The 56,649-nt window shown below is 58.4% G+C and carries 50 protein-coding genes and 2 pseudogenes; 29 read left to right on the top strand and 23 right to left on the bottom strand.

Annotated features, from left to right (window positions below; all coding sequences use genetic code 11):
• Window positions 1-800 precede the first annotated feature (800 nt).
• Window positions 801-1,220 carry a YjdF family protein gene (locus DW123_RS01855; RefSeq protein WP_117734612.1) on the bottom strand — a complete coding sequence of 140 codons (420 nt, stop codon included), beginning with the start codon at window positions 1,218-1,220 and terminating at the stop codon, window positions 801-803.
• Window positions 1,221-1,881: 661 nt separating this feature from the next.
• Between DW123_RS01855 and DW123_RS09530 the strand changes: the two genes are divergently transcribed.
• Window positions 1,882-2,100 carry a transposase gene (locus DW123_RS09530; protein WP_158570704.1) on the top strand — a complete coding sequence of 73 codons (219 nt, stop codon included), beginning with the start codon at window positions 1,882-1,884 and terminating at the stop codon, window positions 2,098-2,100.
• Window positions 2,101-2,348: 248 nt separating this feature from the next.
• On the opposite strand, the gene DW123_RS01845 is transcribed toward DW123_RS09530, so the two are convergent.
• A complete protein-coding gene (locus DW123_RS01845) occupies window positions 2,349-3,239 on the bottom strand; it encodes a LysR family transcriptional regulator (protein WP_118273042.1) in 891 nt (296 codons plus the stop codon).
• Between the two features lie 217 nt (window positions 3,240-3,456).
• Here DW123_RS01845 and DW123_RS01840 point away from each other — a divergent pair, with 217 nt between their 5' ends.
• Both DW123_RS01840 and DW123_RS01835 read left to right on the top strand, forming a co-directional pair.
• Window positions 3,457-4,512 (top strand): YeiH family protein, encoded by a 1,056-nt coding sequence (locus DW123_RS01840; RefSeq protein ID WP_117734607.1) that lies wholly within the window; start codon window positions 3,457-3,459, stop codon window positions 4,510-4,512.
• 189 nt (window positions 4,513-4,701) lie between these two features.
• Window positions 4,702-5,139 carry a helix-turn-helix domain-containing protein gene (locus tag DW123_RS01835; RefSeq protein ID WP_117734606.1) on the top strand — a complete coding sequence of 146 codons (438 nt, stop codon included), beginning with the start codon at window positions 4,702-4,704 and terminating at the stop codon, window positions 5,137-5,139.
• 224 nt (window positions 5,140-5,363) lie between these two features.
• On the opposite strand, the gene DW123_RS01830 is transcribed toward DW123_RS01835, so the two are convergent.
• Complete coding sequence (locus tag DW123_RS01830; protein WP_117734605.1) at window positions 5,364-5,708, bottom strand: DUF6508 domain-containing protein; 345 nt, start codon at window positions 5,706-5,708, stop codon at window positions 5,364-5,366.
• Between the two features lie 9 nt (window positions 5,709-5,717).
• On the bottom strand, window positions 5,718-7,442 hold the full coding sequence (locus DW123_RS01825) for a DUF262 domain-containing protein (protein ID WP_118273041.1): 1,725 nt from the start codon (window positions 7,440-7,442) through the stop codon (window positions 5,718-5,720).
• 287 nt (window positions 7,443-7,729) lie between these two features.
• On the opposite strand from DW123_RS01825, the gene DW123_RS01820 reads away from it, so the two are divergent.
• Together DW123_RS01820 and DW123_RS01810 are read left to right on the top strand one after the other, a co-directional pair.
• On the top strand, window positions 7,730-8,260 hold the full coding sequence (locus DW123_RS01820) for a flavodoxin family protein (RefSeq protein WP_117734603.1): 531 nt from the start codon (window positions 7,730-7,732) through the stop codon (window positions 8,258-8,260).
• Between the two features lie 383 nt (window positions 8,261-8,643).
• Complete coding sequence (locus DW123_RS01810; protein WP_118273040.1) at window positions 8,644-9,852, top strand: ATP-binding protein; 1,209 nt, start codon at window positions 8,644-8,646, stop codon at window positions 9,850-9,852.
• Window positions 9,853-9,942: 90 nt separating this feature from the next.
• Here the strand turns inward: DW123_RS01810 and DW123_RS01805 are convergent, their stop codons facing one another.
• A complete protein-coding gene (locus DW123_RS01805) occupies window positions 9,943-12,183 on the bottom strand; it encodes a DNA gyrase subunit A (RefSeq protein ID WP_118273039.1) in 2,241 nt (746 codons plus the stop codon).
• A 45-nt stretch (window positions 12,184-12,228) separates the two neighbouring features.
• Window positions 12,229-14,226 (bottom strand): type IIA DNA topoisomerase subunit B, encoded by a 1,998-nt coding sequence (locus DW123_RS01800; protein ID WP_118099054.1) that lies wholly within the window; start codon window positions 14,224-14,226, stop codon window positions 12,229-12,231.
• Between the two features lie 252 nt (window positions 14,227-14,478).
• Here DW123_RS01800 and DW123_RS01795 point away from each other — a divergent pair, with 252 nt between their 5' ends.
• The 3 genes from DW123_RS01795 (at window position 14,479) to DW123_RS01785 (ending at window position 16,725) form a co-directional block, all read left to right on the top strand.
• Window positions 14,479-15,687 carry an ATP-binding protein gene (locus DW123_RS01795; protein ID WP_118273038.1) on the top strand — a complete coding sequence of 403 codons (1,209 nt, stop codon included), beginning with the start codon at window positions 14,479-14,481 and terminating at the stop codon, window positions 15,685-15,687.
• 213 nt (window positions 15,688-15,900) lie between these two features.
• Window positions 15,901-16,131: a helix-turn-helix transcriptional regulator gene (locus DW123_RS01790; protein ID WP_117734598.1), complete on the top strand. Its 231-nt coding sequence runs from the start codon at window positions 15,901-15,903 to the stop codon at window positions 16,129-16,131.
• 9 nt (window positions 16,132-16,140) lie between these two features.
• Window positions 16,141-16,725, top strand: coding sequence for a hypothetical protein (locus tag DW123_RS01785; RefSeq protein ID WP_118273037.1), 585 nt, complete (start codon window positions 16,141-16,143; stop codon window positions 16,723-16,725).
• 90 nt (window positions 16,726-16,815) lie between these two features.
• Here DW123_RS01785 and DW123_RS01780 read toward each other — a convergent pair whose 3' ends face one another.
• Together DW123_RS01780 and DW123_RS09625 are read right to left on the bottom strand one after the other, a co-directional pair.
• Window positions 16,816-21,183: a hypothetical protein gene (locus tag DW123_RS01780; RefSeq protein ID WP_118273036.1), complete on the bottom strand. Its 4,368-nt coding sequence runs from the start codon at window positions 21,181-21,183 to the stop codon at window positions 16,816-16,818.
• 155 nt (window positions 21,184-21,338) lie between these two features.
• On the bottom strand, window positions 21,339-22,343 hold the full coding sequence (locus DW123_RS09625) for a helix-turn-helix transcriptional regulator (protein ID WP_199407122.1): 1,005 nt from the start codon (window positions 22,341-22,343) through the stop codon (window positions 21,339-21,341).
• A gap of 296 nt (window positions 22,344-22,639) precedes the next feature.
• Between DW123_RS09625 and guaA the strand changes: the two genes are divergently transcribed.
• Window positions 22,640-23,620 (top strand): glutamine-hydrolyzing GMP synthase, encoded by a 981-nt coding sequence (guaA, locus tag DW123_RS01770; RefSeq protein WP_117743326.1) that lies wholly within the window; start codon window positions 22,640-22,642, stop codon window positions 23,618-23,620.
• A gap of 116 nt (window positions 23,621-23,736) precedes the next feature.
• On the opposite strand, the gene DW123_RS01765 is transcribed toward guaA, so the two are convergent.
• Window positions 23,737-24,885, bottom strand: coding sequence for a HAMP domain-containing sensor histidine kinase (locus DW123_RS01765; protein WP_117794373.1), 1,149 nt, complete (start codon window positions 24,883-24,885; stop codon window positions 23,737-23,739).
• Window positions 24,882-25,556: a response regulator transcription factor gene (locus DW123_RS01760; RefSeq protein WP_117743324.1), complete on the bottom strand. Its 675-nt coding sequence runs from the start codon at window positions 25,554-25,556 to the stop codon at window positions 24,882-24,884. Before DW123_RS01760 ends, DW123_RS01765 begins: the two co-directional genes overlap by 4 nt.
• An 89-nt stretch (window positions 25,557-25,645) precedes the next feature.
• Here DW123_RS01760 and DW123_RS01755 point away from each other — a divergent pair, with 89 nt between their 5' ends.
• From DW123_RS01755 to DW123_RS01720, 8 genes are all read left to right on the top strand, one after another.
• Complete coding sequence (locus DW123_RS01755; protein ID WP_197032826.1) at window positions 25,646-25,792, top strand: CD1871A family CXXC motif-containing protein; 147 nt, start codon at window positions 25,646-25,648, stop codon at window positions 25,790-25,792.
• Window positions 25,785-26,696, top strand: coding sequence for a 4Fe-4S binding protein (locus DW123_RS01750; protein ID WP_233505092.1), 912 nt, complete (start codon window positions 25,785-25,787; stop codon window positions 26,694-26,696). Before DW123_RS01755 ends, DW123_RS01750 begins: the two co-directional genes overlap by 8 nt.
• A gap of 35 nt (window positions 26,697-26,731) precedes the next feature.
• A complete protein-coding gene (locus DW123_RS01745) occupies window positions 26,732-27,694 on the top strand; it encodes a redoxin domain-containing protein (RefSeq protein ID WP_117736508.1) in 963 nt (320 codons plus the stop codon).
• A 98-nt stretch (window positions 27,695-27,792) separates the two neighbouring features.
• Window positions 27,793-28,452 (top strand): Crp/Fnr family transcriptional regulator, encoded by a 660-nt coding sequence (locus DW123_RS01740; RefSeq protein WP_158553148.1) that lies wholly within the window; start codon window positions 27,793-27,795, stop codon window positions 28,450-28,452.
• 119 nt (window positions 28,453-28,571) lie between these two features.
• Window positions 28,572-28,898: a rhodanese-like domain-containing protein gene (locus tag DW123_RS01735; protein WP_117734587.1), complete on the top strand. Its 327-nt coding sequence runs from the start codon at window positions 28,572-28,574 to the stop codon at window positions 28,896-28,898.
• Window positions 28,895-30,586, top strand: coding sequence for an FAD-dependent oxidoreductase (locus DW123_RS01730; protein WP_117743321.1), 1,692 nt, complete (start codon window positions 28,895-28,897; stop codon window positions 30,584-30,586). Before DW123_RS01735 ends, DW123_RS01730 begins: the two co-directional genes overlap by 4 nt.
• Before the next feature lie 187 nt (window positions 30,587-30,773).
• Window positions 30,774-34,028: an ABC transporter ATP-binding protein/permease gene (locus tag DW123_RS01725; RefSeq protein ID WP_117743320.1), complete on the top strand. Its 3,255-nt coding sequence runs from the start codon at window positions 30,774-30,776 to the stop codon at window positions 34,026-34,028.
• Between the two features lie 50 nt (window positions 34,029-34,078).
• The gene (locus DW123_RS01720; protein ID WP_117794370.1) at window positions 34,079-35,032 is read left to right on the top strand and encodes a tRNA-dihydrouridine synthase; all 954 of its coding nucleotides are present in this window, start codon (window positions 34,079-34,081) and stop codon (window positions 35,030-35,032) included.
• Window positions 35,033-35,191: 159 nt separating this feature from the next.
• On the opposite strand, the gene DW123_RS01715 is transcribed toward DW123_RS01720, so the two are convergent.
• Both DW123_RS01715 and DW123_RS09525 read right to left on the bottom strand, forming a co-directional pair.
• Entirely contained in the window at window positions 35,192-35,437 is a 246-nt protein-coding gene (locus DW123_RS01715; protein WP_117763676.1) for a glutaredoxin, read from the bottom strand.
• 51 nt (window positions 35,438-35,488) lie between these two features.
• Window positions 35,489-36,316, bottom strand: a complete 828-nt coding sequence (locus tag DW123_RS09525; protein WP_117763677.1) for a TipAS antibiotic-recognition domain-containing protein — start codon at window positions 36,314-36,316, stop codon at window positions 35,489-35,491.
• Between the two features lie 141 nt (window positions 36,317-36,457).
• Between DW123_RS09525 and tsaA the strand changes: the two genes are divergently transcribed.
• Window positions 36,458-37,195, top strand: coding sequence for a tRNA (N6-threonylcarbamoyladenosine(37)-N6)-methyltransferase TrmO (gene tsaA, locus DW123_RS01705; RefSeq protein WP_233502110.1), 738 nt, complete (start codon window positions 36,458-36,460; stop codon window positions 37,193-37,195).
• 112 nt (window positions 37,196-37,307) lie between these two features.
• Window positions 37,308-38,519, top strand: coding sequence for a MalY/PatB family protein (locus tag DW123_RS01700; protein WP_117734580.1), 1,212 nt, complete (start codon window positions 37,308-37,310; stop codon window positions 38,517-38,519).
• Between the two features lie 105 nt (window positions 38,520-38,624).
• Here the strand turns inward: DW123_RS01700 and DW123_RS01695 are convergent, their stop codons facing one another.
• Complete coding sequence (locus tag DW123_RS01695) at window positions 38,625-39,104, bottom strand: pyridoxamine 5'-phosphate oxidase family protein (protein WP_117734579.1); 480 nt, start codon at window positions 39,102-39,104, stop codon at window positions 38,625-38,627.
• Between the two features lie 254 nt (window positions 39,105-39,358).
• On the opposite strand from DW123_RS01695, the gene DW123_RS01690 reads away from it, so the two are divergent.
• From DW123_RS01690 to DW123_RS01680, 3 genes are all read left to right on the top strand, one after another.
• Window positions 39,359-39,784 (top strand): potassium channel family protein, encoded by a 426-nt coding sequence (locus tag DW123_RS01690; protein WP_158550201.1) that lies wholly within the window; start codon window positions 39,359-39,361, stop codon window positions 39,782-39,784.
• A gap of 36 nt (window positions 39,785-39,820) precedes the next feature.
• A complete protein-coding gene (locus DW123_RS01685; RefSeq protein ID WP_117734577.1) occupies window positions 39,821-40,354 on the top strand; it encodes a TIGR00730 family Rossman fold protein in 534 nt (177 codons plus the stop codon).
• A gap of 125 nt (window positions 40,355-40,479) precedes the next feature.
• Entirely contained in the window at window positions 40,480-41,784 is a 1,305-nt protein-coding gene (locus tag DW123_RS01680; RefSeq protein ID WP_118273035.1) for a chloride channel protein, read from the top strand.
• Between the two features lie 94 nt (window positions 41,785-41,878).
• Here DW123_RS01680 and DW123_RS09835 read toward each other — a convergent pair.
• The 5 genes and pseudogenes from DW123_RS09835 to DW123_RS01660 all read right to left on the bottom strand — a co-directional run.
• Window positions 41,879-42,283 (bottom strand): annotated as a pseudogene (locus DW123_RS09835) (EamA family transporter); the annotation flags it as partial.
• A gap of 57 nt (window positions 42,284-42,340) precedes the next feature.
• Window positions 42,341-42,754: pseudogene (locus tag DW123_RS09830) on the bottom strand (EamA family transporter); the annotation flags it as partial.
• Between the two features lie 259 nt (window positions 42,755-43,013).
• Window positions 43,014-43,712, bottom strand: coding sequence for an ABC-2 transporter permease (locus DW123_RS01670; protein ID WP_117734574.1), 699 nt, complete (start codon window positions 43,710-43,712; stop codon window positions 43,014-43,016).
• Window positions 43,709-44,590 carry an ABC transporter ATP-binding protein gene (locus DW123_RS01665; protein ID WP_117734573.1) on the bottom strand — a complete coding sequence of 294 codons (882 nt, stop codon included), beginning with the start codon at window positions 44,588-44,590 and terminating at the stop codon, window positions 43,709-43,711. Before DW123_RS01665 ends, DW123_RS01670 begins: the two co-directional genes overlap by 4 nt.
• Window positions 44,591-44,613: 23 nt before the next feature.
• Window positions 44,614-44,994, bottom strand: coding sequence for a GntR family transcriptional regulator (locus DW123_RS01660; protein ID WP_117743314.1), 381 nt, complete (start codon window positions 44,992-44,994; stop codon window positions 44,614-44,616).
• Between the two features lie 569 nt (window positions 44,995-45,563).
• On the opposite strand from DW123_RS01660, the gene DW123_RS01655 reads away from it, so the two are divergent.
• The 3 genes from DW123_RS01655 to DW123_RS01645 all read left to right on the top strand — a co-directional run bounded on the left by DW123_RS01655 (window position 45,564) and on the right by DW123_RS01645 (window position 48,746).
• Window positions 45,564-47,177, top strand: coding sequence for a peptide chain release factor 3 (locus DW123_RS01655; RefSeq protein WP_117734571.1), 1,614 nt, complete (start codon window positions 45,564-45,566; stop codon window positions 47,175-47,177).
• Between the two features lie 156 nt (window positions 47,178-47,333).
• Window positions 47,334-48,056, top strand: coding sequence for a VUT family protein (locus DW123_RS01650; RefSeq protein WP_233502109.1), 723 nt, complete (start codon window positions 47,334-47,336; stop codon window positions 48,054-48,056).
• A gap of 9 nt (window positions 48,057-48,065) precedes the next feature.
• Window positions 48,066-48,746 carry an SDR family NAD(P)-dependent oxidoreductase gene (locus DW123_RS01645; protein ID WP_117734570.1) on the top strand — a complete coding sequence of 227 codons (681 nt, stop codon included), beginning with the start codon at window positions 48,066-48,068 and terminating at the stop codon, window positions 48,744-48,746.
• 50 nt (window positions 48,747-48,796) lie between these two features.
• Here DW123_RS01645 and DW123_RS01640 read toward each other — a convergent pair whose 3' ends face one another.
• Both DW123_RS01640 and DW123_RS01635 read right to left on the bottom strand, forming a co-directional pair.
• Window positions 48,797-49,522, bottom strand: coding sequence for a uracil-DNA glycosylase (locus DW123_RS01640; RefSeq protein WP_117734569.1), 726 nt, complete (start codon window positions 49,520-49,522; stop codon window positions 48,797-48,799).
• 88 nt (window positions 49,523-49,610) lie between these two features.
• Window positions 49,611-50,513, bottom strand: a complete 903-nt coding sequence (locus DW123_RS01635) for a DMT family transporter (RefSeq protein WP_117734568.1) — start codon at window positions 50,511-50,513, stop codon at window positions 49,611-49,613.
• Between the two features lie 158 nt (window positions 50,514-50,671).
• Between DW123_RS01635 and DW123_RS01630 the strand changes: the two genes are divergently transcribed.
• Complete coding sequence (locus DW123_RS01630; RefSeq protein WP_117734567.1) at window positions 50,672-51,538, top strand: LysR family transcriptional regulator; 867 nt, start codon at window positions 50,672-50,674, stop codon at window positions 51,536-51,538.
• A 27-nt stretch (window positions 51,539-51,565) separates the two neighbouring features.
• Here DW123_RS01630 and DW123_RS01625 read toward each other — a convergent pair whose 3' ends face one another.
• Window positions 51,566-52,948 carry an MATE family efflux transporter gene (locus DW123_RS01625; RefSeq protein WP_117763680.1) on the bottom strand — a complete coding sequence of 461 codons (1,383 nt, stop codon included), beginning with the start codon at window positions 52,946-52,948 and terminating at the stop codon, window positions 51,566-51,568.
• Between the two features lie 193 nt (window positions 52,949-53,141).
• Between DW123_RS01625 and DW123_RS01620 the strand changes: the two genes are divergently transcribed.
• Window positions 53,142-53,957 (top strand): putative RNA methyltransferase, encoded by an 816-nt coding sequence (locus DW123_RS01620; protein WP_117734565.1) that lies wholly within the window; start codon window positions 53,142-53,144, stop codon window positions 53,955-53,957.
• Between the two features lie 125 nt (window positions 53,958-54,082).
• Here DW123_RS01620 and DW123_RS01615 read toward each other — a convergent pair whose 3' ends face one another.
• Window positions 54,083-54,484 (bottom strand): hypothetical protein, encoded by a 402-nt coding sequence (locus tag DW123_RS01615; protein WP_117734564.1) that lies wholly within the window; start codon window positions 54,482-54,484, stop codon window positions 54,083-54,085.
• 435 nt (window positions 54,485-54,919) lie between these two features.
• On the opposite strand from DW123_RS01615, the gene DW123_RS01610 reads away from it, so the two are divergent.
• Window positions 54,920-55,624 carry a class I SAM-dependent methyltransferase gene (locus DW123_RS01610; RefSeq protein WP_117734563.1) on the top strand — a complete coding sequence of 235 codons (705 nt, stop codon included), beginning with the start codon at window positions 54,920-54,922 and terminating at the stop codon, window positions 55,622-55,624.
• A 48-nt stretch (window positions 55,625-55,672) separates the two neighbouring features.
• Here DW123_RS01610 and DW123_RS01605 read toward each other — a convergent pair whose 3' ends face one another.
• Window positions 55,673-55,969, bottom strand: coding sequence for a hypothetical protein (locus tag DW123_RS01605; protein WP_055310006.1), 297 nt, complete (start codon window positions 55,967-55,969; stop codon window positions 55,673-55,675).
• A 76-nt stretch (window positions 55,970-56,045) separates the two neighbouring features.
• On the opposite strand from DW123_RS01605, the gene DW123_RS01600 reads away from it, so the two are divergent.
• Window positions 56,046-56,534: an N-acetyltransferase gene (locus DW123_RS01600; protein WP_117734562.1), complete on the top strand. Its 489-nt coding sequence runs from the start codon at window positions 56,046-56,048 to the stop codon at window positions 56,532-56,534.
• Window positions 56,535-56,649 lie beyond the last annotated feature (115 nt).

Genomic DNA, 56,649 nt, shown 5'->3' with positions numbered 1-56,649 from the left:
AACCAACAAGAACCTGCCCTCCATGCCAACTCCGCCACCTGACGTGATGGGCGATCCGATTGCTCTTCTGGATTGCCTTGAGAAGAACGCTGGCGGAATCACCGAGCAGGACTCCAAGGGGACTGCATTTCTTCGTGTGGTTCCTATTGCCAAACCCCGCCCCCAGTTGGAAGCCATCTTAGGCATATCAGCCTTGGGGACGGTGTTGTGACTCATATCGGCCAGTCTTCGCTCGACGGAGTCGGCGTTTACGTTAGCGTCGAGTTCGGGAGCGCATTGAGGTCATTCGCATTTCCTCATGCATTTGAAAGTGGAATCGTTGAACTCTTGGGTGGATAAGCCACCTGCGACGATTCTTTCGGTCATCGCTCTTGTGCATCTCATCTGACCTGCGGAAATGCAAGGCGGCAAAGCCGCTGGCTACGATTCACTTTGCTAAACAGGCGTCAAAAAGGGAAAACAGCCGTTTTGGCACCCCTTTCGAGCGGTTCCGGGCCTCAAAGCCTTGTCGTTTTTGTCCCCGGGACAAAAATGAAACTGCGAGCTTGCGGTTTCGAAATAGTTTGCGAATTTGTCCCAGGGTTTGTCCCAAACGCCTACGCGAGGACACGCGGAGGGATTCGGCGGCAAGGTGGACAAATCGACAACCAAACTAGACCCAATTGGAATGTCGCCACGGCAAATGGACTTGAAAGAGTTGGAATAGAACATACGTTCTGTATAACGTTATAGCACCAGGTGGCAGGCGTAGTTTCAATCGAAGCTACGCCTGCTGCTATATATACTGGTCGATAGCGGTATCAATGACCGCGATGCTTCTGTTTGCGCTTCAGCTTCCGTTGCTCGAAGCGCGCCTCCGCCTCATCCGCGCGGCGTTGGCTTCTTGTATGAGCCGACGCCTGCTTCATCGCTTCCCGTTGTGCCGCGAGCGCCTGTTGTGCCTTGGTGCTCACTGCCGGCCGCTTAAGGGCCTTCGCCGCCTCGCGGGCGCGCCGCTTGGGGTTCTTCGCGGGCTTGCTCGCCTCGGTCGGATTGTCGCCGAAGAACGAGAGCTTCTCCCATTTGCCGACAACGAACTGCAGGATCTCCTCATCGGATGGCTCCGCGCCGAAGACGATGCGGGCGACGCCGTATCTGCCGTTCTCGACATGCTCCGCCAGCCCGACCCAGAATTGGCCGTCGTGATATACGGTCAGGGTGGACGACACGCTGATCTGCATGGTTGGTTCCTCCTTTATGTAGATGACCATGCAGAGAAGGGACAACCAAGGAGGCAGGTTACTGATGCGGATATCCGCACGCCCACGACTACCCGACGGGGACTGTGTTTTCATCTCTGATGTCCGCATTGTAGCACGCGCGGATTTACGATGTTGATCGCCGGCGCCTAGACAGAGATGAAGGCGGTTCGATCTAGGTCAAGCCGGTCACTCGTTCATGAAGCGGCCGATTCCCTGAAAATAAAAGGCGCCCACGAGGACACCTACAGGCTATCTTCGAACTACTTGGTTTGGGGCAGACGGAGGAAAAAAATAGGGCAGAATCGCTCTCACGATCCCGCCCCGCAAACCCGAGGGTTTCTAACCGGCTCCATTATTCCGGGCTTCTCAGTTCTGTCATTGACCCAGGTATCACCCGTCTCCTATAGCGAGTGAATATAAAAATAGGGCAGAGTCGCTTGCGCAAGTCCGCCCCTAAAACCGTGAAGGTTTTGCTATCTGCAGGCTATTCTACCAACCCGAGCGATTCTGTCAACCTGCGAAGGAACTCGAGCGCGGAGCGAGCTGCGGCGTCGGGCCCCTTGTCGGGCAGCGCCTCGGTTCCGCCGTCGGCCCTGGCGAACATCTCGGCGAGCTCGGATGCGGCGCGCGAGCGCGAGGCGTGGCGAGGACGCTCAGGAAGGAGCGGGAGGGCATCCTGAACTGGTGGAAGAGGGGCTCCACAAACTCGTTCCTGGAAGGGCTGAACCCCGTCGTCCAGTCGGTCCGCAGCGCTGCAAGGGGCTTCAGGAGCATCGCCTATTTCAGGACGATGATCTTCCTCCGGCTGGGCCGCCTGGACTTCACGGCCCAGAAGAAGCTGACATACGCTACCCACTAGAAACGTCGAAGAGCCCATTTTTGGCCTTCGGTGGCAAATACGAGCGCTTGCCATAAAAATGAGCGACGTCTCTACCTGCAGCTTGCCAAAATCGACCTCCGATGGCAATGGTAAAAGTGCCATCGGAGGCCTGTTTTGGCGTTGGTTTTTGCCACTGGAGGTCGATTTTGGTTTTTAGGCGCCATCGGAGGCCGTTTTTGGCGCGGAGCCGGGCTTCTGCCTGTGTACGTGCGCGGGCACTGCGGGCTTTATCGCCTCCAGGAGCGGGCGATTTCCTGGTAGCGGCGCGCAGCGAGGCTGCCACGTTGCCAGATCAGGCGAAAGTCGTGCTCGACAAAGAAGTCGCTTGGGGTGATGTCGCGCAGCTCGCCCTGATCGAGCTCGCGCTCAACCGCTGCGCGGTACAAAAACGTAATGCCAGTCCCCGCCCGGACGCACAGCTTGATGGCGGGGATGCTGGCGACCTCGAACGTGCCTGCGAAGTCGTCAAGATCGAGGTCGCGCGCGGCGAGGTGCTTCTCTAGGATCTCGCGCGTGCCCGACCCCGCTTCGCGTAGGATGAGCCTGCGGTCGAGTAGGCTGGCCATGGATACCGGCTTATAGGACGCGTCGAACTCATCTGCGCTCCCAACAGCTACATAGCGCTCGCGCGATACCGGGGCGGAGTCGAAGAAGGCCCTGTTAAAGGATCCTTCTACCAAGGCGAAATCAATAGTACCGGCCTCCAGGCCTTCCACAAGCTCCTGCGTGTTGCCAACGCTCATCTGCACCATCTCGTCGGGATGTTTTGCCATATGGCGGGCGAGTACGCGGGGAATCCAATAGTCGCAGATGGTGCGCGTGCAGCCAAAACGCAGGGGAGCCTTGGCGGGCTGCTCCAGCGTTAGGGCTTTCGCTTGCGCCTTGAGCCTCGTCTCATCGTTCTCCATTGTTTCGAGCGCTCGAAACAGCATCGCCCCCGCTTGCGTGAGCTCGCCGCGCCGGCCGCCCTTGTGGAAGAGGGCGCACCCGTAATGCGCCTCGAGCTGCCGGATATGCTGCGATACGGCGGGCTGGGTGATATGGAGCTCCGCTGCCGCCTGCGTGAAGCTGCCCAGCCTGCAGACCGTCAAGAACGTATGGGTGCGGTAATCCAGCACGTTGACTCCTATGCTCAAGAATCATCTATAACATCGTCCATATATAACAAATACTTATAGAGTGATAACCAATAGGGTGAAAAGAATTATAAGCCAAGGTAGTACTATCGCTATGCATTCAATCTTGGCTGTTTGCCGAGAGAGATTTGGGTTTATGTCGTAGGCGGCGGAGCGGTTCCGCGCATGCAGGGACGGCGCGTATAGAGAGGAAGAAGATATGGCGGAAAGAACGTGGGACAAGGTTCAAGATAGCTGGAGGGGCGTGGCGCTATGCCTGCTTATCGCTCTGCCGGCATGGTTTTTGGGCAAGCGCTTCGACGTGATCGGCGGGCCGGTCTTCGCCATCCTCATCGGTATGGTGCTGGCGCTGTTTATTAAGGACGACGCGGCGTTGCCGTTTGCGCCCGGTATCAAGTTCACCTCTAAGAAGATCTTGCAGTACGCGGTTATCCTGTTGGGCTTTGGCCTCAACCTTTCCCAGATCGCGCGCGTGGGCGCCCGTTCGCTGCCCATTATCGTGGCGACTATCACCACGTCGCTGGTGATTTCTTTCGCCCTGCATCGCGCCCTCAAGATCCCCACCAAGATTTCCACTCTGGTGGGCGTGGGGTCGTCAATCTGCGGCGGCTCGGCAATCGCGGCGACCGCTCCGGTTATCGATGCGGACGATGAGGAGATCGCGCAGGCCATCAGCGTCATCTTCTTGTTCAACATCATCGCCGCGCTTATTTTCCCGGCTCTTGGCGGCATGCTTGGCCTTTCAAACGAGGGCTTTGGCCTGTTTGCCGGCACCGCCGTCAACGACACCTCGTCCGTAACCGCCGCCGCTGCCGCGTGGGACGGCATACACCCTGGCGCCAATACGTTGGACGAGGCGACCATTGTGAAGCTCACCCGCACGCTCGCCATCATCCCCATCACGCTGGCGCTGGCATTTTGGCAGGTTCACAAGGCCAAGCGCGCCGCCGCGAACGGCGAGGGCGGCGAAGCTGCGGGCACGTTCGATATCAAGAAGATCTTCCCCTTCTTTATCCTCTTCTTTGTGCTTGCCAGCGTGATCACCACGGTCTTCGCGCTACCTGCGGGCGTGACCGCGCCCATAAAGGAGCTCTCCAAGTTCTTCATTGTTATGGCTATGGCGGCGATTGGTTTCAACACCAATATAGTCAAGCTGGTTAAGACGGGCGGCAAACCCATCTTTATGGGTCTGTGCTGCTGGATCGGCATCGCTCTGGTGAGCCTGGGCATGCAGCATCTGCTTGGCATTTGGTAGGCTATTGTCTTTAAAAGGAAAAAAGCATCGCGCGTTCTGCGCCTCGAAATCTCAGAAGGGGTTTCGAGGCGTTTTTTAGGGCGGCGGATTAGCATTCTGAGTGCAACGGCATGGGGCCTGCTCACGAGCGTGGCGCACTCCCGGGGGCTACGATGTTGGCTGTCTAGGTCAACGTCGGAGCGAGGGGACATGCGCCGCTACAGGCATCTTAGCGCCGAGGAGCGCGACAGGATAGCGGAGATGCACGCGAGGCATGAGGGGGTCTCGGCTATCGCCGCTGCGATAGGCAGGAACAAGTCCACGGTGAGCAGGGAGATCGCCAGGAACGGCCGGAACGGGCGCTACGGGGCCATCGCCGCCCAGTCGCGCTCCGACGCCCGCCGCAAGGCCTGCAGGCCCCGCAAGAGGCTCTCCGACCCGGCCCTCGCGGCCGAGGTGCGCAGGCGCATCGTCGACGACCGCCGGTCGCCCGAGCAGATAGACGGCAGGTCCCGCCTCGAGCGCGGCGGGCGCTGCGTCGTGAGCTTCTCCACCATCTACCGTGCCGTGAACGCCGGCGAGCCCGCCTATTCCGAAGGGGGCATACGGGCGGTATCCGCCCGCTATGATTCTCGTAGTTCATCTTGACCACGGGTTCATTTTAAGTAAGCAGTGCAGCTATGAGCTGAGGATAAAGCGCCACAGTGTGCCCCGCGCTCTCGACTTCTCGGTAGAAACGTGAGCCTTTGGTCAATGCATCTCAAGATTGAGCGATGGTTCCGCTTTTGATTTGGTGGCATGACGGAGTGCGACGGCATGGCATTGTCGCATCGCTGTGCTGTCGCAGCGCCAGACGTCTTCGTGGCCGCCGTTCAACCCTCGTCGAGCTCCTTCAGCCGGAAGAGGCAGCGGTCCAGAAACCCGCTCCTGGCTTGCGCGGCAAGGAGTCCGTCGCAGAAGCGGTCGCCACGAACGCACCACGTGATGCATGCACGTATCAGGTCAATGTCCCCATGGTCGATGTCGCAGCTGTCTATGCCTTCCGAGGTGTCGATGCCATGGCGTTCAAGCGTCTCGAAGTAGCTGGTGTCCGCGAACCCGTCCAGTTCATAGAAATCGTCGACGAAATCCTCGAGTCCGAGCGTCCCGCCCCCAAGCTCGACATTCATGTTTCTGTCCTCCAGCTTGCCAGCGTGCTTGGTTAGTCTTTCGAACATGTTCGCTCCTTAGCTCAAAAGTCCGTTGTCGCCCAGGTAGTCCACGAAGGCATCGATGATCTGAGCCGTGCGAGTCGCGATGTCTATTTCGGTGAAGTCTCCCATGACTTGTGTCAGGCGCTTGAGTTCCGCGATCTTTGTTCCGGCTTTGCGCTTGCCATTGCCGTCGGTGTATCCCTCATAGTACTTGCGTTTATCGCAGAATCTGTAGTCGGCCGCGCGGATGTTTACACGCTTCTCGAGCAGCGCCTTGTTACCCAGCGCCTCCAGGTTGGATTGGTCGACGAGCGGGTCTACCTCGTTGCGCTTCTTGGCATAGATGTGCTCAATTTCGAGCGTAGTGTCTAGGTCCATGAGTGGTTGATCTGGGTCTGCGTACGCCCACCAAGTGAGCATGGACTTCGTTACAGGCCTGCCGTTGGTGAACACGTAGGTTCGGAATCGCTCAGCAATATTTGCGCGATTGAAGTGGTGGTTGGGAAACTCCACCGGGCGGTGCTCCACGATGTTGATCATCTCGGGATACACTGGCGAACGCAGCGCATTTACGCCGGGACGCTCAATGGCGTAGGCGAGAACGAATGCCGTGATCTTGTTTAGAAAGCCGTAGAGTGCCTCGTCATCGAGGACACTTTTGCTGTCGCGGTTGGCAAGGAACCAGACGCTTAGCAGATAGGTCCACATGCCGTTGGGGGCGTAGTTCAGCACGAAGAGCCTGCGGAGCACGCGCTCGCTGAACCCTTCCTGCGCGTCGACGCGTTTCCAGAAGCCGAGCAGCGCCTCGAGATCGTCGAGCGTGGCGTCCTCCTTGAGCATGGCGTAGCCATCGGCACCGAAGAAGTCGCGCAACGATGCGGTGGTCGTGTCGCGGATGCCTTTCTTCGCGCGGCGGTAGTACATATAGCGCGTAAATAGCTCATCGGTTGGTGTACCGCGCATGGGCCGGAAGATAGCGTTCGCTCCCTCCTCGAGCGCCTTCCAGCGACGGATGAACTCGTCCTTGCGCCCCGTGTCGGAATAATGCTTGTAGAACTGGCTTTTGAAGATGTCGGCATCCGAGAGAGGCAGCCCTCGGTCGTTTAGAGTCGAGAAGATGCGTAGCGCGGTGTCCTGCGACTCCGCTTCAATGGGTAACAGTATCACATTGTTGATGACGCGTGTGGCCATGTAGACGGTGTAGGTGGGCCACTCGCTCACCAGTTGTTCAATTTTCCTCTGGAAGAAAGCGAAGTTGCGGGCATAAGCGCTCTTCCAGCCATCGCCTACGTTGCCCTCTCGTAAAATCTCGAGGAATTCATTCTTGTCGTTGTCCGATGCAACCTCGGAGTCGATCTTGAGGCGCTCCATGTCGAACTCGTCGGTTTTCCATACACAACGGGCGATTGCCTCGCGCATCTTCACAGACTGCTTATCCTTCATGTTGGTGAACTTGTCGTAGAACGCGCGGAGCAGCAGCATGATGGTGGTGAGGCGCTGCTGGCCGTCAATGATCTCAAGTTGGCCAGAGAGGTTCTTAAAGGTGACGATGGGCCCTAGAAAGTATTCGTCGTTTTCGCTGTCGAAACGCTCGTAGTCATCGCCTGGAAAAGCGAACGAGAACAGGTCATCCCACAGCGTTGCGCATTCATCCTCGCCCCAGGCGTAGGGCCTCTGGTAGTCGGGGATGAGGAAGTCTGATCGCTTATCGGTGAGAAGATCGCGAATCGATCGCTGGTCGATGTTGAGCTTGGACATGAGCTGTACCTTCCGCGCAGGAACAATCAAGATGACACGGATTATATCGCCGAAGTCGTCATTCGCTCCATTGCTGAGAGTTATTGAATCTAGCAACCTCTGGCCAACCCTTACGGTTTCATGTCGTGATCCATATCGGCGCTGATCAATGCCCGTGATGCTTCTGCTTGCACCTTCTTTGGAGGGCACGAACGAGAGATGCGGTCTACAGACGACTGAATAGCTCCATTCGTTTTGGTTACAAGAAAACATGCTGCGCGCCTGCGGCATGAAGGAGAGGGAATCCTATGAAAATCGTTGTATTGAGCGGCAGCCCGCGCAAGGGCGCCAATACCGACACCATGGTTGAGGCGTTTGCCGAGACCGCGCGTGAGGGCGACAATGCGGTCGAGGTCGTCCGCGTTGCCAGCAAGAAGATCGCCGGCTGCTTGGGATGCCAATACTGCTTCGCCCATGAGGGCGTCTGCGTGCAGAAGGATGACATGGCCAACGTGATCGAGTCGCTGAAAGACACCGACATGGTTGTCTTCGCTTCGCCTATCTACTGGTTTGATATCACTGCACAGGAGAAGGCTGTCATCGACCGCCTGTACGCCTTCGGTGCTACGGGCTTCCCGTTCACCAAGACGGCCCTTTTGCTCGATAGCCACAGCGAGGGCGTCTATGATGCGGCTATCGCTATGTACAAGTCAGCCTGCGCGTACTGCAAGTGGGAGGACCAGGGCATTGTCACCATTAGCGGCATGACCGAGCGCGACAGCATGGCCTCCTCGCCCAAGCTGGAAAAGGTGCGAGAGCTCGCTCGCAAGCTCGCCTAAGGGCTCGAAGAGCGCATGGCAATCAACACTAGTGGAAATGCTTGCTGTCCTTACCAAGAGGAATGCTGATTGCCATGCGTTGAAGTCCTTGCGGACAATCTTGGCGCGCTAGGAGGCCTTCTCGCTCAGGAACTCCTTGAACGCGGGGATGTCGAAGCCGACGAGGCCACGTCCACGTTCCCCGATAACGCCGTCCTCGAGGAGGCGGCGTTTGTATTGACTTGCATAGTTGCTGGCGACGCCCATACGCTTGGCAATTTCTGAGACCCTGCTGGGGCCAGAATCGGGCAGAAGACTGTGAGTGAAAATCGGGAGTAGCGCTCCCGATTTTGACCAATTAACGTTTGTACGAGATAATAGACTCCATAACGGGAGGCGATTGTATGTACATCGAGCGCGAAATTGAACAGACGATAGATTCGATGCGGGGACAGGGAAAAGTTGTCCTGGTGACCGGAGCGCGCCAAGTTGGGAAGACGACGGTTCTCAAGCAACATCTAGGCGACCGATTCGACTATGTTTCGATGGAGAACCCGCGGGATTATCTTCTTGCAAAAGAGGACGCCGCCCTGTTTTTCGAGTCTCATGATCTGCCGATCATCATTGATGAGATTCAGCGAGTGCCTGAGCTTTTTTCTCCGGTGAAGTGGGTTGTCGATCAATCAGAGGAGAAGGGCCGAATCGTCCTCACGGGATCCCAGACATATCACCTTATGAAAGGGGTGAGCGAATCCTTGGCGGGGAGGATTAGAATTCTGGAGATGCCCTCTTTAAGCTTGCGCGAACTCGTTGGTGGTCCCCAGGGCCCTCGTCCGTATATCCCCAAAAAGGTTTCCTTGGCCTCTAAGATGTCTTCGGGAAATATTTGGAACATCATCCATAGGGGTTCGATGCCCGAACTGCAAGACCCAACTATCGATTGGGACTCCTATTATTCCGACTACGTTGCCGCATATCTCGAACGCGATGTTCGCGATCTTGTAAACGTAAAGGATGAGGCGAAGTTCTACAGCTTTATGGTCGCGTGCGCAGCGAGAACGGGGCAACTGTTAAATGCCACCGATATTGGAAACACCGTTGACGTCGACCGTAAGACGGTGAAGGCTTGGCTCTCGGTTTTGCAGGCGTCGAACATCGTTCGGATTGTCGAGCCCTTTTGGCCTAATGTCGATAAGCGTCTGACCAAGACCCCTAAGATATTCTTTATGGATACAGGTCTTGTTTGTCATCTAACGAGGTGGATAACGCCGGAGCAATTGCGCAATGGGGCCGCGGCGGGGCATATATTTGAGACGTTCGTTGTCTCGGAAATTTTGAAGAGCTTTATGAACACGGGGAAGAGCCTTCGCGACGTATGGTTCTATCGAGACCAAAAGAAGCGCGAAATTGATTTGCTCATCCAAGAGGGCCATATTCTCCATCCCGTCGAGGTGAAGATGTCGGCCACGGTGGGCAAAGATGCGGTGAAGAATTTTTCCTGTCTCGAGGGCCTGACCGGCTATGAAATTGGGTTTGGACACGTTGTCTGCCAAACCCCGGATCCATACCTTATTACCAAGGATGTCCAAGCGATTCCTGTGTGGGGCATATGATATACGTTGCAACGAGCGGGGCCCGGAGCGCGATGTTGCTGCGTTCCGGGCCCCACCGTTTTAAGAGCTTATGGCGGTTCTGCCGTTGTTTTAGTCAAACAGGCTCGGCATGTCGTTTTCCTTCATGAGGGCACCGGCAGAGGGGAGGCTCTGCGCAGTGAACTTTTCGGCCGAGACACCGGCACCAAGAATCTCTTCGGTCGTGCCGACGGTGGTGACCGAGCGGCCCTTCTTGGCCGTGAAAGCCTGGACGCCCTGCGTGTTGGTGGTCGTCTTGGTCTTAAGCAGCGACGTGTTGAAGTTCATCAAACGATAGTCGCTCGAGACCAGCGCGATGTCGCGGTCTTCCTTGAGTACCTGCGCATACAGCAGCTTGCTGCCGCCGTAGATGGCGTTTTTGAGGCGCTTTCGGTTAGTCTTGGTGACGTATCCGGCAAGTGCGACGCGCACCACGCGGCCGTTTTCAAAGACGAACAGCGCGTCGGCCTTGTAGTCCTCGGGGTCGATGACCCAGATGACACTCTCGTCGGGTTCCATCTCAAGATCGGTCGGCAGGTACGAGCCCAGCTGGGCCGACTTGGTGTCCTCAAACGCCGCAACCTTGCACTTGTACACCTGGCTCTTGTTGGTAAAGACCAGTAGCTCGTGCGTATTGGAGGACGGGAACTCGATAAAGGGTTTGTCGCCGTCCTTGTACTTGAGTGTGGTCGCCTTCTTGAGCACGCGGTCCGTCATCTTCTTAAGGTAGCCATCGCGCGAGAGCATGATAGTGACCGGGTACTCCTCGACCTCGGGCTCCAAGCTTACTTCGATAACCTCATGGGGCTCGATCCTGCCCGTGCGGCGCGGCATCACGTACTTCTTGTTGACCGCGGCCAGCTCGTCGCTGATGACCTTCTTGATGTTCTCCTCGCTGGAGAGGATCTCCTCGAGCTCGGTAATCTCGCCCTCGAGTTTTGCGATGTCCTTGGTGCGGTTGAGGATGTACTCCTCGTTGATGTTGCGGAGCTTAAGCTCGGCAACAAACTCGGCCTGGGTCTCGTCGATGTCGAAACCCTTCATAAGGTTGGGCACGACCTCGGCCTCAAGCTTGGTGCCGCGAATGATGGCGATGGCCTTGTCGATGTCGAGCAGGATCGCCTCGAGGCCGTGCAGCAGGTGCAGGCGCTCGGACTTTTTGCCCAGGTCAAAGTTAATGCGGCGACGCGTGGACTGAATACGCCATTTGACCCACTCGTGCAGAATCTGGCGCACGCCCATAACGCGGGGATAGCCGTCGACGAGCACGTTGAAGTTGCACGAGAACGAATCCTGCAGCGTGGTCGAGCGATAAAGCTTCGCCATGAGCTTGTCGGGGTCGACACCGCGCTTAAGGTCGATTGCGATGCGCAGGCCCGAAAGGTCGGTCTCGTCGCGGATGTCGGCGATCTCTTTGACTTTGCCCTCTTTGGAGAGCTTGACGATGCGCTCGATGATGACATCGGTCTTGGTGGTGTAGGGGATCTCGTAGACCTCGATGATGCGCTCTTCGGGAATCCAGCGCCAGCGGGAGCGAATCTGGAAGCTGCCAAGGCCGGTCTCGACGATCTTCTCCATCTCCTCGCGGCGGTAGATGATCTCGCCGCCGGTCGAGAAGTCGGGCATGGGCATGTACTCGAGCAGGTCGCAGTCGGGATCCTGCAGGTAGTGCATCGTGGCAGTGCAGACCTCGTTGAGGTTGAAGCCGCAGATGTCGGACGCCATGGCGACGCCGATGCCCTTGTTGGCCGAGACGAGGATATTGGGGAACGTGGTGGGCAGCAGGCGCGGCTCCTTCATGGCACCGTCGTAGCTGTCAACGAAGTCGACCGGGTCCTTGTCGATGTCCTTGAAGATTTCGGCACTGATGGGGGAGAGCTTGGCCTCGGTATAACGCGAGGCGGCGTAGCTCAGGTCGCCCGAATAGTACTTGCCAAAGTTGCCCTTTGACTCCACGAAGGGGGCAAGAAGCGCTTCGTTGCCGGTGGCCAGGCGCACCATCGTCTCGTAGATCGCGGCGTCGCCGTGCGGGTTGAGCTTCATGGTCTGGCCCACGATGTTGGCGCTCTTCTGGCGCTCGCCCTTGAGCAGACCCATCTTGTACATGGTGTAGAGCAGCTTGCGGTGCGAGGGCTTAAAGCCGTCGATTTCGGGGAATGCACGCGAGACGTTGACGCTCATGGCGTAGGGCATGTAGTTGACCTCGAGCGTCTGCGTGATCGGCTGGTCGGTGACCTCGGAGTGCAGGCCGATGACGTTCTCGGCGTTGACCTGCTTTTTCTTTGGCTGGTTCTTCGTCTTCTTCTTTGCCACGATTTCCTCTTGAACTATTTGTGGGCCGTCGTTATTGATTTGCTGCTACTGCAGATCTAGCTGGTCCAGGTATTCCTTGCCGTGCTCGGAGATATGGCGCTTACGGCCCGCCTCGTCGTTGCCCAGCAACAGGTTGAACATGGTTTCCATCTTGGTGACGTCCTCGGACTCCACCTTGATCAGGCGGCGCGTTTCGGGGTTCATGGTGGTGAGCCACATCATGTCCGGATCGTTTTCACCAAGACCCTTGGAGCGGTTGATGGAACACTTCTGGTCGCCAATCTCTTTGAGGATGCCGTTTTTCTCGAGTTCGGTGTAGGCAAAGTAGGTTTTCTCTTTGCAGTTGATCTCGTAGAGCGGCGACTCGGCGATATACACGTACCCCTCGTCGATAAGCGTGGGCACCAGGCGGTAGAGCATGGTGAGCACGAGTGTGCGGATGTGATAACCGTCGACGTCGGCATCCGTACAGATGATGACCTTGTTCCAGTTGAGGTTGTCCAAGTCGAAGGCACCAAGGTTCTTGATGCGCTTGTCCTTGATCTCCACGCCGCAGCCCAGCACGCGCATGAGGTCCATGATGATGTCGGACTTAAAGATGCGCGGATAATCCTCCTTCAGGCAGTTGAGGATCTTGCCTCGGACGGGCATAACGCCCTGGAACTCGGCATCGCGCGACGTGCGGATGGCGCCTGCTGCCGAGTCGCCCTCTACGATGTAGATCTCGCGACGGTTCTTGTCCTTGGAACGGCAGTCGATGAACTTCTGCACGCGGTTGGCCATGTCGGTCTTCTGCTGCAGATTGGTCTTAATGCTCTGACGCGTCTTCTCGGCGTTCTCGCGCGAGCGCTTGTTGATGAGTACCTGCTCCATGATCTTGTTGGCGGCGTCTTTGTTCTCGATCAAGTAGGTCGAGAGGCGCTCCTTAAAGAATGCCGTCATGGCCTGCTGGATAAAGCGGTTATTGATGGCCTTCTTGGTCTGGTTTTCGTAGGACGTCTGAGTGGAGAAGCAGTTGGTCACCAGTACCAGACAGTCCTGAACGTCTTGCCACTTAATGCCGCTCTCGTTTTTGTTGTACTTGCCTTGGCCCTTAATGTAGGCATCGATGGCGCTGGTCAGAGCACTGCGCGCGGCCTTCTCGGGCGAGCCGCCGTTCTCGAGCCATGATGAGTTGTGGTAGTACTCCTGCATCATGAAAGTGCGCGAGAAGCACATGCAAGCAGTGATTTTTACGTTGTAATCGGGCAGGTCCTCGCGATCGCGACCGCGACGATCGGCCTCAATAAAGAAGGGCTCGGTAAGGTAGTCGGTACCGACCTTCTCAAGCACGTAGTCCTCGATGCCCTTGGGATAGCAAAAATCCTCTTCGGAAAACTCGCCATCGTCACCCTCAATACGCAGGCGGAAGGTCACGTTGGCGTTGACCACGGCCTGGCGGCGCATGGTCTCGCGATACCAGTCGTGGGGAATGCTGATCGAGGTAAAGACCTCAAGATCGGGGCGCCACTTGATAGTGGTGCCGGTGCGGTTCTCGTCGCTGGGCTCAATCTCGAGTGCCTTCTTCTTGGCGCCGACAACCTTGCCCTTCTTAAAGTGCAGGGAGTACTTGTTGCCGTCGCGCCAGACGGTGACGTCCATGTACTCGGAGGCGTACTGGGTCGCGCACGAGCCCAGGCCGTTGGTGCCGAGCGAGAAGTCGTAGTCGCCGCCCTGGTTGTTGTTGTACTTGCCGCCGGCGTAGAGCTCGCAAAAGACGAGCTCCCAGTTAAAGCGCTTCTCGGAGGGGTTCCAGTCGAGCGGGCAGCCACGGCCGTTGTCCTCTACCTGAATAGAGCCATCGCGAAAAGCGGTGAGGGTGATGAGCTTGCCGTAGCCCTGGCGCGCCTCGTCAACGGCGTTGGACAGGATCTCGAAGGCGGCATGCGCACAACCGTCGAGTCCGTCCGAGCCAAAGATGACGGCGGGGCGCAGGCGTACGCGCTCCTCGTCCTTGAGCTGGCGGATACTGTCGTTACCATAGTTTGCGGTGTTTTTTGCCATACTCGCTCTCTCGGTGCTCCTTTGCTGCGTTTAAGTCATATAGATAGTCAAAGTAGCATAGCCCAGCCCACAGACGATTCCACCCAACACGAAATCCATCGAACAATCGTTCGTGGTATATTGATTGATGTTACTTTATTGGGAGAAATAGCTGAATGAAATCAAGAGTTATTTGATTTCATTTAGTAGGATAAGACATATATTAAACGAAAACGAATCAAGAGAGCTTTTATTTAATAGAACGGTGAAGATATGAAGATTATCGAACGTCCTCAATATATGGAAGCGCTTCTTGGCGCTAAGGGAACGCCGGACATCAAGGTTATTGCCGGCATTCGTAGGTGCGGCAAATCTGTTCTACTGGAAGCTCTTGCTGATCGCTTTCGTGAGGCCGACCCCGATGCCAATATTATCCGCATCAATTTCAATCTCCTCGAATTCGAGGAACTAACGGATTATCGAGCATTGCATCGCTACGTTGAGGAAGGCTATTGCGAGGGCCTCGATAACATTGTGATGATCGATGAGGTGCAAACCTGCGTTGGGTTCGAAAAAGTGGTCAATAGCCTTCATGCATCGGGAAAATACGATATCTACGTTACTGGCTCCAACGCTTTCTTGCTTTCGAGTGATTTGGCGACGCTTTTTCGCGGGCGGACATATGAGGTTGAAGTATTTCCGTTTTCCTTGCTGGAGTTTTCGACATATCACGAAATTCATAACCCGGACGAAGCGCTTGACCGATATTTGAGAGAGGGCGGAATGCCTGGCTCATATTTGTATCCTAGCGAGCGAGCTCGCTATCGATATATTGCGAACGTGCTAGATGTCTTGGTTTTGCGTGATGTGGAAGAAAAGCATGGGGTTCGTAACAAGGTGCAGCTAGAACGTGCATGCGATTTCCTAATGGTCAATATCGGTAACATATCTTCTGTTAGCGGGATTGTGGCTGCGCTGGATGCTGCCGGAACACGCGTTTCCGTGGCAACGCTCGCCCAGTACCTCGGATATTTATGCCAGGCCTTTGCGTTCTATCGAGTGCGCCGCTATGACGTAGGCGGTAAAAAGTACCTCACTTCGGGTGATAAATACTATTTATCGGATCATGCAATCAGATACGCAAAACTGGGCACTAAAAAGCTCGACTTCGGGCACGTATATGAAAATATGGTCGCCATAGAGCTCCTAAGACGCGGTTGGGAAATCTATGTCGGGGTGCTTTATAAGAAGGAAATCGACTTCGTGGCAATTCGTCGCGATGAGCGAGTGTATATCCAAGTTAGCGATGACATTTCGCGTCAGGAGACTTTTGAACGCGAAGTGGCACCCCTGCTTGCGATACGTGATGCGTATCCCAAAATGGTCATTGCGCGAACAAAGCACGAGGCTGTTGATTATGAGGGGATTAAGGTGGTCGACATCGCCCGATGGCTGATGGGGGAGGGGCCGGATGTCGAATAGCGGACAGTGATAGTTTACGCTCGCGTTTACTCGGACAAAACCGAGTCGGTTTTGTCCGAGTAAGTTTGAATAGCGAATCGAAATTGTTATGTCCACATGGCGATGGCGGACATGGTTTCCATAATGACAGATATAGTTGACATCTTGTGAAGGATGCAATATATTTCTGTCATGTTGCAACGGATATCTGTCCACATTTACGAAAGGAACTCCATGCCGGGCAAAAAGAACCTACGCATGAAGGCGGCACGCGCGGCGGCTGGCCTTTCGCAAGCTGACTTAGCCCAAGCCGTGGGCGTTGCGCGCCAAACCATCGGCCTTATCGAGGCGGGCGGCTACAACCCCACGCTCAATTTGTGCGTGGCAATCTGTAAGGCGCTGCGCGTTACGTTGAACGACTTGTTTTGGGAAGACGAAACCGACGCCGACCCTAATACTCTTTAGGAGTTCACTATGAAATATGAAGATCTGAAAATCGTGCAAAAGTGGCGTGAATATGCCGGCCCAAAGGATGAACGCCTGGAGGCTGAGAACGCGAAGATCTACAAGATTGGTTTCGTGCTGCTTTCGTTTGGCATGTTGATGATCTTTTTCTACCAGTTTATAGCTCGACAGGTTGCGTGGGTTCACAGCGACGCCAGTGAAATGTCGCATGGCTTTGCAACGCCATTCGAGGCAGCCATGTATTTTTGGCTCGTTCTCGTGATGTTGATTTGCGCAGGGCTGCAAACGCGGAAGGGCTATGTCGATACCAATCGTTTTGGGCAAACCGAGCATCTTCCTGTTGGATATTTCCTGCTTGTCAGCGGTCTTAGCGGCGCCGCGTTCGCGCTTGTTATTGCCGCAATGCGCTGTGTCGCTGAGGCGCAGATCGTACCGCTCGAAAGCGTCTTTTGGTTGGCGAACCTGGCCACGGGCGTGTTCTGCGGTGCGACGATTTTCGCGGCCACGTTTGCTGTCCTGTGCGCAACGTTTTTCACGGCGAAAAGACGCCGTGCCAAGCTCGAGGCAGAACTCGACTCCTCAGACGACATTTAATGCGCAATGGGCTGGCTCTGGGTATTCAGAACCAGCCCATTTTGATGTTCGATGAGCCGAGTCGGCGTCTCTCACAATAGTAACTAGGAGCTAGCGAGGCCTATCCGAATTGACCTTATGAGCGGCGTCGGTTTCGAGCGCCGTGCGGCGGGCGCTGTAGGCGACGAGGCCGGCGCCTGCCGCGGCGAGTGCTGCAGCGGCTGCCGTAAGGGGAGCGTTGACATCGCCCGTGCCCGCAAGCGCGCCCACTTTTCCGGAGCGCTTGTTATTGCCGTGGTCCTTGCCACTGCCGGAGCTGCTTCCGCCGGAGCCGCCGCCCTCGTCAGCGCCGCCGCCACTCGAGCCACCATCGCCGTCTGCTGTCATCGGGGCGTCATGAAGCCCTGTCGTATTCGCGCTGTCGCATACGCCGACCTGAACTTCTGAGCGCTCGCATGCCGCGTCGGGTACATGAAGCTCGTGCAGTACGGCGCCCAGCGTCGAGTTTGCGCCCGGTCGAATTTCCTCGAACGTTACGGGATCGAGTGCCACCAGGTCACGCGCCTTCGCATACAGCGTGACGCGTTTGCCCACCTCGTCGCCCCAGCTCTCCGGGATGGCAAAGCTCATGCGGAATTGTGCCGTGCAGCCCGGTGCCAGCACGGCGTTTCCATTGTCGGCAACCAGCGGGTGCGTTGCAAAACGTGTGCCCAGCGTCTCGAGCGCGTACTTCACGTGTGCCATGTCGTTGGCCGAAGCGTCCTCGGCAAGCTCCGGATCGTAGATCGATGCCGTGCGTGCGTTCGCTCCGAATCCGATGGATGCGCTGGAGAACGGCTGGTTGGAACCCTCTCGGTACAGATCGATCGTTCCGGCGGTCAGCAAGGTGTTGCCGTCGTTTCGCACCGTGACCATGAAGGATTCGCCTGCCGCTCCGGGCACCACCGCGCCCGAGGTAGCGACCGCGCCCGTCGGAGTGGCACACGCCACCAAGGGCACTTCGATGCCGTGCAGCTCTGCCTCGCTCTTCTCCACGCTCACAATGTGCGTGGCGAGCGCGGAGAGCATACCACCCGACGTCAAAAATGTCGTTATCTGATCGACGGGATGGTCCAGTTCGCACATCACGAACGGCTCCGTGAACAGATCGCCTGCCAAGGTGCTGGCGAAGATGCGGAAGTGCTTGCCCATCACTGCTACCGGGTTGCCTTCTTCGTCGTAGGTTTGTCCCACCTTGCCATCGGTGTTCTCTACATAGAGCACGCACCTGCCGTTGTTGCTCACGCTAAACGATGCCGGGCCACAGCCTGCGGCGCCCACGGGCTGCGTTGCAAATGCCGATGCGCCTCGCGTCCAAGTAATATGCTGCAGTTGCTCGTTGACGGTTGCCAAAAAGCCCGAATGTTGTGGCCACGGCACCGCACAGGATACCGTGGCGTCTGGTGACATAACGTCCCAGGCAGCAATGGACTGGCCGATCACGGCGTACGATGCGCAGCCGCAACCGTCTGCGGTCTCGTACGCAACGGGCACCACCATTTTGCCGTTGATATTTTCGGGTGCGCCCAGCTCGATGCTCGACGGTGCTTGCGGAAAGCGGAGAACTTGGCGGAACGTCAGGCTGTCGCCCGAAACGTCCGACCACAGGGTAAAGCACTCCAGCGCAACCTCAGCCTCGCTGCCGAGCGCCTTTTCTGCGGTGGTTCCGTGGCGGTGGAGGTAGGCACCCGACAGGCGCCCGTCGACCACCGTCTTGCCCACCGTGATACGCGGGCACTGCAGGCAATGGTAGCCATCCTCTTGCAGGCGGCCGCGCGAGATGCTGCGCCATGACGTATGCGACACCACGCGGGTCTCGTCATTACTTATGCGCAGGCGCACAACGGACAGTATGCCGGCTGTGCTTGCCGTATCGAAAAGGGTGTTGTCGCCGGCGGGGCGCTCGCCCGAGACCAGCAGCACGTAGGCGTCCCGGTTTCCTCTACCGTCCGTATATTTCACCACGTCGAAGTCGTAATCGTATATGCTGTCGCGCTCCACGTCGTTCTCGCCAAACCCAAGGGGAAAGTCCACGGGCGTGGGAGCGGACCACGTGCCGTTTGCCTTTGTGTGCACCACCAGGCGCGAGCGGCCATTGTCGCCGTAGCGCACCGAGGCGATGCGGAATAGACACTCCACGCCGGCAATCATCATTAGCCTCATGTGGGCTTCGCTGAGCACGCCGGAAAACAGTACGTTGTCGCTTGAGGGTTTTATGCCGCCACGCTCGTCCTCTGACACGCCGGCAGAATTGGCGTTGGGGTCCGCAACGGCGTTCGTTGCCTGACCGATATAGGTGTACTCATACATCGGCGCGGCGTTTTCGTCGTTCTCTATCAGTGCATGGACGAAATGCTCGATCTGTCCCGTGTCGTCGCTTTCTGCATCCGCTTCGAGCTCAATGCGCGTGACCGCTTGATCCCAATCGCGCACGACAGGCGCGACGTTTACGGCAGTGGCCTTAACCTCGGCGCGTGCGAGCAGCTCGGCGTTAGTGACGATGGTGGCCGATGCGATAAATTGCGGAACGCCGCCCGCCTCGGCGTTGCCGGCTGAGCCGAAGCAGGCATCCAGCGTATAAGGTGTATCTCCACCCAGGGCCAGCTCAGAGCGCTGGAGCACATACTGATCGCCATTGTTCACTGACATATCCCACGAATCGGCGAGTGTGGGCCACGATCCCGACCAAGCCTTGGTGGTCCACTTGAACATTACGAACTGGAGTATCACGTCGACATCGACGTCTGCACCTACGCGCAGTCGCGGAAGCTGGTGTCCATCTGCCTTCTCGTACCCAATGAACAGCGTGAGGGATGCGGCGCCGCGCACGGCAGACGAAGCGACGCCTGCAACGCCGGCGCCAAAGGTGACGGCAAGCCCGATCTGGATGGTAAACGAGCCCGACGTGTTTGAATAGTCGAGCGAAATGTTTTTAAAAAACGCCGCGCCGCTGCCGTGCGTGTGGGCACCCACGGCGAGCGCCAGCTTCGCCAGCACCCAGGGGTTGACGTTTAGGAAAAAGGGCACTGGTCCCAAGGTGAACTGTTCGGTCCAGTTGAGGTCGGTTCTTACCTGGAAGAGGGCCTTAATATTGCCACATGCGGGATCGTTGTTGTCACCCCAGGTCTTGCCCACCCAATCGTAGGCGAGCGAGCCGTACAGCTGCGTGGCGATATCCATCGTGAACAGCGGCGTGCAATGGTGGCGAAGGAGCTTGGTGTTCCTTGGATCGGTACCCGAACCAGCACTCATGCTCTTGTACTGACTCCACTTCCCCTCCATCTTGTCGAGGTAGCGGGTTGCCTGCTTGGCGCCCGACTCACGCGGTGACTTCTTCCAGTACTCCGGATCCGGATTGCCCGAATCGTTCATATAGCTGGCTGGTTTGTATCCTCCGCCAAACAGTACGTACCCGGCAAACGAGAAATCGAACAGAATGGGGAACGAGGGCATCCAGCAGGTGAACTTGTTGCCGCCGATGCCGGGAAACGCCGCTGGGAAATCAAACGGAGTGATCTCTTGGTCCATAGTGGTGGGAATGATGGTGGTCGAGCCCGATTCCGACTTCGCGGCCGGCGCGGTGACAACGGCCATAGGGGATGAGATCGTGTAGGTTTTGCCCTGATAGTCGAGGACAAAGCGCAGCTTGCACCCTTCTTCCAGAAGGCCCGATGCCGCATCGAGGAACTTGTCTTCGAGTGTGAACGTTGCCAGATTATCCGAACCCGATGCGCTGGCCTTGATCTGACCGATCTGCGTGACGGTTTCGGGCGAACTGCCCGCGGCAGGCGTCACTTTGTTGATGCGCAGCGTTGCCTGTCCACCCTGTGGCAGATGTGCCTGCACGGTAAAGGCGTGCGTATCGGGCTGCTCGTTTGCCGTGTCGTCCTTCGGCAATGCCATGAACGTGGCTTCAGCGTATTGGATGTCCCATTCGTCGAATGTGAGCTGGCGGAAGTACGGCTCGCCGTCGGAAAGCGGACGCGTGGGCGCGGTTATGGCGGTGCCGCCCTGGATACGCGCAAGGGGAATCTCGACATCGCGGTAGCCCGCCATGCTAATGGAGATGCCGCCGTTAAAGTCGTACGCGTCGAGAAGCGTTGCCTCGTCCACGTAGCCTTCCGAAAGCGGCGCGACCTCAAAGATGGCCGTGCCCTCATCGTCGGTCGTGGCGGAGAGCTGCTTGCCCGCGGCATAACGCGACGCGAGCGTGACCTGCGCTCCCTTGACGGGCATATTCTTGTTGGCGACGTCGACCACGACCACACCAAACATGGTGCGCGAGAGAACGAGCACCCTGAAGGGGTCTTTTTCGTCGGCATAGGCTTCGGTGGGCGCGAACGGCAGCAGGAAGGCATTTTCGCTTCCCGGCACGCGAGGCAACATGATGCTCGCTAGCGAGGACGCTCCGGCAACAAGTAACGAACGGCGATCAAGCATCTTGGGCTCCCATCCCGCAGGTATCGGTGGAAATAATCCAATTTTGCGAGAAGGTGCCCCGTGGCGGTAGTGCCGTTCAAGGGTCAAAATGTCCAATTTAGGCGAGCGAAGTGCCGGGCTCCGGATCGCGTTCGATGCGCTTGGCAGCCCGGTCGCTAACGCAACATATGAGCGACCAGCTCGGCGCGCGTGCCGATGCCAAGCTTTGCATATACGCCGGATAGGCGGTTTTTAACAGTGCCCGGCGACACGCCCATATGGCGTGCGATTTCGGCGTTGGTCCACCCACGGCAGGCGAGCATGGCCATGGTGAACTCCGTGGTCGTTAGATCGTCGGCCACGTCCTCGCCCGAATCGGGGTTGTGGATGCGCCGCCAGCCGTAACTGAATCGATATGTAATCTCGATGATGCGTGCGAAATCGTCAGGGTATTGCGATTTTAGGCATGCCTCGATGAGTCCTTGCAAAAGGCCATGGTGTTCGCCGATGAGCTCGATAAGGCCGTCGGGACGCGCAATGTCCCAAGCGGCTCCGAAGTGTGCCTTTGCGGCGTCGACGTCTTTGAGGCTCATGTATGCCATGGAAGCTGCCAGGTGCAGGAACAGTTCCGAGATCGGATAGCTTTCCTGTTTCATGATCAGGGCGTTTTCCGCCATGCCCAGACTGCGGCCGTATTCGCCGCGCAGATACAAGGCGTGCGCCATCACGTAGCTGGCGAACAGGCGCAGGCCTTCGGGCAGATGCGCCGCAAGCGGATGAAACTCTTCGGCAGAATACGGGGAAGGCAAGTGCAACAGGACACTCGCGGCCGAGGCGAACAGGATATGCGTGGCGTGAGCGGCGGGCGATTCCTCGTCAGTTGGCGTATCGAGGATGCCCGTAAGGCAACGACGGGCATCGGCGATACGGTTGAGCGACAGACTGGCATATCCGCAGATAAAGCATGCGGAATAGCGCAGCGCGGGATCGGTGGCGTCAAGATAGGGGCGCGCCGTCTTGGCAGCGAGGGTGGCCTGTCCGCGAAAGTACAGCGCTTCTGCCGTGGCGATGGTGCGTGAATCGGGGTCGGAAATGCCTGCAACCGCAGCGTCAATCTGCCCCGGCACAAAGGCGGTGCACATCAACGGCATGGGAATGAGCGGGTAACTATCGCAGTCCATCTTCCATCTTCCATCAGGTGGCCACATTAGCAGCAATTGTACTCCTGTTGCTCGGGACTGGAATTTGTGGTTATCGCCTACGATTATGCCGAACGAATAAAGGAAGAGTCTATTGGCAATGCTCCCAAGGGAGCTACCGAAGTCTAGCTGACCTCGACATTAGGAAAAATTGCCACCCCTGCAAAAAGCTCCGTTGCAGCGATGGGAAACGAACCTTGCTCTGCATATAATGAGGGCATATGACAGCGCGTTTGCATATGCGCGGCGCGTTCCATCGAACCGAAAAGGAGCCCTGCATGGATCCCAACAAGCGTCCCGACGATATGGTGCGTATCACCACTCCCGAACTTGCCCAGGTGTTCATCGGCGAGCAGGTCACCGCAATCCGCGAGCAGATCGGTGACAAGAAGGTTCTGCTGGCCCTTTCCGGCGGCGTTGACAGCTCGGTCGTCGCGGCGCTCCTGATCAAGGCCATCGGCAAGCAGCTCATCTGCGTGCACGTGAACCACGGCCTCATGCGCAAGGGCGAGAGCGAGCAGGTCGTCGACGTGTTCCAGAACCAGATGGACGCCAACCTGGTCTATGTGGACGCCACCGACCGCTTCCTCGATAAACTCGTCGACGTCGACGAGCCCGAGGCCAAGCGCAAGATCATCGGCGCCGAGTTCATCCGCGTGTTCGAGGAGGAGGCCCGCAAGGTTGGCGACGAGGTCAGCTTCCTCGCCCAGGGCACTATCTACCCCGACATTCTGGAGTCGCAGGACGGCGTGAAAGCCCACCACAACGTTGGCGGTCTGCCCGAGGACCTGCAGTTTGAGCTCTGCGAGCCCGTTAAGCTGCTGTACAAGGACGAGGTGCGCGTCGTGGGCCGCGAGCTCGGCCTGCCCGAGAACATGGTTGAGCGTCAGCCGTTCCCCGGTCCTGGCCTGGGCGTCCGCTGCCTTGGCGCCATTACCCGCGACCGCCTCGAGGCGCTGCGCGAGGCCGACGCCATCGTGCGCGAGGAGATCGACAAGGCCGGTCTGACCATCTGGCAGTACTTTGCCGTGGTGCCCGATTTCCGCGCCACCGGCGTGCGCGAGGGCAAGCGCGCCTACGACTGGCCCTGCATTATTCGCTGCATCAATACCGTCGATGTCATGACCGCTGAGGTGCCCGAGCTCGACTGGGCGCTGCTCAAACGCATTACCGCACGCGTGACCGCCGAGGTCCCCGGTATCTGCCGCGTTTGCTACGACCTTACGCCGAAGCCCGTCGGCACGGTCGAGTGGGAGTAAGCTAACTCAGCTGGTAGGCGACGAGAACTAGCAGATGTGACAAAGGGACGGTCCCTTTGTCACATCTTCGATGTTATGTGCGGGATGGTACACCACACGGCGTGCCATCCCGTTCGTTATTTTAATGAGCCGGGTGCGCGAGCGGGAAGAATCACGAGCATGGTCGTTCCGCGCTTCGAGCTTTCTTCGACCTCGATGGAGCCGCCGTGAAGCGCGGCGATCTCCCAGACCAGCGCAAGCCCCAGCCCCACACCGCCATATGCTCTGCTGCGCGATCTGTCGACACGAAAGAAGGGCTGAAAGATGCTCGTCTGGTATTGCTTGGGAATGCCTGGCCCTTGGTCACGCACGCGAAGCAGCACGCGGTCGCCTTCGGCACGGGCGCCGATTTGCACGGTTGAGCTGGGCGCACTGTAGCGAATGGCATTCTCAACCAGGTTGAACAGTAGCCGATAGATCAACGTGTCGCAGCCGATCGTTTGCGCGTCGCCCTTGCTTACAAGCGTGATGCCCTTTTGCTCGGCAAGGGGCGCCAGGTCGGTGAGCACTTCTTCGATCATCGGCGCCAGGTCAATCGCATCGTTGCAAGGGACACTGCGCAGCTCGCTCATCTCGAGCAGGGTCTTTGTCATGTGCGTCATTCGCTCGGTCTGCTCCTGCAGCAGCCGGAGCAGGCTCGCTGTATCGGCATCGGCGTCGGGGTGCTCAGCGCAAAACAACTCAACCTGGGCTTGCATGAGCGCGAGCGGCGTGCGCAGCTCGTGCGCCGCATTGCCCGTAAACTGTCTTTGTGCGGATAATCCCTCGTCAAGGCGGGAAATCATGTCGTTAAACGACGCGCTGCAGCGCCTGAGTTCAGAGGGCACGTCCTCGCTGATCTTTGTGTCGGCGAGGTTGTCGGGCCGCACGCTCTCGACTTGCGCCGCAAAGGAGCGCAACGGCTGCAGCGCATATCCGCTCACGAAGTAGGCTAGCACGCCACCGAGCAGCGTCGCCGCCGCGGTTATGCACCAGCTCGTCGCGCTAAACGATGCTTGGGCGTCGCTCACGACGATGGTCAACTCATCGTCGAGCTCTTTGCTTGCCGGGTCAAATGAGCTGGGCGCTGCGGTCTCCACCTTGTTGTGCGCCGCCGCTTCTGCACCAATCGAGTCCATGTAGCGCATGCCGGAGTAACCAACCAGGCAATTCATAAGTACGCAGGTCGAACATATCAGTAAGGCCGTCATCAACGTGATGCGCCACTGCAGCGACAGCCGCTTCATTTGCCGTCCTCCATAACGTAGCCTTCGCCGATTCGGTTGCGGATGGGGTCGTGCCCCAACGCGCCGCGCAGCTTTTTGCGCAGCGATGAGATATGCACGCGGGTCGCGTTGCTAAAGCTGTTGACGCTGCTGTCCCATACATGCTCGATAAGCTCTTCCTGGCGCACCGGCCGCCCTTGGTTAAGCATCAGGGATTCCAGGATGCCGGTCTCCTTGCGCGTGAGGGATAGAACCTCGCCGCCCACGGAGGCGAGGCGCGCCTTGGTGTCAAAGCTCAGTGATCCACAGGTTAGAACAACGTCGCTTTGCGTAAAGCGCCCGAGCGTGAGGCTGCGCATGCGTGCCGCCAGCTCGTCAAGATGGAACGGCTTGGTGAGGTAGTCGTTGGCGCCCGCACCGAGCCCCGCTACCTTGTCGGAGACCTCGCCGCGTGCCGAGAGCACGAGCACCTTGGTCTCGCAATCAGTTGTCCTGAGTTGCCTGAGCACGGTCATGCCGTCGACATGGGGGAGATTGAGGTCGAGCACAACAAGATCAAAGGTCTCGACATCGAGCAGATCGAGGGCCTGTTGTCCGTCGTAGCAGCAGTCGACGCTATAGGCCAAGTTGCGCAGGCTGCGTGCGATCGCATCGCACAGCGCCCGCTCGTCCTCGACGACCAAGATACGTATAACGTTCTCCTTGCATAATCATTCACGCTTAACACGGATTTTATAGTCGGTATGGTCCAATGGGTCGCGAAACGAAAGGAGTGGTCAGATTGTTCAAAGCGATTAAGCCTGTGGCGCAGGTGGCTTTGCTGATCGTTGGGGTAGCCATGGTTGGCTTTGGAATTATGCGCGGCGAGGCAGATGCCGTGCTGGCCAAGGCAATCAGGCTGTGCTTGGAGTGTATCGGAATTGGATAAAAGAAAAAACACTGCATCGCATCTTTTAGCGCGATTTCGTGGATTGATTCAGGCGGCGGCGACGCTTGCGACCAATATTCACCTGCCTAACTTTGCCAAGGGCGGCATCTACCAGGGAGCGGGCAAAGCCGTCTGCGTGCCGGGCCTCAACTGCTACTCGTGTCCGGCGGCCTCGGGTGCGTGCCCCATCGGGTCGTTTCAGTCGGTGGTGGGCTCGTCTAAGTTTAGCTTTTCGTATTACGTCACCGGAACGCTCATTCTGATCGGCGTGCTGCTGGGACGTTTTGTATGCGGCTTTTTGTGCCCGTTTGGATGGCTACAAGAGCTTTTTCATAAGATTCCCAGCAAAAAGCTCTCCACGAAAAAGCTCAAGCCGCTCACGTACATCAAGTATGCCGTGCTGCTGTTTGCCGTGGTGCTGCTGCCCGTCTTGGTGGTTAACGATGTGGGTATGGGCGACCCGTTCTTTTGCAAGTACATCTGCCCGCAAGGTGTGCTCGAGGGCGCGATTCCGCTGTCCATCATGAACGTGGGAATCCGCTCCGCGCTGGGAAAGCTCTTTTCTTGGAAGCTCGCGATCCTCATTGTGGTTGCGGTGCTGAGCGTGCTGTTCTATCGCCCCTTCTGCAAATGGATTTGCCCCCTCGGCGCATTTTATGCGCTCATGAACAAGGTGTCATTGCTGGGGATTCGGGTTGATCATTGTAAATGCGTCTCGTGCGGCAAGTGCGCCAAGGTGTGCCAGATGGACGTGGACGTTACGCGTACGCCCGACCATGCCGAGTGCATTCGTTGCGGCAAATGCGTGGGCGCGTGCCCCGTCGATGCTATTAGCTTTCGCTACGGGCTGGGTTTGACGGGCGACAAACCCGCGCAGTCCACGCAAGCCTGCGAAAACAAATAGGTACCTATATAAGTTTCGATATAAACGGAGGAACCATGAAACTGTCAAAAATTGCGGCTCTGTTGATGCTGCCCGTGCTGGCGCTGACTCTCGCGGCGTGCTCTGCCCCCAAGGGCGACGCGAAGGATGCCACGAGCGGCGATGCGCAGATTGCCGAGCTCATAGCGCAAAAGCCGTCGAGTGCCGAGGAGGCGGCCGAGCTGTACCAGCAGCTGCTGCAAAAGGAAAACGAGATCTTTGCGAGCGATAACGCCCTATGGGAAAAGGTGTTCCTTGCGGCCAACAAAGACACTCCCATGATTGAGGACGGCAAGAACTACGGTGACTTCTTGCTCGATACCATCGAGGGCGCCAAGGATCAGTTTGCGGCTGACGAGCTTAAGACGCTTAAGGCGGGCGCGCAGCAGGTCAAGGAGATCGAGGACAAGCTCATGGCGCTGGAGAAGGAGTTCCCCGGATGCGGCAGCACGCCCGGCGAGGGGGAGAGCGTCGATGCCTCGACCGCAGGCATGACCAACGGCGAGAGCGGGGAGACGAAGTTTCCCAGCTTTAAGGGCAAGGACTTGGACGGCAACGATGTAAACAGCGACGAGCTGTTCTCCAAGAACAAGGTCACCGTCATGAACTTCTGGTTTACCACCTGCAAGCCGTGCGTGGGAGAGCTGGGCGATCTGGAGAAGCTCAACAAGGAGCTTGCCGAGAAGGGCGGCCAGGTCGTGGGCGTTAATTCCTTTACGCTCGATGGCAACAAAGACGAGGTGGCCGATGCCAAGGACGTGCTTTCCAAGAAGGGCGTGACGTATAAGAACATCTGGTTTAAGTCGGACAGCGAGGCCGGAAAGTTCACCTCCAACCTGTACTCGTTCCCGACCACCTATGTGATCGACCAGAACGGTAACATTGTGGGAGAGCCGATCATGGGCGGCATCAACTCCGCTGAGCAGCGCGAGGCGCTCAACAAACTGATCGATCAGGCACTCGCGAAGAGCGAACAGTAAGTCCGTGGGACAGACAACTGAAGGGGAGTCGCTGGAAACAGCGACTCTTTTTTCTGCTTCGGGGTAGCATCATGGGTATACGTCGAAAGGGGGCGGCTATGGTCGGCAGCATGGTCGAGCGGTTGCCGTTTTGGGGACAACTTACATCCGATGAGCAGACGCTCGTGGCAGAGCGCTCGTCGCTGCGATCCTTTGATGCCGGGCAGATAATCGGTAGCAGCGGAAATTCTTGCACTGGCATTGTTTTTATTATCGAAGGTGACATTCGCGTGAGCCTGCTTTCCGAGGAAGGCAAGGAGGTCACGTTGTTTAGGGTTGGCTGCGGAGAGTGCTGTGTCACCACGGCCTCGTGCGTTATCGAGCAGATTTCATTTGACACCATGGTGGTTACAGCACGCAGGTCATCGCTTTTGGTGGTGCCTGCGAGCGTGTGTGCCCAGCTCGCCCGCGATAATGTCTACGTTAAGGCCTTTATGCTCCAGGTTGAGGTGAAGCGCTACTCCCAGGTGGTATGCGTGCTGCAGCAGATGCTCTTTAAGCGCCTCGATCAGCGCGTCGCCAGCTACGTGCTCGAGCATTGCCGAGCTGCGGGCACAGCAGAAGTTGCCGTAACGCAAGACGAGCTTGCACGCGACATCAACTCTGCGCGCGAAGCGGTGACGCGCGCTCTGCGACGTCTTGCGCAGGACGGGCTCATCGAGATTAGGCGCGGACGGATTATCGTGCGTGATGTAGATGGGTTAGCACGGTTGGTCTAGACCTACCGCGCAGCTGCATCTGCCGTCGGCAACATATTTTCCGTTTGGTGACTTGGTCACAGAACGCGACCGCAGTGCCTTGGCATACTTGCCCAAAGCAACCAGCAAAGGAGTGCGCTATGGGATTGTTTGATTTGTTTGCAGGACCGGACATTAATGTGGGCGTCCAGGAATGGAAGGCTTCTAAGGGGGCGGTGCTGCTCGACGTGAGGAGTGCTGACGAGCATGGACAGGGCCACATTCCGGGCAGCGTCAACGTTCCGCTCAATCGTATCAACCAGGTGCTTGAGCTGTATCCAGACAAGGGCACGCAGCTTTTCGTGCATTGCCTGAGCGGTGCGCGAAGCAACCAAGCTGTGAGTTTTCTTAAGCGTTCTGGGTATGGCAGTGTCAAGAATATCGGCGGCATAAGCGGCTACACGGGAAAGGTGGTGCGTTGGCTATGAAGGTGGTTATCGTTGGAGGCGTCGCGGGCGGCGCATCGGCGGCGGCACGTTTGCGCAGACTCGACGAGCAGGCCCAAATTGTCATCTTTGAGCGCACGGGTTTTGTATCGTATGCCAACTGTGGGCTTCCGTACTACATTGGCGGCGTGATAGAAGAAGAGAGCGCATTGACGCTGCAGTCTCCCAAGGGCTTTTGGGATCGCTTTCGCATTGCGGTCAAGACGAGTCACGAGGTGTTTGCCATCCATCCCGATTCGCATACGGTCGAGGTTCGCAATATGCTGACGGGCGAGGAATTTGTCGAGACGTATGACAAGCTCATCCTGTCGCCGGGTGCAAAGCCGATCCGCCCTGCGTTGCCGGGCATCGACTCGGATAAAATCTTTAGCCTACGCACCGTTGAGGACACGCTGCGTATTCACAGCTATGTTCGAGAGCGGCGACCGAGCAGTGCCGTCGTGATCGGCGGCGGCTTCATTGGCGTCGAGACGGCGGAGAATCTGTGTGAGCTGGGGCTCCAGGTGACCCTTCTGCAGCGTCCCGTCCAGCTTATGAACAACCTGGATTACGACATGGCGACCCTTTTGCATACCGAGGTGCGTGAGCACGGTATCGATCTGCGCCTCAAGGCCGATGTGACAGGTTTTGAGGAAGTTGATGGCCGCGTTGTCACCCATGTTGCGGGCGATGACCCTATCGGAGCCGATATGGTGCTGCTTGCCATTGGCGTGGCACCTGAGAGCCATCTGGCGCAAGAGGCGGGGCTCGAACTGGGCATCAAGGGGGCTATTGTGGTCAACGACCGCATGGAGACCTCTGCTGCCGACGTGTATGCCGTGGGCGATGCCGTGCAGGTCACGCATCAGGTGACCGGCGAGGACGCGGTCATTTCGCTCGCCGGCCCCGCCAACAAGCAGGGGCGTGTCGTCGCCGATGTCATAGCTGGCATGGACAGCTGCTACCTCGGATCGTTGGGCTCATCGGTTATCAAGGTATTCGACTTGACGGCGGCAAGCACGGGACTATCCGAAAAGGCAGCACACGCGGCGGGAATTGACTGCGACAGCGTGGTCCTGTCGCCCGGTTCGCATGCGGGTTATTATCCGGGTGCAACGCCCATGACCATGAAGGTTGTCTTCGAGAAGCAGGGATTGCGCCTGCTGGGTGCGCAAATCGTGGGCATCGATGGTGTGGACAAGCGTATCGACGTCCTGGCGACTGCCATCCAGGCAGGCATGCGCGGCGATAGGCTTAAGGATTTGGACCTAGCATACGCGCCGCCGTATTCATCGGCGAAGGATCCCGTCAATATGGCGGGCTTTATGATCGAGAACCTCAATCGCGGCATACTGGCGCAGTGGCATTGGGAGGATGAGCCCAACTTGCCACGCGATGGCAGCGTGCAGCTGCTCGATGTTCGTACGGAAGGGGAGTATGAGCGCGGGCATATCGATGGTTTCGTAAACATTCCCGTCGATGATCTGCGCAATCGCCTGGGCGAGCTCGACCGGGCCAAGCCGGTTTACGTGATTTGCCAGAGCGGCATTCGCAGCTACATTGCTTGCCGCATTTTGGCGCAGCATGGCTTTGAGTGCTTTAACTTCTCGGGCGGCTATCGCTTCTTTGCAGCCGTGACTGAGGCTCGCCGCGGCAGCGCTAACGTTATGCCGTGCGGGCTCGAAAAGTAGCGCGCATTGGAATGTGACAAAGTGACAGCCTCTTTGTCGCATCGGGGATGTTATACGCGGGATGGTGCGCCATGCGGCGTGCTGTCCCGTTTTTTTGTTCGCTACATTCCTTACTGGTACCGGCAGAAAAGCTGATAGAGTAGGTCAAACGTGTCGAACGCGAACGGCGGGGGAGAGGTTGCCGTCCATGCTGGATCTCAGAGATATTTGCAAAAGGTATGTTGCGCAGTCGTTTACGCAGGTGGCGCTCGACAGCGTAAGCCTGTCTTTTCGCGATAACGAGTTCGTGGCCATCCTGGGTCCCTCGGGCTCGGGAAAAACTACGATGCTCAACGTCATTGGTGGACTCGATCATTTTGATTCCGGCGACTTGCTGATCGACGGCATCTCGACCAAGGACTTCAGCGACCGCGATTGGGATGCCTACAGAAACAATCGCATTGGCTTTGTGTTCCAGAGCTATAACCTCATTCCGCATCAGACCATTTTGGAAAACGTTGAGTTGGCGCTCACGCTCACGGGTGTGGGGCATGCCGAGCGCCGCCAGCGTGCGCGCGAGGCGTTGGAGAAAGTTGGCCTGGGCGAGCACGTTAACAAACGCCCGAGCCAGCTATCGGGCGGACAGATGCAGCGCGTGGCCATCGCCCGCGCCCTGATCAACGACCCCGAGATCGTGCTGGCAGACGAGCCGACCGGCGCCCTAGACTCAACGACATCCGTGCAGGTCATGGATTTGCTCAAGGACGTGGCGCGCGACCGTCTGGTCATTATGGTCACGCACAATCCCGAGCTGGCGTACAAGTACGCTACGCGCATCGTCAACCTGGCGGACGGCAAGATCACCGACGATTCCGACCCCTTTGATGTTGCCAAGGCCGCGCGCCGCGAGGCCAAGCCTACGCGCAAAACCTCGATGAGCTTTGTGACGGCGCTGGGGCTTTCTGCCCGAAACCTCATGACCAAGAAGGGCCGTACGGCCATGACGGCCTTTGCGGGCTCGATTGGCATTATCGGCATTGCGGCGATCCTGGCACTCTCCAATGGCGTAAACGGCTACATCAAAAAGGTTGAGGAGGACACGCTCTCGAGCTACCCACTCAGCATTTCCAAGCAGGATTACGACCTGTCGTCCATGATGGGCGGAGAGGGGGCCACGGATGACGGTTCGTCTGAAAGCGTGGATTCGTCCGACGACAGTGCCGGCGGCGAGGCTAAGGGAACCGATAAGATTCCTGTGGTCACGGCCGTAAAGGATATGTTTGCGAGCGTTAAGTCCAATGACATGACGAGCTTTAAGGCATGGCTCGATGCCGGTGGCGACGGCATCGATAAAGAGGTCAACGCCATTCAGTACGGCTACGGTGTATCGCCGGTTGTCTATCGTGCCGGCAAGGGCGATGAGAAGCCTGTCCGGCTGGTGCCCAACGCCATGACCGAGGCCATGAGCGGAGGCGCGAGCTCGGCGGCAACGGTGAGCATGGATTCCATGGGAACCTCGGTCTTTAACGAGATGATTGACGACCAGAGCCTGCTCGACAGCCAGTACGATGTCGTTGCCGGCCATTGGCCCACGTCCGCCAACGAGGCCGTGATGGTGCTTTCGAGCCGCGGCACGGTGGGCGACTATACGCTCTATAGCATCGGTGCGCTGGATATCGATGAGCTCAATGACCTGGTCAACAGCGCCATGACGGCCGACGGCAAGGTCGAGACGCCCGAGACCGGCACCGACTTTACCTACGACGATGCGCTGTCCACGACATTTAAGGTGTTGTCGCCGGCCGATGCCTATCGCAAAAACGAAGAGACCGGCATGTGGACTGACATGTCTGGCGATGCCGACTTTATGGCGTCCAAGGTTGCTGACGGTATCGACGTGCGCATTGTGGGCGTGGTGCGACCCAACGAGACGGCTAACGCGAGTGCATTGTCCCCGGGCATTGCCTACACGCATGCGCTGACTCGCCAGCTTATGGAGCGCGCTGCCGATTCGCAGATCGTGCAGGAGCAGCTTGCCCGCCCCGAGACGGATGTCTTTACGGGTAAAACCTTTGATGAGCTGCAAGGCGAGGCCAAGCAAGGCGTTGATCTGGGCAGCATGTTCAGCGTGGACGAGGCGGCGCTAAAGAGCGCGTTCTCGCTCGATACGTCTGCGCTCTCGGGTGCGGCCAGCGGTATGGACCTTTCTGGTATCGACTTGTCCGGTCTGGACATTGACCTTTCGGGCGTTGGGAAGGACATCGACTTCAGCGACATCATGGCCAAAGCGCCGGCTCCAGATTTCTCGGGCATCTTTGACGGTCTGGAGCTCACACCCGAGCAAATGCAGCAGGTGGGAACGCTTGCCAACCAGCTGTTTGAGGGCTTTATACAGTCGGATCAGTTTAAGGCGCTGTCGCCCGAAGATCTTAAAGACGCGTCAAAGCTTGCTGCCGCTTTCTCGACGTATCTTGAGCATGATGCCGACGCCCAGCAATACCTGGCTCAGCTCAAGGCGCTCGGCGGCGATGCCCTGGCCGAGCGTCTTGAGCACGCGATGACCGACTATGTGCAAAAGCAGCTGGCTCCGTATCTGCAGCAGTCTATGGATCAGGTGACCAAGACAATCAGCGAGCAGATCGCGATGACGGTATCGGCCCAGCTCAAGATGGGTGCGGCGGGACTTATGGACCAAATGGCGACGCAGATGTCTTCGAGTTTTGCCAACTTGGCGAGCGCCATGCGCGTGGATGCGGGTGCCTTCGCTCGTGCCATTCACTTCAACATGGACGCCGAGGACCTGAGCTCGCTCATGATGAGCTATGCCAAGGCGTCAAAGCTCACCTACGATAACAATCTGACCACGTTGGGCTATGCGGACGAGGCAGACCCCATCTCGGTCAAGATTTTCCCGCGTGACTTTGAGGCCAAGGAGCGCGTACTCGATCACATCGATGCGTACAACAAGCAGGTTAAAGCCACTGGCCACGATGAACAGGCGATCTCGTACACCGACTACATGGGCATCATCATGGGTTCGGTGACCGACATCGTGAACACCATCAGCTTGGTGCTCATCGCATTCGTGAGTATCAGTTTGATGGTGAGCTCCATCATGATCGGCATCATCACCTACATCAGCGTGCTGGAGCGCAAAAAGGAGATTGGCATCCTGCGCGCGATTGGCGCATCGAAGCGTAACGTGGCCAACGTATTCAATGCCGAGACCTTTATCGAAGGCCTCATTGCCGGCGTCTTTGCCATTGTCGTCGTGGTGGCTGTGAGCCTTCCGGTTAATGCCTGGGCGCTTGCGGCCAAGCAGGTTCCCAATCTGATGAGCCTGCCCGTTCAAGACGCGCTGATGCTCATCGCAATTTCGGTGCTACTGACGGTCGTTGCTGGCCTGCTACCTGCCCGCAGTGCATCCAAGAAAGACCCCGTGGAAGCCCTACGCTCCGAATAATGTGACAAAGGGACTGTTCCTTTGTCACATTGATTTGAGAATGGATGTTGATGTATTTATCGCTGGCCCCTATGGAGGGCATTACCGGGCATGTGTTCCGTCGCGTGCATGCGGAGTGCTTCGGCGCGCTCGATTGTTATTACACGCCGTTTTTGCCGCCGCCGCGGGTGGGCAATCGCTTTGGCGGCAAGGCGTTTAAAGAGATCGACCCTGCTAATAACCAGGGACTTAACGTGGTGCCCCAGCTGATGTCCAAGAATGCGGACGAGTTTGTGTGGGCGGCACAGGTGCTTGCCGATATGGGCTACCGCGAGGTCAACCTCAACCTTGGCTGCCCCTCGGGTACGGTTGTCGCCAAAGGAAAGGGTTCGGGCTTTCTGCGCAACCTGGATGAGCTCGAGGTGTTCTTGAGCGACGTGTGCGAACGCTCGCCCTTGCCGGTGTCGGTCAAGACCAGACTGGGGCTCGAATGCGATGACGAGTACGAGCGCGTGCTCGACCTCTATTGCCGAATGCCGCTGGCGGAGTTGATCGTGCATCCGCGCGTGCAAAAGGACCGTTATACGGGCTCACCGCGCAAAGAGTTTTACGGCGAGACGCTGGAACGGGCGCCGTTCCCCGTGGCCTATAACGGCGACATCTTTGATCTTGAGGACATGGATGCGCTGGTGAAGGCCTATCCCGGAACACGTCACGTAATGTTGGGGCGCGGCTTGCTTGCGAATCCCGCGCTGGCTCGCATGGTTAAGGGCGACCCTGCCGCTACCGCCGCTGAGCTGCAACGCTTCCATGACATGCTGTTTGCGGCCTATGCGGACGAGATTGGGGGCAACGCGGTCTTTCGCATGAAGGAGTGGTGGTTCTACGCCAAATGCGCCTTCGCCGATCCCGCGACCGTTCACAAGCTCGTACGCAAGACCAAAAAGGTCGATGAATACCGTGCCGCCGTCGAGCGTGTCTTTCGCGAGCAGCCACTTGCGCCCATCGCCCGCTTTTGTGGCTAAATGATCCCTTGGGGACGGAGAAGAACGGATCGCCTGTGCTGGGCCCATGCAAAAAGCTGTACGCCAGCATCCAAAGATGTCGAAAAATGTCGACTTTGGATGCTGGTGTACATGTTTGGGTCGTATGGGTTGGGGCCCTGGACGGACAGAGCGTGCGTACTAGAGCAGGTTTTCCTGCACCCACGCGATGATGTCGCTCGATTCGTAGAGTGGTTTGCCGTCGATGAACAGGCAGGGAACCTGGCGTTTTCCGCCGACGGCGATGAGTGTCTGTTCGGCATCGGAATCGGTCGAGATATTGCGCTCGGGAATGGTCACGCCGTTATCGGCCAAAAAGTGCTTGACCTTTAAGCAATACGGGCAGCCGGTCATAACGTACAGCGCGAGCTCGTGATTAGTAGCCATAGGTCTCCAATCGGTTGAGGTTTTGATTGAAATACCCAAAGCCGCCGCGGTCTATGCGCGCGTCAACGAAGACTCGATGGCCTGGACCAGAAACGCCGTGGCTCCGGTGGCGCAGGGCTTGTCGTAGTAGTCAACAAAGCGCTGGTCGGCAAGATAACCGTGGGCGAGGCCCAGGTACGCCTCGTCTTGGGGCTCGCATCCCCAGTTGAGAGCAATCCAGCGACGATGCATCGCGACAAGCTTACGAGCCTCGTTGCTCTCTGGGTCGCCAATGCCCATGGCAATCGAGAGCTGGCCCAGAATAGCGCGTTCAAGTTCCTTCATGTCGTTCCATGTCTCGGGGTCCATGTCCAGCAGCGCCTCGTTTGCTGCATCGATAGCCTCATCGCCATAGCGCGCCCGCGCTTCGGCGCCGTAGCGCTCCTCGTTTTCCTGCACGGTGTGCCAGCGCTCCAGTTGCGGCAGGACGGCGCCCATGAGCGAGACGGCTTCGTCGAGCGACATGCCGGTGTTTTGCGCCAGCCGCGGGGCACAATCCTCGATCATTGCCTCCATGGTGGTGTCGTAGGTGTACTGGCCATGGTCGTAGCACCACTTGCAGTAATGGTCGGTCGCGGTACCCGCAGCATCGGTGCCGCAGTCGTCGGGCGTGAGTATCATGCCGCAGCTCTGGCAATAGTGCTCGGGCATTTCAAGCAGATGAGACAGTGGCTCGCCGGTCACGGCGGCGATGAGCTTCATCATGTCGATGCCCGGTATGACCTCGCCACGCTCCCAACGGCTGACGGCTTGGCGTGTGACGAAGAGCTTGGCGGCGAGCTGCTCCTGGGTAAGGTGATGGGCGCGACGGACGGCGATGAGCTTTTCTGCAAAGGCCATAGCGGCTCCTTTCTGCTGGTTGATGGCTTAAGCATACGCGGCAGCAGGTGCCCTTCCAAGCAACCGTTGGTTGCACGACGGAGGACCGCGGCGAAGAATTGCGCGCAACGCCCCACGCCTCCATGCCGTACAATGACCGGCATGGAACCTATCGCACACATACATACCGACCTGCCGCAGAAGTTCGGCATTCCGCGCAACAGCTTTTTGGCGCCCCATCTTGAGGGGCGCATTGTCTTTGAGCCGGAATATGCTTCCAGCGCGTCAGTTGAGGGTCTGGACTCCTTCTCTCACCTGTGGCTGCTCTGGCGCTTTGAAAACGGAACGCCCGGCGGCACGGCCGAAGACATCGCCGTCGATGCCAAGACGCAGGACAGGTCCGGCACCAATGCCAAGTGGTCGAAAACTGTGCGCCCGCCGCGTCTGGGCGGAGCCGAGCGCGTGGGCGTCTTTGCCACGCGCAGCCCGTTTCGCCCCAATCCTATCGGACTTACCTGCGTAAGGCTCGATCACGTTGAGCTCACCGACGATGGCCCCATCATCCATGTGCTGGGGGCCGATCTGCGCGACGGCACGCCCATCTACGACATTAAGCCCTACATTCCGTTTGCGGACTGTCACCCGGATGCGACCGGCGGCTGGATTGAGGATGCTCCGTGGCAAGAGCTCGACATCGAGTTCCCGCAGACGCTGCAGGATATGGTCCCGCCCACAAAGCTCCCCGGCCTGGTCGAGGTCCTGCGCCAAGACCCGCGCCGCGCAGGCAGCAAGCACGAGCCGAACCGCGTCTATCATCTGGCCTTCGCCGGGCTCGACATATCTTTTACGGTCGACGAAACCCAGCTAACCGTAGTTGCCGTCAACGACGCGCAAGACTAACCTGCCATTCGTCTGCACCCGTCAAATTAAGCGCCAAACCCCGCGCCAAAACCGCCCACGCTGGTGGACAATAGCGCCTATCGAAACAGTCTACTTTGCACGGGAGTCCAGCATGAAATACGACTTCACTTCAATCATCGACCGCCACGGCATGGACTCCATCGCCGCTGACTCTTGGGGCGAGATCCCCGGCATGGCTCCGAACGCGCCTGACGAGGGCTTCGACCGCATTCCCATGTGGGTGGCCGACATGAACTTTGCCACGGTGCCTACGGTCCAGGAGCACATCATTCAGCGCGCTCAGCATCCCATGTTTGGCTACTTTAACCCGCGCTCCGAGTATTTCGACCGCATCATCGAATGGCAGAGCCGCCGCAATGGCGTCGAGGGTCTGCGCCCTGAACATATCGGCTACGAAAACGGCGTGCTGGGCGGTGTCGTGTCGACGCTGCGTGCGTATGTTCAGCCAGGCGATGCGGTGCTGGTCCACAGCCCTACCTACATCGGCTTTACCAAGTCTATCGAAGCCGCGGGCTATCGCATTGTCCACAGCCCGCTTAAGCTCGACGACCAGGGTGTGTGGCGCATGGACTTTGAGGACATGGAGCGCAAGCTCGTCCAAAACCATATCCATGCCGCGGTGTTCTGCTCGCCGCATAACCCCTGCGGCCGCGTATGGGAGCGCGATGAGATTGAGCGCGCCATGGACATCTATCGCCGGCTCGATTGCGTGGTGATCTCGGACGAGATCTGGTCCGACATCATCATGCCCGGCCACAAGCATATCCCGACGCAGTCGGTGAGCGAGGATGCCCGCATGCGCACGGTCGCCCTCTATGCGCCGAGCAAGACGTTTAACCTGGCGGGCCTGGTCGGCAGCTACCACATCATCTATAACGAGACGCTGCGCGATCGCGTGTGCGCCGTGTCCAATATGACCCACTATAACGAGATGAATGTCCTTTCGATGCATGCGCTTATCGGCGCCTACCAGCCGCAGGGCTACGAGTGGGTCGATGAACTCAACGAGGTCATCGAGGGCAACATTGACTACTTCTGCGATTACGTGGACGAGCATTTTGAGGGCGTGTCCTATTCGCGCCCGCAGGGCACCTATATGGTGTTCCTAGACTGCACGGAGTGGTGCCGCGAGCATGGCCGCGATATTCAGTGGCTGCTCGATGAGGGCGCGCGTGTGGGCGTGGGCTATCAGGACGGCCGTCCGTTCCACGGATCTTGCCACATTCGCGTGAATCTAGCACTGCCGCTTTCGCGTGTAAGGGAGGCGTGCGACCGCTTGGACCGCTACGTTTTTGGGGTATAGGGGGCAAGCGATTCGGCCGCCGCGGTCTGCGCCCACGCCGTTAGCGTGCGTGGGCGCATAGGGCACAGAGGGCACAGAGGGCTGCGAGCACGTTTTCCGCGTTTGCTATTTTTCCTGAATCTGCTTGCCGCAAAGGTGCTCAACCGTAATTTCATACAGCTGGACGCCCCCTATGCTTTGTTTGATCTCCTCTTCGGCCTCCTCGGCGGAAGGGTAGTATTTGAGGGCGAGCTGGCGGATTGTATCTTCGACAAATGCCGGGTCATCGTTCACGAGGCGACAGCGGCCAAAAACCACGGTGCTCTGAACATAGGGTGCCCAGTCGTCATCCTTATACCAATCGTTGCCATAGACGGTAAAGCAGACTTTGTCGTTTCGTTTGAGTGCGTCGACCTTGTGTCCTGCCTTGGCACCATGAAAATAAATTTTGTCGTGCTCGGTGTCAAAGAAGTAATTGACGGGAATGGCATAGGGATAGCCATCGTCGCCGTTGACGGCAAAAACGCCGCGCTTGCAATCGGCGAGCAGCTCTCGCGCCTGTTTATCGGTGATGGCGCGCTTTTTTCTGCGAAGAGGCCTAAACATTGTGGACTCCCTTTCTTTTTGCGTGCTGCGGGCACGGCGGTGGGCGGTATGTCTATATCAAGATACTCGTTCGGGCCGTGAGACCTGTGGGGATGTCCTATTTGTCGCAGATTGAAACGTATGCCGTTTTGCCACGGGGACGGTCCTTCATAACCCGCCGTTTAGAAGCGTCCCCGACGACTGGTTCCGTTTGCGGGGAAGGCGTGGGACAATACCGAGCGAATGTGATTGGGCGTCTGGGAAAAGGGGTCGCGATGAACAAGTTGAGGACGCTTGCCGACGTGTTGCGACAGGCTGGCTTTGCACGCATCACGGGCCTGTTTCTTATCTTTTACCTGCTGTGCTCGACGGCTGTCTGGCTGTCCGAGCCCACGACCCTCACGTTTGGCGATGGTCTCTGGTTTAGCTTTGAGACGGTCTCGACCATCGGCTTTGGCGATATCCCGGCCGAAACGCCGGTCGCCCGCGCTATTACCGTCGTCCTGAGCGTCATCAGCATCTTCTACATCGCCATGCTCACGGGTGTGGCGGTGAACTACTGCAATACGCTCATTAAACTGCGCCAAAAGGACACCATGGCGCGCTTTATGGATGATCTTGAGCATTTGGAAGAGCTCGATCGTGACGAGCTCGCTGACCTGTCGCGCCGCGTACGCGAATATCGCCGACGCCAACGCTAGAACGGGCGCCGTGCGTCACGACGAGGGGGACTGAATATGAATATCACCGTGTATCTGGGCGCCAGCGTCGGCAATGACCCGGCGTTTCTGCCTGCGGTGCAAGAGCTGGGCAACTGGATTGGCTCCAACGGGCACGCGCTGGTATACGGCGGGTCTAAATCGGGCCTGATGGGCGCGCTTGCCGATAGCGTGCTCGATGCTGGCGGGCATGTGACGGGCGTTGAGCCGAGCTTTTTTATCGAGGCAGAGTTTCAACACGAAGGTATTGACGACCTTATCGTGACGAGCGATATGGCTGAGCGCAAAGCCAAGATGATTGAGCTTGGCGATGCCTTCATTGCCTTTCCCGGCGGGACGGGCACGCTCGAGGAGATTGCCGAGGTCATGTCTGCGGTATCGTTGGGACACCTGAGTGCTCCGTGCATCCTGTATAACCTGGACGGTTACTACAACGACCTCAAGGCGCTGCTCGGGCATATGATCGATAAGGGCTTATCGAGTCCGCAGCGCCAGCAAGGCATCTACTTTGCCGACGATTTGCGCGAGATTGCCTCGATTATTGGGAGTTGAGGTTCGCATCCGTAGTGCCCTGGCACTCAATGGTGTCGTTTGGGGCGCAGATGGTTGGCTCGTCTGGACAATGCTCGCCCTACAATAAGGCGTATCTATGTTGACTTTGACCACGGGAGGACCCGATGGGTAACCTGGCAAAACCCAAAAACCGTGCGCTGTTTTTAGCTAGCGTTGCTGTGACTGGCGCTTTCGCAGGCGCTGCGGTCTGGCTGTTCTTTTTTGCGATGGAGCACGGTATCGACTATCTATGGACCGAGATTCCGCAAATGCTGGGCGTCGCTTCGCCCGAGCTCGCGAGCGGTCCGTTCGGTTTTTTACCGTACCCGTTTTTCGTCTGCCTGCTGGGCGGCCTGCTGATCGGTCTGTACGAAAAGATGACGGGCACCAAGACCGATGACCTCAACCAGGTGATGGCCAAGGTAAGGCGCGACTGCCGCTACCCGTACGACAACCTCGGCAAGCTATCTCTTGCGGCATTGCTGCCGTTGCTGTTTGGCGGAAGCATTGGACCGGAGGCTGGCCTGACCGGTGTCATTGCAGGTCTGTGCAGCTGGGTCGGCGACCGCATGCGTTGCTTTGGCGCCGAGTTTAGGCAACTCACGCTGCTGGGTACCCAGGCTGCCCTGACGGCGCTCTTTACCGCGCCTGTCTTTGGCTTTGTGGCGCCGCTCGCCGGCAGCGCCGACGGCCAGGGCGCCGACGACGATGAGGACTCAGCGTCCGACGAGATCACCATCAAGCTGCCCAAGGCGCAAAAGACCGTGGTCTACGGCATCGCGATTGCCGGCGGCTTGGGCACCTATCTGTTGCTCGGCCAGCTTATGGGCGGCGGTATGGGTATGCCGAGGTTCGAGGCTGCTCGGGTGGGCAACCTCGAGCTTGCCTGGCTTATTCCCCTGGCGCTCATCGGCACTGTCTGTGGCTGGCTGTACTTTGTTTCGGAGCACGCGAGCGAGGCACTGGCCCACGCCATGGGGGAGCACCCTGTCATCAAGGCCATGCTGGCCGGTTTGGCGCTCGCCATTTGCGGCACGGTCCTGCCCTACACCATGTTTGCCGGCGAGACGCAGGCCGATGTGCTCATGGAGACCTATATGACCATTCCCGCTGGCGTACTCATTGCAACCGGTCTTGTCAAGGCCATGCTGACGCCCGCCCTTATCAACATGGGCTGGCGCGGCGGCCACTTCTTCCCGGTTATCTTCTCGGGCGTAAGCCTGGGCTACGGCCTTGCTGTCTTCACCGGCGCCGATCCGGTCTTTTGCGTCGCCGTCTGCACGGCATCGATGATGGGTGCGGTCATGCGTCAGCCGGTCATGGTCGTGGGCCTGCTGCTCATGTGCTTCCCGCTCAAGGGTATCGTCTGCATGATCATCGCCGCCGTTATCGCCGCCGGCATTCCGCTGCCCAAGCCGCTGCGCAAGTAGCACGATAGCGCGCAGTCAGTACAAACATCTCAAGTCCGGTGCGGGCGCTGTGTCACGGATTTGCGGGTGGACTGGATTTCGTTCGGTATCGGCGCTACTTCCAAATTGCAAGCGCGGCGGTGCCCAGTACGATGAGGGCGAGACCGATGGCGCTGCGTCGTGAGAGTTTTTCGTTGAATGCCAGACGCGCAAATAGTACCGATACGACAATCGATAGTTTGTCGATCTGCACCGCGACGCTCACCTGGCCTGCAGCGATGGCGTAGTAATAGAGCAGCCACGATGCTCCGGTTGCGATGCCCGATGTTACGAGAAATGTGAGTTCGCGCCGGTCAACGTGCGCGACCTGCTCCAGTTTTCCCTTGGCTGCCACGATTGCCCATGCCATAACCAGTACCACGCAGGTGCGGATTGCCGTGGCCAGGTTTGACTCGACGCCTTCGATGCCGATCTTGGCGAGGATGGAGGTGAGTGCCGCGAACACGGCGGCGCCGAGGGCGTAAGCGAGCCAGGTCCGGTCTTGCTGCTGCTCGGGTCCGGCGGACTGCTTCTTCTCGATCATTAAAAACGTGCCGAGGGTGATGACAGCGGTTCCCACGAGCTTAACCGCAAGGTTGCTCGTCTCACCAAAAAGCGCGATGGCGACCAGCGCGGCGAGCACGGTGCTCATCTTGTCGACCGGTACGACCTTATTGACGTCTCCGATGCTCAACGCCTTAAAGTAACAGATCCACGAAGCACCTGTAGCGAGTCCCGAGAGGACGAGAAAGAGCCAGGATCTGGGTTCGATACTGCCAATGGTCCCAATGGATCTAGAAATGCCCGCCATTGCCCAGGCGAAAACGAGCACCACGCAGGTGCGAATGGCCGTCGCGATATCGGAGTCGGTCTGCTTGATACCGCATTTGGCCAAGATGGATGTGATGCCGGCAAAGAATGCTGACGCAAATGCTGCGACGACCCACGACACGGGTGTGATGCCTCCTTGGATAATGGGTTTATCCTGCGAGTTTTATGGACATAAGGATACCGCCCCACCATGAAGGTTTGATATGGCCGCGGCGAGACGGGGCCATGTTCCGGGGAGCCATTTGGTTAGGGCTCGAATTGAAGGTGAATGTTTTTCCGAGAAGTGAACGGCATGCCGTGAAGGGTGGTAACGACGTTGTTACTGCTTCGTCTTATCTAGTAAATGAGGTGGGGTGCCGCCCAAGTCCTTTAGCTGTCGATTACAGGTCGCGTACTCGATAAACCTTGGTGCTGACGGTGCAGCTGATTGCGCATAGCGCGAGGGCCAGGACGGCAATTCCTGCGCACAGGCAGCCGAGGACGGCGGAATCGGGATTTGCCCCGGCAATCGACATGAGCCAGTTGCTGATGGGGTTGGAGGAGCTCAGCGTGGCCATAGCAAGGCAACCGAGCAAGGCAAACAGACCAACGGACAGGCGCAGCGCCTCCATGTGTCCAAAACGAAAGAACAGCGGCTGCGCCAAAAACACCATCATGAGGGAGATGAGCATCGAGGCTGCCGAGGCAATTGCGATCTCAAATACGACCTGTCCCGTCGGGAAAATGCCTGCATTATTGAAGAGTGGGATGGTGACGATGTTCAACAGCGCGGCCGCACATGCCATGATGGCCGAGAAAGCAACGATACACAGGTAACGTGCGCAGACGATGTCTTTGCGCGAGAAGGGCAGCGTTGCCCGATAGCGCTCCCATCCGTTTTGATTGTCGAAGCCGGCTAGCGAGTTCATGATCATGATGGGCGACATGGCGCTGACTGCGCAGGCGCCAGCACTCATGCCGGAATCACCATCCGATGCGTTGGCGAGGGTCATCACGATGAATATAAATAAGCCGACACCCGCGATGCTCGGGATAAGCGTGCGAACGATGGCGAGCTCGGACATAAAGGCGCGTTTCATTTCGAAGCCCCTTTCAGCATGAGGCGAAGGTAGTCATCAATGGTTGCCCGATCGCAGGGAATCTCGGGGAAAGCCTCGAGCGTATCACGGCGGTTGGGCACGAGCACGTCCACGCTATAGGCGTGGCGGGCAGCACGGGCGCCTTCGACGCAAGCCATGAGCTCTGCGGCCTGTGCTTGCGTGCAGTGGGCGATTCCGGCGCGGTCGGTAATGTCCTCGCGTGGCAGGTCAAATGCAATCGAACCGTTATCGATGCAGATGACGCGATCGGCGGCGCTATCGAGGTCGGACGTAATGTGGCTCGAGAGCAGTACGCTGCGCTGGCCGTCGGAAACAAAGGCGAGCAGCTCATCGAGCAGCTCCTCGCGCGCCATGGGATCGAGGCCCGCGGTGGCTTCGTCCAAAACGAGCAGCCTGGCATTGTGGCTGAGCGCACAGGCGAGCTGCAGCTTCATACCCATGCCGCGGGAGAGGTCTTTGACCTTGGCTTTGGGATCAAGGCCAAATCGTTCGATAAATCTGGCGAATGTTTCGCGACTCCATGTGGGGTGCGCCGGGCCTACGAGCGTCTCGATCTGGCCCACCTTGAGCGTGGAAGGGAAAGGACACGTGTCCAGGACAAGACCGATGCGGGAGCGCAGATGGCGCTGTGTCTCGCCGGGCGCGTCGGTGCCGCAGTGCTGCCCAAACAGGTGCACCTCGCCGGCATCGAGCTTTATGAGTCCGAGCGCGGCGCGAATCGTCGTTGTCTTACCGGCGCCGTTTGCGCCCACAAAGCCAACAATCTGGCCGGGCTCCACGGTGAGTGTGACATCGCGTAGGGAAAAGCGGTCGCTTACGCGGCGTGAGACGCCTTTGAGTTCTAGCAAGTTTTGCATGGTATAGCCTTTCTTGCAGATGGCTACTGCATGGTTTCGGGGGCTACAAGGTCGAGCATCTCGTGCAATTTGTCGCGCGTGACGCCCAGGGTTTCGGCCTGCGTAGCGGCCTGCGCAAGCAACTCTTCGATATGGCAAAGCTGGTTTTCGCGCAAGAGTTCCTGGTTGCCCTCGGCGACAAAGCAGCCCTTGCCCTGCACGGTACAGATAAAGCCAAGTTGTTCCAGGTCGGCATAGGCGCGCTTGGTGGTGATGACACTCACACCGAGGTCGCTCGCGAGCGCGCGGATGCTGGGGAGTTTGGCTCCTGCAGCGAGTGCGCCCGAAAGGATCTGAGCTTTGACCTGCGAGGAGATCTGCTCATAGATGGGCTTGTCGCTCGAATTGGATAGGATGATGTCCACAGCGGCTCCTTAGCTGTTGGGCTACACGTGTATATAACCGGTAAGCACAGTATATATACACTATGCACAGTTATGCAAGAGGAAATGTGGAATAGCCTGCCAGTGTCGCGCTTACTTCAAAACAATCTCAATCTGTAACACCTAGGTCCGTTTTGGGTCGCTTGCTGTTACAGATTGAGATGTTATTTGCCCGCCTGTCTATTTGTCTCAATCTGTAACAGTAAGAGTCGATTTGGGCGGCTAGATGTTACAGATTGAGACATTGGTTGCCTTCCTGCCGGTTTATCTCAATCTGTAACAGGTGGAGGCTCAAAACCCGTCTTTCTGTTACAGATTGAGACGAGATTGAGACGGTGTCGATCTTCCCAGCCGTTTATCTCAATCTGTAACACCAGGAACGCTAAAACCCGTCTATCTGTTACAGATCGAGACAGTCCTTGAGGCGGCTGCCCGGTGCACAGCGAGCTTGGCTGATGAATTTGTCCTGATAGGTGCTCTGTGGCGGGATTTCGCGGCTACAATAGTACGGTTTCAACGACGTAATGCACTCAATGCAAGAAAGGATCCGCATGGCAAGCCTGTCGGATGAAATCTCGTCGCGCCGCACATTCGCGATCATCAGCCACCCGGACGCCGGTAAGACCACGCTTACCGAGAAGCTGCTGCTCTATACCGGCAGCATCCAGACCGCCGGCTCGGTCAAGGGCAAGAGTTCGGCCAAGCATGCCGTCTCGGACTGGATGGACATCGAGAAGGAGCGCGGTATTTCCGTTACCTCCTCGGTACTGCAGTTCACCTACAACGGCGCCTGCGTCAACATCCTCGATACTCCCGGCCACCAGGACTTCTCGGAGGATACCTACCGTACCCTTATGGCCGCCGACGCCGCGGTCATGGTCATCGACGGCGCCAAGGGCGTCGAGGCCCAGACCAAAAAGCTCTTTAAGGTCTGCACGCTGCGCCACATTCCCATCTTTACCTTTGTGAACAAGCTCGACCACGAGGCCCGCGATCCGTTTGAGCTCATGGAAGAGATCGAGAACGTCCTGGGCATCAATACGTACCCCATGAACTGGCCAATCGGCAGCGGCCGTAACTTCCGCGGCGTGTTCGACCGTCAGACCCGTCGCGTCATCGCCTTTGAGGGCGACGGTCACGCCAACGCCACCAAGAAGGTCGCCGAGGTCGAGGCCGAGCTGGGCGACCCCGCCATGGATGAGCTTATTGGCGAGGAGAACCACAAGAACCTGATGGACGACATCGAGCTGCTCGATGGCGCCGGCGACGAGCTCGACCTGGATGCCGTGGCCTGCGGCAAGCTGAGCCCGGCGTTCTTTGGCTCGGCGCTCACCAACTTTGGCGTGGAGCCCTTCCTCAAGGAGTTCTTGCGCCTGGCCCCGACGCCGCGCGCCTATACCGATACGCTCACCAGCGAGCCGGTCGATCCGTGCCGCGACGACTTTAGCGGCTTTGTGTTTAAGATCCAGGCCAACATGGACAAGAACCACCGCGACCGTATCGCCTTTGTGCGCATTTGCTCGGGCAAGTTCGAGCGCGGCATGGATGCCTTCCACGTGCAGGGCAACCGTAAGCTCAAGCTTGCCACGGGCACGTCGATGATGGCCGATGACCGCGCCATCGTGGACGAGGCGTACGCGGGCGATATCGTAGGCCTGTTCGATCCGGGTATCTTTAGCATCGGCGACACCGTGTGCTCTGGCAAGCGCCACGTACAGTATCCGCAGATCCCGACGTTTGCCCCCGAGATGTTCGCCCGCATCACGCAGGTCGACACGCTCAAGCGCAAGCAATTCGTGAAGGGCATGGAGGAGCTTGCCCAGGAGGGCGCCATCCAGATCTTCCGCGAGCTGGGTGCCGGCATGGAGAGCGTCATCGTGGGCGTGGTCGGCGTACTGCAGTTTGAGGTGCTCGAGCGCCGCCTTAAGGCCGAGTACCGTGTTGAAGTCCGTCGTCAGCCGCTGCCCTATACGGACATCCGCTGGATCCAGAACGACCCCGACACCATCGACATCCCGGGCCTTTCGCTCACGCGTGACACCTTGCGCGTCGAGGACATGCGCGGCGGCAAACTGCTGCTGTTTACGAGCCCGTGGAATGTTGACTGGGCGACCGACCACAACCCCGACCTTGTCCTGTCGGAGTTTGGCAACGTAACGTTTTAGTGCGCCGGCGCGGTGGTCCTGTGGGGCTGCCGCGCCGCTTGCTTGCCTGCCGCCGTGTGAGCGGCTATCATACCCACCGTCGCCTCAAGACCGTGGCGGCCGAGCAGTTCGGGTCCGATATCCTGCTCGTTAAACCTAAAACCAAAGGAGTACATAATGATCAAGAAGGTCATGGAGGACTACAAGGTCCTGTTGCGGAGCATTCCCGCGGCAACGGTTTCGCTGTTTATCGTGAGCGTTATCATGATGAACCTGCTGGCCAACAAGGAGCTTATCAGCCTGCCGTATCTGGCACTCGATTGCGGCTTTGTGGTGAGCTGGGTTTCGTTTTTGTGCCAGGACATGATTTGCAAGCGCTTTGGCGCCAAGGCATCCATCAAAATTTCTATCCTCGCGTTGGCGGTCAACCTGGCCGTGAGCCTGTGCTTTTGGGCATGCTCGCTCACGCCCGGCATGTGGGGCGCCTACTACGACACGGGTATGATCGAGGTCAACACTGCCCTTAACGCCACCATCGGTGGCACCTGGTATGTGGTGCTGGGCTCTTCGCTGGCAATGCTCGTCTCTGCCGTGGTTAACTCCACACTCAACCAGTCGCTCGGCCGCATGCTCAAAAAGAATAACTTTGCGAGCTTTGCCTTCCGCTCCTATGTGTCTACGGGTGTCGGCCAGTTTATCGACAACCTAGTCTTTGCCATTGTGGTGAGCCACACGTTCTTTGGTTGGACCTGGGTGCAGGTTCTTATGTGCTCGCTGACCGGCGCTGTTGCCGAGCTGCTGTGCGAGGTCTTCCTGAGCCCCGTGGGCTACAAGGTCGTGCGCAGCTGGGAGCGCGAGAATGTGGGCGCCGAGTACCTCAAGCGCCATGCAACCGCCTAAGGAGCAAGCATGCGGGTTTTGATCACGGGTGCTTCGGGTGGTATCGGAGCCGCGTGCGTGCAGCGCTTTTTGGACGAGGGCCACGAGGTCGTGGGCTTTGATCTGCTGCCGGCGGCGATCGAACACGAGCGCTACCGCCATCTGATCGTTGATGTCCGCGAGCCTGACTCGTTTCCAGGCGACCTTGAGCCACAGGTAATCGTGAACGTTGCCGGTGTGCAGGATTCGGCCGACGATATTGCCGCCAACTTGCGTGGCACCATCAACGTGACCGAGCGCTATGCCTTTGTGGGGGAGGGGCTTGCCGCCAAGCCGACACCGGCTATCAAATCCGTGGTCAATGTGGGGTCGGCGAGCGGGCATACGGGATCGGAGTTTCCCGACTATGCCGCCAGCAAGGGCGGCGTTATCGCCTACACCAAGAACCTTGCAAACCGCCTGGCGCCGCAGGCCATCGCCAACAGTGTGGACCCGGGTGGCGTGATCACGCCGCTCAACCGTTGCGTGATGGAAGACGAACACCTGTGGAGCCAGATTATGGAACTCACGCCGCTTAAGCGCTGGGCCACCGCCCAAGAGATCTCCGAGTGGATCTACTTTGTGGGCGTGACCAACCGGTTTATGACCGGGCAGAGCCTGCTGATCGATGGCGGCGAGGCCGGCCGCACGCAATTTATTTGGCCCGAATAGGAAACGCGCCCGATGGAAAGCTGTCGGGCGCGTTTTCGATGTATCGATTTTTATCCGAGCCAAGTCCAGTTAACGGGGGTCGAGCCGTGCTGTTCGAGTAACCGATTGGCAGCGGAGAAGGGACGCGACCCCATAAAAGCGGGGAGTTCTGCCGTGGCACGGTTGGCCGAAAGCGGCGAGGGGTGCGTAGAGGCCAGGCAGAACTTGTCGGTTGCCTTGCCCGCGCCGGTCGTGGCGAGCTTGCCTTCGACCATCTGCTGGGCAAAGCGGCCCCATGCCAAAAAGACTACCGGCTGGGGCAGCTGGTAGCAGCGTTCGATAATGTAGTCGGTCAGGGTACTCCAGCCCAGCTTGGCGTGCGAGTTCGCGGCATGCTCGCGCACGGTGAGCGTGGTGTTGAGGAGCAGGACGCCCTGCTGTGCCCATGGGGTTAGGTCTCCCGTGGAGGGAATGGGACAACCCAGATCGGCATTGAGTTCCTTGTAGATGTTGCGCAGGCTCGGCGGCAACTTGGTTTGCGTCGCGGGGACCGAGAACGACAGCCCCATGGCCTGGTTGGGTCCGTGATAGGGGTCTTGACCCAAGATGACAACCTTGACCTGGTCGGCCGGCGTGTAGGCGAGGGCATTGAGGATGTCGTCTTGTGCCGGGTAGATGGTCTGCTCGGCACGCAAAAGGGCGATACGCTCGAGCAGCTGGTTCGTAGTGTCACGTACCGGCTGCGGCGCATTGCCCAACCAAGTTGCTATGTTGAGGTCGCGGGTTGCGGTGTCCATGGGGCTCCTTTATGGCAGATGCTCTGTTGGCATCTATTGTAAAGGCGCACCGGTTGCCTTTATGCCACGGCTGTATGAAGAGCGGGGTCTACGAGACGTGCTCGGGCGCTCCTGCCATGCGAGCCTGTCCATGCGCGCGAAGGCGCGGAAGTTCGACGGTTGCCACCATGACGCCGGTGAGGATGAGGGCGGCACCAAAGAAGGCGATGGGGCTCAGGACTTCGCCGACCAGGAAGAACGAAAAGACGGCAGAGCATACCGGCTCGAGCGAGAAGGCGAAACCGGTGGTCTCGGCAGGCACATGGGGCTGCACGAGCGTTTGGGTGATAAAGCCGTAAGCAGAGCAGATGAGTGCGAGCGCAATGACGACCACGATCTCGCTGGGCGTACTGGGAAGCGTGAAGCCGCCAAAGGTGAATGCGGCGATGCCCGAGAACAAGCCGCCAAAGCCCAGCTGCCAAACGCCCAGAGCCAGCGGGTCGACATCTTCGACAAAGCGCTTCGCCACAATGATGTGTCCGGCGTAGACAAAGGCGGAGAGCAGCATGATGAGCGCGCCCGGGTTCAGGCTAGTGAAGTCGGCGCCCGAGAGCAGCAACATACCGCAGGTGACGATGGCGGTGCCGACGAGCACTTTGCGCTCGGGGGCGCGGCGCAGCAGGGCGGCGTTGGCAAACGGCACGATTACGACCGTCAGGCTCTGCAAAAAGCCGGCAGTGGAGGCAGAGGTGAGGCTGGAGCCCAGGCACATGCAGGTGAGCTCGGTTGCCATAATGGCGCCGATGATGGCGGCACGGACCATAAGGTCGCGGTTGATGCGCAACGCGTGCTTGTGGAAGAGCAGCAGGCAGACCACAAAGGCGATGATGCAGCGTAGCGCGACGATGCTCGTGGCGTTCATGCTGTCCATGCCGATCTTCATGAGGGGATACGAAAAGCCCCATGCGACGGGAACGGAAAATGAGAGCGCGATTGCTTTTTTGCGATCCATGGGACTCCTTTTGTTACAGAACGGTTTCGCAAAAAGGATTCTGCTCCCAGATATGGATGTAGTAAAGCGAATGTATCTTCAGTATGATTAAGAAATACTAATGTTGGCAGAAAAAGCCCTGGCAAAACGTTTTACGGCTGCATTGATGTGGAGGTGCGATGGCATCGCGGTATCAGATTGTTTGTATGGTGGTCGATCGCGGCAGTCTTAAGGGCGCGGCGGACGAGCTGGGCTATACGCAAAGTGCGGTGAGCCAGGCCGTCAAGGCACTCGAGCGCGAGCTGGGTACCACGCTTATCGAGCGCGGTAAGCAGGGCGTTTCGCTTACGCGCGACGGTAAACAATATCTGCCGTATCTGCGCCAGATTGTGACTGCCGAGGCTGAGCTCGAGGGCAAGCGCCAGGAGTTGCTGGGGCTTTCGTCGACCGATATTCGCATCGCGACGTTTACCAACGTGAGTCGAACCGTGTTACCGCGTGTGATCCGCGACTTTGGGGCGCTGCACCCGGGCGTACGCTTTACCCTTAAGCAGGGCGACTACACGCGCAACGCCCAATGGGTGCACGATGGCGTGGTCGATTTTTGCTTTACGGCACGCGGGTTTACCGCTGGCCTCGAGAAGCGCGTGGTCTATCACGACGAGTTGGTGGCACTGTTGCCTGTCGCGCATCCGCTGGCGGCAAAGGAAAAGGTGACACTCGCCGACCTGGCTTCCGAGCCGTTTGTGCTTCTGGATGAGGGCGAACAGAGCCTGGTGCTCGATGCATTCGCGGCGCATGGCCTGTCGCCGCACGTGACGAGCGAGGTCACCGACGACTACACCATCATGGCGATGGTGGAGGAGGGCCTAGGCGTGAGCATGCTCTACCGTCGTACTGTGGAGGGCATGCGTGCCGATATTCGCGTACGTCCCATCGTGCACGCCCCCTCGCGCGACGTAGTGGCGGCCTGGCGCAGCTGGGACACCATGCCCATCGCCACGAGGCGCTTTATCGACTATATGAGCTCGCATATTGTCAATTAATGACTGGCGCGGCGTTGAGTGCGGTGTTTAGCGGGCTGTCGCTTTGGCTTGGGTGACACGATAGGTGCGTGCCGGGTGGCAGAGTAGCACCGCCACGACCATAAAGAACGCCGTGGTGCCCAGGCTGATGGGGTAGACCATCATGATGTTCGCAAAGGTGCGGAAGTGCGGGAACACGCAGAACACCCAATAGAAGCGGATGCCGCAGACGCAGATCATGGTGATGAGGGCGGGCGTGAGCGAGATACCAAAGCCGCGCAGGTAGCCGGACATGTTTTCGTAGAACATGCTAAAGGCGTACGCCGGGAAGATCGAACACACGCGGATATAGCCGATCGAGACGATGTTGGGATCGCTGTTGAACAGCGACAAGATCTCGCGCCCCAGGCCGACAATAACGATAATTGTGGTGAGCGCGACGATACCGCCTTCGACCAGGCAGACCTTGAGCGTTTTGGTGCAGCGGTCGATCTGGCGGGCACCGTGGTTTTGTCCCACAAAGGTGGTGCAAGCCTGGCTAAAGCTGTTGAGCAGGTTGTAGCATACGTACTCCAAGCTCATGGCGGCGCTCGATGCCGCCATGACCTCGGTGCCCAGGCTGTTGATGGCGGACTGGATGATGATGTTGGCGACGGCAAAGACGGCGCTTTGGATGCCGGCGGGCAGGCCGATCTTGACGATGCGCTTGAGGGCGACGGGGTCGATAGCCAAGTCACGCGGGGTGACGCGGACGACAGAGTCGGTCTTGAGCAGGCGGATAAAGAGCGTAGCGGCGCTGACGGTGTAGGCGATGGCGGTGGCGATGGCGACGCCCGCGACGCCCCAGTGAAGTACGGGGACAAAGATGAGGTCCAGGCCAATGTTGAGGACGGTGGACACGGCAAGCGCCTGCAGCGGCATGCGGGTGATGCCGACGGAGCGGAAGATCGCGGCCTCAAAGTTGTAGAGCAAGATCGAGGGCATGCTGAGCAAAAAGACGCGCAGGTAGAGCGAAGCGAGCGGCATGGTTTCGGCAGGAACGTTGAGCGCGGCGAGCATGGGCTCGGCAAAGATCTCGCCCAGCGCGATGACGACAAAGCCCACGAGCGCCATTAAAACCGAGGTATGGACGGCACGTTTGACCATGTTCTGATCGTTGCGGCCGATAGCGTTGGCGATGACCACATTTGAGCCAAGCGACATGCCGATAAACAGGTTGAGCATAAGACTGGTAATCGGAACATTGGAGCCGACCGCTGCCATGGCAAGGGTTCCCTGGTCGCCCGAGAAGTTGCCGATGATGACCGTGGCGATGAGGTTCGATAGCTGTTCCAAGATGCTCGTGGCGGCCACGGGGAAGGCGAACAGGGGAATATTGCGCCACAGCGAGCCGGTGGTCATGTCAATGTGCTTAGATGCGGTATCGGCCATACACTCTCAATCTCTAATATGCTATTTCGTGCTTATTTGCGCAGACGATGATACTCCTAATGCAACCAGTCGGTACTTAGATAGTCGTTGGGACGTTCTTAAACGACTGGTCATTCAATAACGTCCCCGATGACTAGGTGGGGAAGGCGTGCGACAATGGTGGGCGTTGTGTTGTTCGCGCTAAGGAGTTGCCATGTTGTTGTGTCCCGTTTGCCATGAGCCGTTGGTGGACGACGAGCGCGGTGCTACATGCGCGGGCGGACACCGGTTTGACCGTGCGCGCGAGGGCTATCTCTATCTGCTGCGCTCGTCCAAGAGCGGCGACTCCATGGGCGATCCCAAGTCGCAGGCGCGCAGTCGTCGCGACTTTCTTAACCGCGGTTACTACGCGCCGTTGCGCGATGCGATGGTCGAGCTGGTGCGCAAGCAGGTGTCTGGACGTGCAACGTCTGCGAATGGCCCCATGACGCTGCTCGATATTTGCTGCGGCGAGGGCTACTACACCAGTGCCATGGGTGCGGTGCCGGGCGTGGATGCTTACGGTTTCGACCTGGGCAAAGAGATGGTGCGCCTGGCCGCCAAGCGCGGCGATGCGACCTATTTTGTGGCCAACATGAAGGATATCCCCGTGGCAGATGGCGCCTTCGATATGGTGACCGAGCTCTTTGCTCCCTTTAACGAGCGCGAGTTTGCTCGCGTGCTGGTGCCCGAGGGCTCGCTCTACACCGTGGTGCCGGGTGCCCATCACCTGTTTGGGCTCAAGGAGGTGCTCTACGACAGGCCATACCTCAATGACGAGAAGCTGCCGAAGACTACCGAGCTCGAGTTGGTCGGAACGCGGCGCGTGACAGCTTCTATCACCCTTCAGACCCAGGCCGACATCGAGGCGGTGTTCCAGATGACGCCGTACTACTACCGCACGCGCCCCGCCGACAAAGCACGCCTGGCAAACCTCGATACCCTTCAGACCGACATCGACTTCATCATCGCCGAGTACCGCCACAGCTAACCTACAAAAAAGGGACAGGTTTATTTTGGCGGGTTTTATCTGGGCTAACGTAAAGGGCCGACCGCGTTGCTGCGCGATCGGCCCTTTTTAGTTGCTTGGCTGCAGAGGTTATGAGAAGCGAGCGCTTACAGACGGTCCTTGTTTTCGGCCTTCACGGCGTGCGCCTGCTGAATAAAGAACAGGTCGTAGACCACGATGACAAAGGCGCCGATATTGACGGCGCTGCCGCCGAGCGCGGGAAGGGTAAGCACAGCCTGGACGAGCGTAGCGACCGCGGCAACGATACCGAGCTTAAACGCGCCATCCACCTGCGAAGGCTTGTTGGCACCCTTGATGCCCGCAACACCTGCGGCAAGATCGACAACGCCCTTGATAATCACAACGACAGCAGCGAGTATGGCGTTCGATCCGTAGATGGATTCAAATTTGCCGGTCGCGATGCCGGCGATTCCGATGACGAGGCTGGCGATGCCCAAAACAAAATAGATGAGGGCAAGGATTTTGAGTGTCTTGCGCGCGGCGCTCATAGGTAGTCCTTTCGATTCGGGCGCTGCCAGTCTGGCGCGTCCCATAAGCTGCACATATCGTGAAGCACATTGTAGTTCAACGTGACGGCGTGTGTGCTAGAAAGCGCTTCTCGCCTGTGCAGAGCAATCTTTCAAAAAGGAAAGCTGGACGTAAGCCAAATCGATGGCAGCACATGTGCGGCGCTGCGATGATGAGGTCGTGACAAGGAGTTGGTCTAAGGAGGAGCCATGATGTACGGAACAGGGCAAGTGCGCGAGCCGCGGTCGTTGGGAAGGCGCATGAGTGATTCTGTGATCGCTGCCGTATGCACGGGATTGATGGCGGTGCTTTGCATTGGGATGCTGTGGGCCATGTCGCATGTGGGACAATAGCGGACGGTTGAGTGCCGACAGGGGCGGCGCTCACGTATTCATTTTGCTTGTAAAGGAGTGCCCATGGGCGTCGTCGATCCCTTTTCTGTTGCTCGGGCCGCGGGGCTTGAGCTGACCGGGAAGCCCGAGGGCCTCACGCTCACCGACGGCGCGATGGAGCTGCGTGCCGATTTTGCCCGCATGCTTCCACGGCTCAAGCAGGGCCGTCTGCAGCAAGAGCTGCTGGTGAAGGCTGCGCGCACAAAAGGCATCGAGCAGCCATGGGCGATTGACGCCACGGCAGGCTTTGGCGAGGATTCGCTGCTGCTGGCCGCCACGGGCTTTACCGTCGATCTGTATGAACAGGATTGCGTGATTGCGGCATTGCTCAAGGATGCCTTGGACCGCGCGGCGGATGATCCGGCGCTTGCGGCTGCCGTGGCACGCATGCGCTTGCATGCGGGCGAGGACAGCATTGCCGGCCTTCGCCATACGGCTGAGCTGGTCGAGCGCGGTGAGCTCGCGGCTCCCGATGTGGTGTATTTGGACCCCATGTTTCCCGAGCGCACCAAGAGCGCGGCGGTTAAAAAGAAGTTCCAGCTCTTGCACCATTTGGAGCAGCCGTGTGCCGATGAGGAGACGCTGGTCGAGGCTGCTCTTGCGTCGTGCCCGCGCAAGGTTGTTATCAAGCGGCCAGTGAAGGGGCCGCTGCTTGCCGGCGTTAAGCCGAGCTATCAGCTTGCGGGCAAGGCCGTTCGCTACGATGTTTTGGTGCCGCCGCGCCCGTAGCTTGCGTGCGATGGTTGGCGCTCCGTCAGTGCCGTGCCGATGCGGCGTCTATTTCCATGGATGCGACGTCAGATGCCAGCCGCCGCAGTACTCGCATTTGTAGCAGGCCAGCCCGCGGCGTCCGCGGTTTTCGCAGTCAGCCATAACTGCCTCGGCCTCGGCGCGCGTGTCGTAACGGTTTTTTCGCTCGCACGACTTGTAGCGCCAGGCCTCATCTCGCTCGGCGTCCAGGGCGTCGCGGCGCTCATCCTCGCGCGCAAACAGGTCGCTCATATCGCCGCCCGTAGCAGCGCCCAAAAACTCGCTTTTGGCCTTTGACCAGGCGGCTCGCTTTTTGCTCCCCATCTGCTTCGTGTCCTTTCCAAACGCTGGTATCATTGCTCAATCAAAGTGATACCAATAAACGTGAGGTCGCCGCGTGATGATCAGAAAAACCCTCGATACCGACATTCCTGCCGTCATGGCCATCTATGACGTCGCCCGCGCCTTTATGCGCGCGCATGGCAACGCCACGCAGTGGCCCGAGGGCACGCCTTCGGCCGAGCAGCTGACTGCCGATATCGCCGCCGGCGGCAGCTATGTGTGCGAAGTCGACGGTCGCGTGGTGGCGACGTTTGCCTTTTTGCCGGGCCCGGACGAGTGCTATGACGTCATCGAGGACGGTCAGTGGCGTAGCGACACTCCGTACGCCGTGCTGCACCGCGTGGCGTCCGACGGCACCGTGCACGGTATCGCGGCCGCGATGTTTGCCTTTGCCAAGGAGCGTGCCGACCATCTGCGTATCGATACGCACGCGGACAACCTGCCCATGCAGGGTGCGAGCATGAAGGCGGGGTTCGAGCGCGCCGGAGTCGTGTATGTGTCGGACGGCACGCCGCGTGTTGCGTTCGACTGGCTGCGCGAGGCATAAGAGCGAGGACGCGTATCAACAATCCATGTACATGAAAATGGCCCCGGGCGGGGCCATTTTCGTTCAAGACTTTAGTCTGCTGGCCGCGCAGCGGCCAGCTTTAAACCACCCGCTA

Origin of the sequence: Collinsella sp. AM10-26, from assembly GCF_003472525.1 — a bacterium.
GTDB lineage: Bacteria > Actinomycetota > Coriobacteriia > Coriobacteriales > Coriobacteriaceae > Collinsella.
The sequence above is the reverse complement of the archived record's forward strand: the minus strand, read 5'-3'. Positions and strand labels throughout refer to the sequence as shown.

Excerpts from the sequence above, each read along its gene's own strand:
- DW123_RS01855 (WP_117734612.1), bottom strand. The coding sequence starts at position 1,220 with ATGCAGATCAGCGTGTCGTCCACCCTGACCGTATATCACGACGGCCAA.
- DW123_RS01840 (WP_117734607.1), top strand. The coding sequence starts at position 3,457 with ATGGCGGAAAGAACGTGGGACAAGGTTCAAGATAGCTGGAGGGGCGTG.
- DW123_RS01835 (WP_117734606.1), top strand. The coding sequence starts at position 4,702 with ATGCGCCGCTACAGGCATCTTAGCGCCGAGGAGCGCGACAGGATAGCG.
- DW123_RS01830 (WP_117734605.1), bottom strand. The coding sequence starts at position 5,708 with ATGTTCGAAAGACTAACCAAGCACGCTGGCAAGCTGGAGGACAGAAAC.
- DW123_RS01825 (WP_118273041.1), bottom strand. The coding sequence starts at position 7,442 with ATGTCCAAGCTCAACATCGACCAGCGATCGATTCGCGATCTTCTCACC.
- DW123_RS01820 (WP_117734603.1), top strand. The coding sequence starts at position 7,730 with ATGAAAATCGTTGTATTGAGCGGCAGCCCGCGCAAGGGCGCCAATACC.
- DW123_RS01810 (WP_118273040.1), top strand. The coding sequence starts at position 8,644 with ATGTACATCGAGCGCGAAATTGAACAGACGATAGATTCGATGCGGGGA.
- DW123_RS01800 (WP_118099054.1), bottom strand. The coding sequence starts at position 14,226 with ATGGCAAAAAACACCGCAAACTATGGTAACGACAGTATCCGCCAGCTC.
- DW123_RS01795 (WP_118273038.1), top strand. The coding sequence starts at position 14,479 with ATGAAGATTATCGAACGTCCTCAATATATGGAAGCGCTTCTTGGCGCT.
- DW123_RS01790 (WP_117734598.1), top strand. The coding sequence starts at position 15,901 with ATGCCGGGCAAAAAGAACCTACGCATGAAGGCGGCACGCGCGGCGGCT.
- DW123_RS01785 (WP_118273037.1), top strand. The coding sequence starts at position 16,141 with ATGAAATATGAAGATCTGAAAATCGTGCAAAAGTGGCGTGAATATGCC.
- DW123_RS01780 (WP_118273036.1), bottom strand. The coding sequence starts at position 21,183 with ATGCTTGATCGCCGTTCGTTACTTGTTGCCGGAGCGTCCTCGCTAGCG.
- DW123_RS09625 (WP_199407122.1), bottom strand. The coding sequence starts at position 22,343 with ATGGACTGCGATAGTTACCCGCTCATTCCCATGCCGTTGATGTGCACC.
- guaA (WP_117743326.1), top strand. The coding sequence starts at position 22,640 with ATGGATCCCAACAAGCGTCCCGACGATATGGTGCGTATCACCACTCCC.
- DW123_RS01765 (WP_117794373.1), bottom strand. The coding sequence starts at position 24,885 with ATGAAGCGGCTGTCGCTGCAGTGGCGCATCACGTTGATGACGGCCTTA.
- DW123_RS01745 (WP_117736508.1), top strand. The coding sequence starts at position 26,732 with ATGAAACTGTCAAAAATTGCGGCTCTGTTGATGCTGCCCGTGCTGGCG.
- DW123_RS01740 (WP_158553148.1), top strand. The coding sequence starts at position 27,793 with ATGGTCGGCAGCATGGTCGAGCGGTTGCCGTTTTGGGGACAACTTACA.
- DW123_RS01735 (WP_117734587.1), top strand. The coding sequence starts at position 28,572 with ATGGGATTGTTTGATTTGTTTGCAGGACCGGACATTAATGTGGGCGTC.
- DW123_RS01730 (WP_117743321.1), top strand. The coding sequence starts at position 28,895 with ATGAAGGTGGTTATCGTTGGAGGCGTCGCGGGCGGCGCATCGGCGGCG.
- DW123_RS01725 (WP_117743320.1), top strand. The coding sequence starts at position 30,774 with ATGCTGGATCTCAGAGATATTTGCAAAAGGTATGTTGCGCAGTCGTTT.
- DW123_RS01720 (WP_117794370.1), top strand. The coding sequence starts at position 34,079 with ATGTATTTATCGCTGGCCCCTATGGAGGGCATTACCGGGCATGTGTTC.
- DW123_RS01715 (WP_117763676.1), bottom strand. The coding sequence starts at position 35,437 with ATGGCTACTAATCACGAGCTCGCGCTGTACGTTATGACCGGCTGCCCG.
- DW123_RS09525 (WP_117763677.1), bottom strand. The coding sequence starts at position 36,316 with ATGGCCTTTGCAGAAAAGCTCATCGCCGTCCGTCGCGCCCATCACCTT.
- tsaA (WP_233502110.1), top strand. The coding sequence starts at position 36,458 with ATGGAACCTATCGCACACATACATACCGACCTGCCGCAGAAGTTCGGC.
- DW123_RS01700 (WP_117734580.1), top strand. The coding sequence starts at position 37,308 with ATGAAATACGACTTCACTTCAATCATCGACCGCCACGGCATGGACTCC.
- DW123_RS01695 (WP_117734579.1), bottom strand. The coding sequence starts at position 39,104 with ATGTTTAGGCCTCTTCGCAGAAAAAAGCGCGCCATCACCGATAAACAG.
- DW123_RS01690 (WP_158550201.1), top strand. The coding sequence starts at position 39,359 with ATGAACAAGTTGAGGACGCTTGCCGACGTGTTGCGACAGGCTGGCTTT.
- DW123_RS01685 (WP_117734577.1), top strand. The coding sequence starts at position 39,821 with ATGAATATCACCGTGTATCTGGGCGCCAGCGTCGGCAATGACCCGGCG.
- DW123_RS01680 (WP_118273035.1), top strand. The coding sequence starts at position 40,480 with ATGGGTAACCTGGCAAAACCCAAAAACCGTGCGCTGTTTTTAGCTAGC.
- DW123_RS01670 (WP_117734574.1), bottom strand. The coding sequence starts at position 43,712 with ATGAAACGCGCCTTTATGTCCGAGCTCGCCATCGTTCGCACGCTTATC.
- DW123_RS01665 (WP_117734573.1), bottom strand. The coding sequence starts at position 44,590 with ATGCAAAACTTGCTAGAACTCAAAGGCGTCTCACGCCGCGTAAGCGAC.
- DW123_RS01655 (WP_117734571.1), top strand. The coding sequence starts at position 45,564 with ATGGCAAGCCTGTCGGATGAAATCTCGTCGCGCCGCACATTCGCGATC.
- DW123_RS01650 (WP_233502109.1), top strand. The coding sequence starts at position 47,334 with ATGATCAAGAAGGTCATGGAGGACTACAAGGTCCTGTTGCGGAGCATT.
- DW123_RS01645 (WP_117734570.1), top strand. The coding sequence starts at position 48,066 with ATGCGGGTTTTGATCACGGGTGCTTCGGGTGGTATCGGAGCCGCGTGC.
- DW123_RS01640 (WP_117734569.1), bottom strand. The coding sequence starts at position 49,522 with ATGGACACCGCAACCCGCGACCTCAACATAGCAACTTGGTTGGGCAAT.
- DW123_RS01635 (WP_117734568.1), bottom strand. The coding sequence starts at position 50,513 with ATGGATCGCAAAAAAGCAATCGCGCTCTCATTTTCCGTTCCCGTCGCA.
- DW123_RS01630 (WP_117734567.1), top strand. The coding sequence starts at position 50,672 with ATGGCATCGCGGTATCAGATTGTTTGTATGGTGGTCGATCGCGGCAGT.
- DW123_RS01625 (WP_117763680.1), bottom strand. The coding sequence starts at position 52,948 with ATGGCCGATACCGCATCTAAGCACATTGACATGACCACCGGCTCGCTG.
- DW123_RS01620 (WP_117734565.1), top strand. The coding sequence starts at position 53,142 with ATGTTGTTGTGTCCCGTTTGCCATGAGCCGTTGGTGGACGACGAGCGC.
- DW123_RS01615 (WP_117734564.1), bottom strand. The coding sequence starts at position 54,484 with ATGAGCGCCGCGCGCAAGACACTCAAAATCCTTGCCCTCATCTATTTT.
- DW123_RS01610 (WP_117734563.1), top strand. The coding sequence starts at position 54,920 with ATGGGCGTCGTCGATCCCTTTTCTGTTGCTCGGGCCGCGGGGCTTGAG.
- DW123_RS01605 (WP_055310006.1), bottom strand. The coding sequence starts at position 55,969 with ATGGGGAGCAAAAAGCGAGCCGCCTGGTCAAAGGCCAAAAGCGAGTTT.
- DW123_RS01600 (WP_117734562.1), top strand. The coding sequence starts at position 56,046 with ATGATCAGAAAAACCCTCGATACCGACATTCCTGCCGTCATGGCCATC.